The organism is Arthrobacter sp. NPDC058130, from assembly GCF_042884475.1.
Taxonomy (GTDB): Bacteria; Actinomycetota; Actinomycetes; order Actinomycetales; family Micrococcaceae; genus Arthrobacter.
The window spans coordinates 108,563-153,507 of sequence record NZ_JBHVTV010000013.1 but is presented as its reverse complement, the minus strand read 5'-3'; the positions used below and the strand labels follow the sequence as shown (position 1 = coordinate 153,507).

The 44,945-nt window shown below is 66.8% G+C and carries 37 protein-coding genes and 1 tRNA gene; 12 read left to right on the top strand and 26 right to left on the bottom strand.

Features of this window, described 5'->3' with window-relative positions; translation table 11 throughout:
• Window positions 1-346: 346 nt before the first annotated feature.
• Genes ACFVTM_RS19220 through ACFVTM_RS19210 form a run of 3 tightly spaced genes read right to left on the bottom strand, consistent with a single transcriptional unit; the run spans window position 347 to window position 7,936 of the window.
• Complete coding sequence (locus ACFVTM_RS19220) at window positions 347-4,060, bottom strand: 1,4-alpha-glucan branching enzyme (RefSeq protein ID WP_390205524.1); 3,714 nt, start codon at window positions 4,058-4,060, stop codon at window positions 347-349.
• A gap of 1 nt (window position 4,061) precedes the next feature.
• Window positions 4,062-5,858, bottom strand: a complete 1,797-nt coding sequence (gene treS, locus ACFVTM_RS19215; RefSeq protein ID WP_390205522.1) for a maltose alpha-D-glucosyltransferase — start codon at window positions 5,856-5,858, stop codon at window positions 4,062-4,064.
• A 5-nt stretch (window positions 5,859-5,863) separates the two neighbouring features.
• Window positions 5,864-7,936 (bottom strand): alpha-1,4-glucan--maltose-1-phosphate maltosyltransferase, encoded by a 2,073-nt coding sequence (locus tag ACFVTM_RS19210; RefSeq protein WP_390205520.1) that lies wholly within the window; start codon window positions 7,934-7,936, stop codon window positions 5,864-5,866.
• 150 nt (window positions 7,937-8,086) lie between these two features.
• On the opposite strand from ACFVTM_RS19210, the gene glgP reads away from it, so the two are divergent.
• Window positions 8,087-10,705 carry an alpha-glucan family phosphorylase gene (gene glgP / locus ACFVTM_RS19205; protein ID WP_390205519.1) on the top strand — a complete coding sequence of 873 codons (2,619 nt, stop codon included), beginning with the start codon at window positions 8,087-8,089 and terminating at the stop codon, window positions 10,703-10,705.
• 70 nt (window positions 10,706-10,775) lie between these two features.
• On the opposite strand, the gene ACFVTM_RS19200 is transcribed toward glgP, so the two are convergent.
• Together ACFVTM_RS19200 and glgX are read right to left on the bottom strand one after the other, a co-directional pair.
• Window positions 10,776-11,132, bottom strand: coding sequence for a barstar family protein (locus ACFVTM_RS19200; RefSeq protein ID WP_390205518.1), 357 nt, complete (start codon window positions 11,130-11,132; stop codon window positions 10,776-10,778).
• 21 nt (window positions 11,133-11,153) lie between these two features.
• The gene (glgX, locus tag ACFVTM_RS19195; protein WP_390205517.1) at window positions 11,154-13,268 is read right to left on the bottom strand and encodes a glycogen debranching protein GlgX; all 2,115 of its coding nucleotides are present in this window, start codon (window positions 13,266-13,268) and stop codon (window positions 11,154-11,156) included.
• Window positions 13,269-13,383: 115 nt separating this feature from the next.
• Here glgX and ACFVTM_RS19190 point away from each other — a divergent pair, with 115 nt between their 5' ends.
• The gene (locus ACFVTM_RS19190; protein WP_390205516.1) at window positions 13,384-14,187 is read left to right on the top strand and encodes a carbon-nitrogen hydrolase family protein; all 804 of its coding nucleotides are present in this window, start codon (window positions 13,384-13,386) and stop codon (window positions 14,185-14,187) included.
• Between the two features lie 634 nt (window positions 14,188-14,821).
• Here ACFVTM_RS19190 and rlmB read toward each other — a convergent pair.
• The 6 genes from rlmB to ACFVTM_RS19160 all read right to left on the bottom strand — a co-directional run bounded on the left by rlmB (window position 14,822) and on the right by ACFVTM_RS19160 (window position 19,999).
• Window positions 14,822-15,823: a 23S rRNA (guanosine(2251)-2'-O)-methyltransferase RlmB gene (rlmB, locus tag ACFVTM_RS19185; RefSeq protein ID WP_390205515.1), complete on the bottom strand. Its 1,002-nt coding sequence runs from the start codon at window positions 15,821-15,823 to the stop codon at window positions 14,822-14,824.
• 136 nt (window positions 15,824-15,959) lie between these two features.
• Entirely contained in the window at window positions 15,960-17,408 is a 1,449-nt protein-coding gene (gene cysS, locus ACFVTM_RS19180) for a cysteine--tRNA ligase (protein WP_390205514.1), read from the bottom strand.
• Between the two features lie 103 nt (window positions 17,409-17,511).
• Window positions 17,512-17,871, bottom strand: coding sequence for a hypothetical protein (locus tag ACFVTM_RS19175; RefSeq protein ID WP_390205512.1), 360 nt, complete (start codon window positions 17,869-17,871; stop codon window positions 17,512-17,514).
• Window positions 17,872-17,963: 92 nt separating this feature from the next.
• On the bottom strand, window positions 17,964-18,470 hold the full coding sequence (gene ispF, locus ACFVTM_RS19170; protein ID WP_390205510.1) for a 2-C-methyl-D-erythritol 2,4-cyclodiphosphate synthase: 507 nt from the start codon (window positions 18,468-18,470) through the stop codon (window positions 17,964-17,966).
• Window positions 18,467-19,300 (bottom strand): 2-C-methyl-D-erythritol 4-phosphate cytidylyltransferase, encoded by an 834-nt coding sequence (gene ispD / locus ACFVTM_RS19165; RefSeq protein WP_390205509.1) that lies wholly within the window; start codon window positions 19,298-19,300, stop codon window positions 18,467-18,469. The genes ispF and ispD overlap by 4 nt, the downstream gene beginning before the upstream one ends.
• 216 nt (window positions 19,301-19,516) lie before the next feature.
• Window positions 19,517-19,999, bottom strand: a complete 483-nt coding sequence (locus ACFVTM_RS19160; protein ID WP_026266570.1) for a CarD family transcriptional regulator — start codon at window positions 19,997-19,999, stop codon at window positions 19,517-19,519.
• A gap of 326 nt (window positions 20,000-20,325) precedes the next feature.
• On the opposite strand from ACFVTM_RS19160, the gene ACFVTM_RS19155 reads away from it, so the two are divergent.
• Window positions 20,326-20,895 carry a hypothetical protein gene (locus ACFVTM_RS19155; protein WP_390205529.1) on the top strand — a complete coding sequence of 190 codons (570 nt, stop codon included), beginning with the start codon at window positions 20,326-20,328 and terminating at the stop codon, window positions 20,893-20,895.
• A 186-nt stretch (window positions 20,896-21,081) separates the two neighbouring features.
• Here the strand turns inward: ACFVTM_RS19155 and ACFVTM_RS19150 are convergent, their stop codons facing one another.
• Together ACFVTM_RS19150 and ACFVTM_RS19145 are read right to left on the bottom strand one after the other, a co-directional pair.
• On the bottom strand, window positions 21,082-21,762 hold the full coding sequence (locus ACFVTM_RS19150) for a response regulator transcription factor (protein ID WP_090583992.1): 681 nt from the start codon (window positions 21,760-21,762) through the stop codon (window positions 21,082-21,084).
• Complete coding sequence (locus ACFVTM_RS19145; protein ID WP_390205527.1) at window positions 21,759-22,991, bottom strand: sensor histidine kinase; 1,233 nt, start codon at window positions 22,989-22,991, stop codon at window positions 21,759-21,761. Before ACFVTM_RS19145 ends, ACFVTM_RS19150 begins: the two co-directional genes overlap by 4 nt.
• Before the next feature lie 206 nt (window positions 22,992-23,197).
• Here ACFVTM_RS19145 and phoU point away from each other — a divergent pair, with 206 nt between their 5' ends.
• Window positions 23,198-23,860 (top strand): phosphate signaling complex protein PhoU, encoded by a 663-nt coding sequence (gene phoU, locus ACFVTM_RS19140; protein WP_390205506.1) that lies wholly within the window; start codon window positions 23,198-23,200, stop codon window positions 23,858-23,860.
• Between the two features lie 126 nt (window positions 23,861-23,986).
• Here the strand turns inward: phoU and ACFVTM_RS19135 are convergent, their stop codons facing one another.
• On the bottom strand, window positions 23,987-24,733 hold the full coding sequence (locus tag ACFVTM_RS19135) for a phosphoglyceromutase (RefSeq protein WP_390205504.1): 747 nt from the start codon (window positions 24,731-24,733) through the stop codon (window positions 23,987-23,989).
• A gap of 92 nt (window positions 24,734-24,825) precedes the next feature.
• Between ACFVTM_RS19135 and ACFVTM_RS19130 the strand changes: the two genes are divergently transcribed.
• Window positions 24,826-25,674, top strand: a complete 849-nt coding sequence (locus ACFVTM_RS19130; protein WP_390205503.1) for a class I SAM-dependent methyltransferase — start codon at window positions 24,826-24,828, stop codon at window positions 25,672-25,674.
• Window positions 25,675-25,713: 39 nt separating this feature from the next.
• Here ACFVTM_RS19130 and ACFVTM_RS19125 read toward each other — a convergent pair whose 3' ends face one another.
• Together ACFVTM_RS19125 and ACFVTM_RS19120 are read right to left on the bottom strand one after the other, a co-directional pair.
• The gene (locus tag ACFVTM_RS19125; protein ID WP_390205502.1) at window positions 25,714-26,067 is read right to left on the bottom strand and encodes a DUF2516 family protein; all 354 of its coding nucleotides are present in this window, start codon (window positions 26,065-26,067) and stop codon (window positions 25,714-25,716) included.
• Between the two features lie 9 nt (window positions 26,068-26,076).
• Window positions 26,077-27,261 carry a trans-sulfuration enzyme family protein gene (locus tag ACFVTM_RS19120; protein ID WP_390205500.1) on the bottom strand — a complete coding sequence of 395 codons (1,185 nt, stop codon included), beginning with the start codon at window positions 27,259-27,261 and terminating at the stop codon, window positions 26,077-26,079.
• An 87-nt stretch (window positions 27,262-27,348) separates the two neighbouring features.
• On the opposite strand from ACFVTM_RS19120, the gene tmk reads away from it, so the two are divergent.
• From tmk to ACFVTM_RS19100, 4 genes are all read left to right on the top strand, one after another.
• Window positions 27,349-28,041: a dTMP kinase gene (gene tmk, locus ACFVTM_RS19115; protein WP_390205498.1), complete on the top strand. Its 693-nt coding sequence runs from the start codon at window positions 27,349-27,351 to the stop codon at window positions 28,039-28,041.
• Window positions 28,038-29,180, top strand: a complete 1,143-nt coding sequence (locus ACFVTM_RS19110; RefSeq protein WP_390205496.1) for a DNA polymerase III subunit delta' — start codon at window positions 28,038-28,040, stop codon at window positions 29,178-29,180. The genes tmk and ACFVTM_RS19110 overlap by 4 nt, the downstream gene beginning before the upstream one ends.
• 61 nt (window positions 29,181-29,241) lie before the next feature.
• Window positions 29,242-30,828, top strand: a complete 1,587-nt coding sequence (locus ACFVTM_RS19105; RefSeq protein WP_390205495.1) for an alpha/beta hydrolase — start codon at window positions 29,242-29,244, stop codon at window positions 30,826-30,828.
• Window positions 30,829-30,944: 116 nt separating this feature from the next.
• Window positions 30,945-31,017, top strand: a tRNA-Thr gene (locus ACFVTM_RS19100).
• 145 nt (window positions 31,018-31,162) lie between these two features.
• On the opposite strand, the gene ACFVTM_RS19095 is transcribed toward ACFVTM_RS19100, so the two are convergent.
• Window positions 31,163-31,531 (bottom strand): hypothetical protein, encoded by a 369-nt coding sequence (locus ACFVTM_RS19095; protein WP_390205494.1) that lies wholly within the window; start codon window positions 31,529-31,531, stop codon window positions 31,163-31,165.
• A gap of 260 nt (window positions 31,532-31,791) precedes the next feature.
• Between ACFVTM_RS19095 and ACFVTM_RS19090 the strand changes: the two genes are divergently transcribed.
• Window positions 31,792-32,259 (top strand): hypothetical protein, encoded by a 468-nt coding sequence (locus tag ACFVTM_RS19090; protein WP_390205493.1) that lies wholly within the window; start codon window positions 31,792-31,794, stop codon window positions 32,257-32,259.
• A gap of 168 nt (window positions 32,260-32,427) precedes the next feature.
• On the opposite strand, the gene ACFVTM_RS19085 is transcribed toward ACFVTM_RS19090, so the two are convergent.
• From ACFVTM_RS19085 to ACFVTM_RS19060, 6 genes are all read right to left on the bottom strand, one after another.
• On the bottom strand, window positions 32,428-32,724 hold the full coding sequence (locus tag ACFVTM_RS19085) for a hypothetical protein (RefSeq protein ID WP_390205492.1): 297 nt from the start codon (window positions 32,722-32,724) through the stop codon (window positions 32,428-32,430).
• A gap of 178 nt (window positions 32,725-32,902) precedes the next feature.
• The gene (locus ACFVTM_RS19080; protein WP_390205490.1) at window positions 32,903-33,541 is read right to left on the bottom strand and encodes a hypothetical protein; all 639 of its coding nucleotides are present in this window, start codon (window positions 33,539-33,541) and stop codon (window positions 32,903-32,905) included.
• Between the two features lie 144 nt (window positions 33,542-33,685).
• Window positions 33,686-35,539, bottom strand: a complete 1,854-nt coding sequence (locus ACFVTM_RS19075; protein WP_390205489.1) for a hypothetical protein — start codon at window positions 35,537-35,539, stop codon at window positions 33,686-33,688.
• A gap of 88 nt (window positions 35,540-35,627) precedes the next feature.
• Window positions 35,628-37,508: a hypothetical protein gene (locus ACFVTM_RS19070; RefSeq protein WP_390205487.1), complete on the bottom strand. Its 1,881-nt coding sequence runs from the start codon at window positions 37,506-37,508 to the stop codon at window positions 35,628-35,630.
• A gap of 204 nt (window positions 37,509-37,712) precedes the next feature.
• On the bottom strand, window positions 37,713-38,762 hold the full coding sequence (locus tag ACFVTM_RS19065; RefSeq protein WP_390205486.1) for an IS30 family transposase: 1,050 nt from the start codon (window positions 38,760-38,762) through the stop codon (window positions 37,713-37,715).
• A 446-nt stretch (window positions 38,763-39,208) separates the two neighbouring features.
• A complete protein-coding gene (locus ACFVTM_RS19060) occupies window positions 39,209-40,780 on the bottom strand; it encodes a cellulase family glycosylhydrolase (protein ID WP_390205484.1) in 1,572 nt (523 codons plus the stop codon).
• Window positions 40,781-41,113: 333 nt separating this feature from the next.
• On the opposite strand from ACFVTM_RS19060, the gene ACFVTM_RS19055 reads away from it, so the two are divergent.
• Both ACFVTM_RS19055 and ACFVTM_RS19050 read left to right on the top strand, forming a co-directional pair.
• A complete protein-coding gene (locus ACFVTM_RS19055) occupies window positions 41,114-42,136 on the top strand; it encodes a hypothetical protein (protein ID WP_390205483.1) in 1,023 nt (340 codons plus the stop codon).
• A gap of 36 nt (window positions 42,137-42,172) precedes the next feature.
• The gene (locus ACFVTM_RS19050) at window positions 42,173-42,415 is read left to right on the top strand and encodes a hypothetical protein (protein ID WP_390205482.1); all 243 of its coding nucleotides are present in this window, start codon (window positions 42,173-42,175) and stop codon (window positions 42,413-42,415) included.
• A 195-nt stretch (window positions 42,416-42,610) separates the two neighbouring features.
• Here the strand turns inward: ACFVTM_RS19050 and ACFVTM_RS19045 are convergent, their stop codons facing one another.
• The 3 genes from ACFVTM_RS19045 to ACFVTM_RS19035 all read right to left on the bottom strand — a co-directional run bounded on the left by ACFVTM_RS19045 (window position 42,611) and on the right by ACFVTM_RS19035 (window position 44,784).
• Window positions 42,611-43,456, bottom strand: a complete 846-nt coding sequence (locus tag ACFVTM_RS19045; protein ID WP_390205481.1) for an aldo/keto reductase — start codon at window positions 43,454-43,456, stop codon at window positions 42,611-42,613.
• 169 nt (window positions 43,457-43,625) lie between these two features.
• On the bottom strand, window positions 43,626-44,093 hold the full coding sequence (locus tag ACFVTM_RS19040) for a hypothetical protein (RefSeq protein WP_390205480.1): 468 nt from the start codon (window positions 44,091-44,093) through the stop codon (window positions 43,626-43,628).
• Window positions 44,094-44,100: 7 nt separating this feature from the next.
• Window positions 44,101-44,784, bottom strand: coding sequence for a bacterial proteasome activator family protein (locus ACFVTM_RS19035; protein ID WP_390205479.1), 684 nt, complete (start codon window positions 44,782-44,784; stop codon window positions 44,101-44,103).
• Window positions 44,785-44,945: the final 161 nt, after the last annotated feature.

Here is a 44,945-nt window from a genome sequence, read left to right as displayed (position 1 = left end):
GGCACACTATTGAGTTCTCAAACAACAGACACACCCGGCACCACCACAACTTCACAGTCGCGGATCGCTCCGGAGCAACTTTTCAAACTTACCCGGCCGCTTCACCCTTGTCAAATCGGCGTTCCAGACTCATTCTTGCCATTGGCTTCTGGGTCTTGGTGGCCGTTCAACTCCGGGGAGCAGCGCGGAAATAAACTCTACCACCACTTGGCCGAGCTGACAAAGCCACCCCGAGTAGGGTGCTGAAAAGCCCGGAATCACGGGGATTCCGGGCCTTCCGCCGGTCTTTTCAGAGGTACCGATCGGGCGCGCCCAGCGCATAGTCCGGGCGCCCCGAACGCCCTGCCTACTCGAGGGGTTTGAAGTACGCCGCGCCTAGCGGCGGCAGGGTCACCACCAGCGTGGCGGGCTGTCCGTCGAGGCCACCCTTGGTCGCGGTCAGGGTGCCGGTGTTTTCAACCCCGGAACCGCCGTAAGTGGCGGCGTCGGTGTTGAGCACTTCCTGCCATTCGCCGGCCGTCGGGACGCCGAGGTGGTAGTCCGTGTGCGGGCCGCCGGAGAAGTTCACGGCGCAGACCAGCGGGTTGCCCTCTGCATCGCGGCGGATGAAGGTCAGCACGTTGCGGTCCGAGTCTCCCCCGTTGATCCACTGGAAACCCTCGGGCTGGTTGTCCTGCTGGTACAGGGCCGGCGTGGAACGGTACAGCTCGTTGAGGTCCTTGGTCAGGAGCTGCATGCCATTGTGCGCCGGGATGTCGGCGAGCCACCAGTCCAGGCCGTGCTGCTCCGACCACTCCGCTTCCTGGCCGAATTCGGTGCCCATGAAGATCAGCTGCTTGCCGGGGTGGGCCCACTGATATCCCAGGAACGCGCGCAGGTTCGCCAGCTGCTGCCACCGGTCGCCGGGCATCTTGCGCAGCATGGAGCCCTTGCCGTGCACGACTTCATCGTGGCTGATCGGCAGCAGGAAGTTTTCCGAGAAGGCATAGACCATCGAGAACGTGATGGTGCCGTGGTGCCACCTGCGGTTGTACGGGTCCTCGGCCATGTACTGGAGAGAGTCGTGCATCCAGCCCATGTTCCATTTGAGGCCGAAGCCCAGGCCGCCGCCGCTCGTGGGTGCGGTGACGCCCGGGAACGCGGTGGATTCCTCCGCGATCATGACCACGCCGGGGTGTGTCTTGTAGACCGTGGCGTTGACCTCCTGGAGGAAGGAGATCGCCTCAAGGTTTTCGCGGCCGCCAAAGCGGTTTGGCTGCCACTGCCCGTCTTCGCGGGAGTAGTCCAGGTACAGCATGGAGGCGACGGCGTCCACGCGGAGCCCGTCGATGTGGAACTCATCGAGCCAGTACAGCGCGTTGGCCACCAGGAAGTTGCGTACCTCCGTGCGGCCGAAGTCGAAGATCAGCGTGCCCCAGTCCGGGTGCTCGCCCAGGTTCGGGTCGGCGTGCTCGTACAGGGCTTCGCCATCGAACCGGGCCAGGGCCCATTCGTCCTTGGGGAAGTGGGCGGGAACCCAGTCCAGCAGGACGCCGATGCCGGCCTGGTGGAGTTCGTCGACGAGGTGGCGGAATTCGTCCGGGTGCCCGAAGCGGGAGGTCGGCGCGAAGTACGAGGTGACCTGGTAGCCCCACGAACCGCCGAAGGGGTGCTCGGCCACGGGCATGAACTCCACGTGCGTGAAGCCGAGCCATTTGACGTACTCCACGAGTTCCTTGGCCAGTTCGCGGTATCCGAGCCCCACCCGCCACGAGCCGAGGTGGACCTCATAGACGCTCATGGGTGAGTTGTGCGGATCGCGGTCCGCGCGGGCCTGCATCCACTCCTCGTCCTTGAAGACATAGGAGGGCTCCACCACCCGGGATGCCGTCAGCGGCGGGATCTCGGTGCCAAAGGCCAGCGGGTCAGCCTTTTCCACCCAGAATCCGTGCCGGGTCCTAAGTTCAAACTTGTAGCACGCCCCTGCTACAACGCCCGGAATGAAGAGCTCCCACACTCCGGTGGAACCCAGGGAGCGCATGGAGTGTTCACGGCCATCCCAGCCGTTGAAGTCACCCTTGACTCGCACTGCCTCGGCGTTCGGGGCCCAGACGGCGAAGGACACGCCGTCGACGTCGCCCAGCGAGGACTTGTAGTGCTGGACGTGCGCGCCCAGCACATCCCACAGGCGCTCGTGCCGGCCCTCGCCGATCAGGTGCAGGTCCACTTCGCCGATGGTCGGCAGGTAGCGGTAGGGATCGTCCATGACCTGCGGCTCGTGGTCCTTGTAGGTCACCTCAAGCCGGTAGTCCGGCACGTGGCCGCGCTCGAGTGGTTCCATCACGGCCACCCACACACCGCCTGCCTCGTGCGTCATAGGCACCGCGCCCGCCGACGTCACGACAGAAACCGATTCCGCCAGGTGCTTCACCGTCCGGATCGTGACGTGGCCGTGGTCATCAAGGTGGGCGCCGAGGACCGAGTGGGGCGCGTGGTGCTCACCGGTGCCGACCCTTGCAAGGGTCTCACCGTCCACGGGCAGTGGTGCGCCGGGCCGATCGATACGTGCTGATCCTGTCATTTTTATACCTTCCGCTGCGGCTTCGGCGGCGACGCCGGAACCTGTACTGCCGAGGAGACGACGCGATGCGTTAACCGGAATGGAGAGCCAGTCCGGCCTGTTCCTTAGTTCGTAGATGACTTCATAGAGGGCTTTGTCGAGCCACAGCGCCACGAAGAGCGGCGCGTCGCGGTCGATGCTGCCGGGGATTACTTCGGCGTAGCCGGCCAGGAAGGCCTCCGCGCAGTCGTCCGCCCAGGTCCCCGGCACCACGGCACCGGGATTTTCGCGGACGGCTGCGCCGGCGGCGTAGTCGAAGGACCGCAGCATGCCTACGACGTCGCGAAGCGGGACGTCGGGGAAGTTGCGTTCGGAGATGGGGCGCAGCGGCTCGCCCTCGAAGTCGAGGATGGCCCAGCGCGGTGCGGTCGCAGGCTCGCCCGGGACGCCACCGCCCGGGACCTGCAGGATCTGCCCGAGATGCAAGTCCCCGTGGATCCGCTGGAGCGGACCGGCGCTGGTGCCCTCGAGCCGGCCAAGGAGACGGTTGAGCGCGTCTTCGTACGGCCCGACGGCGTTGGACGCCTGGGTCCAGGACTGGCGGACACGCTGGGCTACTCCCGGGGCGATGTCCTGGCCCGGCGCCGATTCGGCGGCTGTGCCCAGCGCCGCGGCGAGCCTCCGGTGCACGGTAGCCGTCGCGGCGCCCAGCGCGTGGGCTTCGGCGGTGAACCCGGTCCCCCGGCTGGCCGCGTCCACGGCGAGCCGCCAGGCGTCGAGTCCGCCGGCGAGGAATTCGTGGGCCACCGCGAGCTCGCCGCGCGCGGGACGGGCGTCGCCGGAGCGCTCCTGCCCTAGTGCGGCCGCCGGAGTCTCCCATTCGCCGGTCACCCAGCCAAGGGTGGCCGGGACCTCCGCGGTGCGCCCTGCCGTCAGCGCCGCACCGATTTCGACTTCGGGGTTCTGGCCTTCGGACAGCACACGGAAGAATTTCACGATGGCGACTGTGCCGCCGTCGTCGTCGTCGACGATTACCGAACTGTTCGATTGCTCGCCGGCGAGCACCTTGACCTTGCCCGTCGCGAACGGCAGGCGGTAGCCGGACTCCATCAGGTGGCCGGTGGCGTTCCCCGAGGGCGTGCTCCCGCCGTTGCGCATGAGCTCCAACCAGGCGGCGACGAAGGAGGCGTCATGGACGCCGTCGTAGACCCATCGGTGGGCGGCATCGGCGCGCGTCCCGGGGAGCTCGCCGATCAGCGCACGCTCCGCCCCCGGCAGGGGCTCCGGCCGGGAACTGAGCGGCACCTGGACGATGTCCGTCCGGCTGCCGCCGGGGGTGGGGTAGGACACCGCAAGCAGCAGCACCTCAAACTCCGCGCCGGCCTCGGTGCCGGCCTCGAGGCGCAGCCCGCCCACCGGTTCGAAGGTGAACTCCGCGCTCTTGACCGGGAACCACCGCTGGTGCGGCAGCCAGGCGCCGAGCAGTCCGCTCAGGGGCGGGGCAAGGGTCGGTCGAGTCATCTCAGCCCTCGATGGACAGGATGGGCATCGCCTGCGTGAACGGGGATGTCGGGTTGGAGGCCGCGGAACGGATCCGCAACCAGAAGAAATCGTGGCTGCCCAGCGTCAGCGTCAGCGTTCCGTCCTCGCCGATCGCAGGGAACGCCTGGCCGCCGAAAACGTCACGGAGGCCCCTGCCGGCAAAGGTCGGCACCCGCAGCGTGGTCGCCACGGGGTGCTGCGAGAGGTTGAAGGCGCACAGGATGGTCTCCGCGTCCGCGCCGGCGGCGTTGCCTTCCGGGAGTTCCCGCAGGTAGGCGAGGACGACGTCGTGGTCGGCTTCCACGTGCTTGAACGCGCCGAGTCCGAAGGCGGGGTGGTTCTTGCGGACGCTCAGGATCTGCCGGGTCCAGCGCAGCAGCGAACCCGAATGGGCGGCCTCGGCCTCCACGTTCGCCATGCTGTAGTTGTAGACCAGCGACTGGATCACCGGAAGGTACAGCTTGCCGGGGTCGGCGTGGGAGAACCCGGCGTTCCGGTCCGGGTTCCATTGCATCGGGGTGCGGACGGCGTCGCGGTCCTCGAGCCAAATGTTGTCCCCCATGCCGATCTCGTCCCCGTAGTACAGGAACGGACTGCCCGGCAGGGACAGCAGCAGGGCGTTGATGAGCTCGATTTCGGAGCGGGAGTTATCCAACAGGGGCGCCAGCCGGCGCCGGATGCCGATGTTGGCGCGCATGCGCGGATCCGGCGCATACCAGCCAAGCATCGCCGCGCGTTCGTCGGACGTGACCATTTCCAGCGTCAGTTCGTCGTGGTTGCGCAGGAACGTGCCCCACTGGGCGCCCTCGGGAATGTCCGGAGTGTCCTTCATCGTCTCGATGATGGGCGACGCCTTCTGGTCCCGCAGCGCGTAGTACAGGCGCGGCATGATGGGGAAGTGGAACGCCATGTGGCACTCCGGTTCCTCCTCGGTGCCGAAGTACTCCACCACTTCGGCGGGCGGCTGGTTGGCCTCGGCGATGATTACGCGGCCCGGGTAGCTTTCATCGACCATCCGGCGCAGCTGGCGGAGGAATTCGTGGGTCTGCGGCAGGTTCTCACAGTTGGTGCCCTCCTCCTCGAACAGGTACGGAATGGCGTCGGCCCGGAACCCGTCGATGCCCTGGTCGAGCCAGAACCGCACGACGTCGAAGAGCGCGTCGATGACCTTGGGGTTCTCGAAGTTGAGGTCCGGCTGGTGGCTGAAGAACCGGTGCCAGAAGAACTGCCGGCGGATGGGGTCGAAGGTCCAGTTGGATTCCTCGGTGTCCACGAAGATGATGCGGGCGTCTTCGTATTTCTCGTCCGTGTCGCTCCAGACGTAGAAGTCGCCGAAGGGGCCGTCGGGATCCTTGCGCGACTCCTGGAACCACGGGTGCTGATCGGAGGTGTGGTTCAGCGGAAGGTCGATGATCACCCGGACGCCCCGGGCATGCGCCTCCGCCACGAGCCGTTTGAAGTCGCTGATGGTGCCGAACTCGTCCAGCACTGAGTTGTAGTCCGAGATGTCGTAGCCGCCGTCGCGCAGCGGTGACTGGAAGAACGGCGGGAGCCAGAGGCAGTCCACGCCCAGCCACTGCAGGTAGTCCAGTTTCTCGATCAGGCCGTGGAAGTCGCCCGAGCCGTCCCCGTTCCCGTCGGCGAAGCCCCGGACGAGCACCTCATAGAAGACCGCCTTGCGGTACCAGAGGGGATCGTGCTGAAGGCCAGGAGCGTTCAGTTCGAAGCTCCCCCTCGGGCTGAAGTGCTGGCTCGGGTTCTGCGGGCTGAAACTCACTGGCACTACCTCCGGATGCTAAGAATGTGTGCGGGCTCGACGTGCGGGTCCAAGCGGACGTAGTTGTACTCCCCCCATTCCCAACTTTCGCCGGTCAGCAAGTCATCAACCATGAAGCGGCCGTTGTGCGTGAAGTTCTCCGGATCCAGGTCCAGCGCCGCCAGGTCCAGGGACACGGTGCTCTCCCTAGTACCGTGCGGGTCCACATTGACGACGACGATCACGGTGTCCTTGGTACCGTCCGGGAGAACCTTGTGCTTGGAATACACCACGGTGGAGGCATCCGAACTCTGGTGCACCGTCAGGTTCTGCAGATCCCCCAAGGCCGGGTGTGCGCGCCGGATCGCGTTGAGCCGGGTCAGGTACGGGGCCAGGGAGCGCCCCGATTCGGCCGCCGCATCCCAGTCGCGCGACTTGTACTCAAACTTCTCGTTGTCGATGTATTCCTCGGCGCCGGGACGCGCCACGTGTTCGTAAAGCTCAAACCCGGCGTACACACCCCAGATCGGGCTGGCCGTCGCAGCCAGGGTGGCACGGATCTTGAACGCCGCCGGGCCGCCGAACTGCAGGTATTCGGTGAGGATGTCCGGGGTGTTGACGAAGAAGTTCGGCCGGAAGTAAGCCGAGGATTCGTGGCTGACCTCCTGGAAGTACTCCTCCAGCTCCTCCTTGGTGTTGCGCCAGGTGAAGTACGTGTAGGACTGCTGGAAGCCGGCCCGTCCCAGAGCGTGCATCATGGCCGGGCGGGTGAAGGCCTCGGCGAGGAAGACGACGTCGGGGTGTTTCTTATTGACCTTGCCGATCAGCCATTCCCAGAACCACACGGGTTTGGTGTGCGGATTGTCCACCCGGAAGACCTTGACGCCGTGGCTGACCCAGAGCAGCACGATTCGGAGAATTTCGTTGGACAGCCCGGCGGGGTCGTTGTCGAAATTCAGCGGAAAAATGTCCTGGTATTTCTTCGGCGGATTCTCCGCGTAGGCAATAGTGCCATCGACGCGCGTGGTGAACCATTCCGGATGGCTTTGCACCCACGGGTGGTCCGGAGCAGCCTGCAGGGCCAGGTCCAGGGCGACTTCCAGTCCGAGTTCACCGGCGCGTGCCACGAAGGCGTCGAAGTCCTCGAAGGTGCCCAGGTCCGGGTGGATCGCGTCGTGGCCGCCCTCGTGGGAGCCGATGGCCCACGGCGAGCCGGGATCGTGCGGTCCGGCGATCAGGGTGTTGTTCGGACCCTTGCGGTGCTGGACACCGATCGGGTGGATCGGCGGCATATAGATGATGTCGAAGCCCATGGCGGCGACGGCGTCGAGGCGCTTCGCGGCGGTGCGGAAGTTACCGGAGGTCCATTCCCCGGTCTCGTGGTTGCGCACGGCGCCTTCGGAGCGCGGAAAGAATTCGTACCAGGAGCCGGACCCGGCAAGCCTTCGCTCCACCAGCAGCGGGTAGGGCTCGGAAACCGTCACCAGTTCGCGGATGGGCTGGCGTTCGACGACGGCAGCCACGTCGGCGCCGAAGCCGGCGGCGAGCCGCTCTTCGGGTGTCCGGGAGGTATCGGAGAGGACGACGACGGCCATCCGCAGGGTTCGGCGGTCACCGGAGGGACGCGAGGCGTCCTCGGACGCTTCCGCCAGCAGGGCCGCGCCTTCGGCCAACATGAGCTCGACGTCGATGCCGGCCTCCACCTTGACCTCGGCGTTGTGGTGCCACGTGCCGTAGCGGTCGTGCCAGGCCTCGATGACGAACGACCAGTTGCCCGTGGCGGGCGGGGTCAGGAGGCCTTCCCAGCGGTCCGTGCCCATCCCGCGCGGTCCGCGCGGCGGGGCGAGACGGACCCGCTGCCGCTCTTTGCCGCGCGGGTCGAGCAGGACGGCGCTGACGCCGAGCTGGTCGTGTCCCTCCCGAAATGCGGTGGCGCCCACAACAATGGTTTGGCCCTCGACGGCTTTGGCGGGAAATTTTCCACCCTCTACCGAAGGCTGCACGGCGGTGATCGGAAAGCGGCCAAATCGCAGGCCATCCGTGATCAGGGCCTTGGGCTTTTGCTTGGACACGGCGCTGGTTCGCGAGTTATTCGTCACAGGCTCGACGTTATCTACAAAACGGCCAGAATGCTAAGGCCTCGAACCTTTTTGGAGCGTTTCGGGTTCTGACCGGCCCATATCCGTCATTTACAGGAAAGAATCTTAAAGCGGTTCCGGGGCAACGACTTGTCCGTTAGTGTTTCGCTCGTGAAGGCAATCCGCAGATTTACCGTCCGAACCGTTCTCCCGGAGTCGATCCGGCCACTGGCCCGGCTCGCCACCAATCTTCGGTGGTCCTGGCACAGGCCCACCCGGGAGCTTTTTGAGGGGCTCAACCCCGGGGTCTGGGCGGAGAGCGCCCACGACCCCGTAACCTTCCTGGGCCTGGTAAGCCGGGAAGAGTTGCAGCGCCTCGCGGCGGACCAGGACGTTGTTCAGCGTGTCCACGCGGCAGCCGACGACCTCGACCGGTACCTCGAACAGCCGCGCTGGTACCAGAGCCTGGGCGAGGACGCTCCCGCCTGCATCGCCTATTTCTCCCCCGAGTTCGGCATCACCGAGGTCCTGCCCCAGTACTCGGGCGGCCTTGGCATCCTGGCCGGCGACCACCTGAAGGCGGCCTCGGACCTTGGCGTGCCGCTGATCGGCGTCGGCCTGCTGTACCAGGCCGGCTATTTCAAGCAGTCCCTGTCCCGGGACGCCTGGCAGCAGGAAACCTACCCGGTCCTCGACCCGGACGGGCTGCCCCTGACCCTCCTGCGCGAGGCCGCCCCGGACGGCAACGGCAAACCCATCCAGATCTCGCTGCCCCTCCCCCAGGGCCGGCGCCTGCTGGCGCACGTGTGGCGGGCCGACGTCGGACGCGTTCCGCTGTTGCTGCTGGACTCCAACGTTCCAGGCAACGACGAAGCCGCCCGCGGCATCACGGACCGGCTGTACGGCGGCGGCGGTGACCACCGCTTGCAGCAGGAACTCCTGCTGGGCATGGGCGGGGTCAAGGCGCTGCGCGAATTCCAGCGGCTCACGGGAGTCCCCGCACCGGAGGTCTTCCACACCAACGAGGGCCACGCCGGGTTCCTGGGCGTCGAGCGGATCCAGGAATTGATGTCCGGCGCGAAACCGCTGAGCTGGGACGAGGCCTTGGCCGCCGGCCGGGCGTCTACGGTGTTCACCACCCACACGCCGGTCCCCGCGGGCATCGACCGCTTCGAAATTTCCCAGATTCAGCACTTCTTCGAGGCCGGCCTCGCCCCGGACGTTCCGGTGGCAAAGATCCTGGACCTAGGCCGCGAGGACTTCGCCGACGGCAACCCGTTCGTGTTCAACATGGCGGTCATGGGCCTGCGGCTGGCTCAGCGGGCCAACGGTGTGGCCAAGCTCCACGGCGTGGTGTCCCGCGGGATGTTCTCCGCGCTCTGGCCGGGCTTCGACCACTCCGAAATCCCCATCACCTCCGTCACCAACGGCGTGCACGTCCCCACCTGGGTGGACCCCCGCATTGCCGCGCTGGCCAGGGACCAGTTCGGCGCCGACGCGGACGCACAGGGCCGTTGGGACCTGGCCTACAACGTCACCGACGAGGACCTCTGGGCGCTGCGCCGGGAGATGCGCGTGTCCCTGGTGGATGATGTCCGGCGCCGGCTCCGGGCCGCCTGGAAGAAACGCGGCGCGGCCGACGCCGAGCTGGCGTGGACGGACTCCGTCCTGGATCCGGACATCCTGACCATCGGCTTTGCCCGGCGCGTGCCGACCTACAAGCGGCTGACCCTGATGCTGCGCGACCCCGACCGGCTCAAGGCGCTGCTTCTGCACAAGACGCACCCCATCCAGCTGGTCATCGCCGGGAAATCGCACCCGGCAGACGACGCCGGCAAGAAGATGATCCAGGACCTGGTCCGGTTCACCGACGACCCCGCCGTGCGGCACCGGATCGCGTTCCTGCCCAACTACGACATCGCCATGGCCCGGACCCTGTTCCCGGGCTGCGATGTGTGGCTGAACAACCCGCTGCGCCCGCTGGAGGCCTGCGGAACGTCCGGCATGAAGGCTGCCCTGAACGGTTCGCTGAACCTGTCGGTCATGGACGGCTGGTGGGATGAGATGTACGACGGCGAGAACGGCTGGGCGATCCCGACCGCCAACAACGACGCCTCGCCGGAAGAGCGCGATGACATCGAGGCAGCGGCCCTCTACGAACTGCTCGAAACGCAGGTGGCCCCGCGGTTCTACGGGCTGACCGTGTCCGACGCCGCCGGGGCTGCCGGGCCGTCGGAGCCGGGACCGCAGGCCGTGCCGACGCACTGGGTCTCCATGATCAAGCACACCATGTCCCACCTTGGCCCTGCGGTTTCAGCGGAACGGATGCTCCGGGACTACGTCAACGTGCTGTACCGGCCCGCCGCCATCGCGGGACGCCACGCCGTGGCGGATGACTACACCCAGTCCAAGGCCCTGGCGGCGTGGACCGCCCGGATCCGGGCCGCGTGGCCGCAGATCCAGGTGGAGCACGTCGACTCGGTGGGTGTCTCCGAGGACCCGCAGATCGGCGACCTGCTGCAGGTCAACGCGTATGTGGCCCTGCGTGAGCTCTCACCGGACGACGTCTATGTCGAGGTGGCCTACGGCCGGGCCGAGGACTCGGACGAGCTGGCGGACGTCACGGTCGCGGAGCTGAAGGCCGCCGAGGACCTCGGCAAGGGCCGGCACCTCTTCACCGGCACGCTGGTGATCGACCGGTCAGGCTCCTTCGGTTACACCGTGCGGGTGCTCCCGAAGAACGAGGCGCTGGCGTCCAAGGCGGAGCTAGGCCTGATCGTCAACGCCTGACCGGCGGCCTGGTCGTCAACGAGTCGTCAACTCCTGACCGGCAGCGCCTGACCGACTTGCCCAGCCTCGGCTAGAGGCAGACGGCGACGACGTCCAGGCTGTTGCCGGCGTAGCCTTCGGCGTCCTGCAGCGTTTCGCAGATGACGCCGAAGGAACGGTCCGCGCGGAGGGCGGCAGGCACCTGCCAGATAAACGTGACGGGGACCTCGCCGTCGTCCGTCACGGCATCCGCGACGTCGTGCAGGGAATCATGCAGGGCATCGAGGTCCGTGCCGTAGTCCTCCGGGGCGTCCACGAGTTCCCTGAACGTGTCCAGGAACACCTGCTTGGTGTCGGCGGCGGGGACCACCAGGGCGCGGCGGCCGGCGTCGTCGATTTGCTCCTTGAGTTCTTCGATGGTCCAGGTCTCTGCCGAGTAGATCTTCATGGGGTCCTTAATCGCGGATTACTAGGTGCGGTAGATATTGATCGTGTTGGCCTGGACAAGGTCCCGTTCACCGGAGGCGACGCGGGCGCCTTGGCGCCGGTCATGGAGGTCCGAGGTAGTCACGCGAAGCTCGAAGAGCCGGTGCCCGGTGCCGTCTTCGTTGCTGAGCTGCGGCAAGGTGACCTTGACGTCGTCGGCGCCGCCGTTGACCACCACCAGGCCGTCCACGTGCCCGTCGTCGGAGCCGAGGAGGAGCTGGATCACCCGGTGGCCGGGGTCATGCCACGTGTCCGCTGACATGGGCTTGCCGTTCACATCGAACCAGTGGAAATAGGACTGGTTGTCGCGTGTGGGGTAATCGTGCGGCTGGCTGGCCAGGAACTCTTTGCGCAGCCGGATGACACGCTTGGTGGTGCGGAGCATGGCATGGGATTCCGCGGTGCTGGTCCAGTCAATCCACGTGAGCGGGTTGTCCTGGCAGTAGGCGTTGTTGTTGCCCTGCTGGGTCCGGCAGATCTCGTCCCCTGCGGTGATCATGGGTACGCCCTGGGAAACCATCAGACAGGCCATCAGGTTCCGCCTGCTTTGGGCGCGCCGGGCAAGGATTTCGCCGTCTTCGGTGGGGCCCTCGAAGCCGTGGTTGTAGCTGCGGTTGTCGCCGTGGCCGTCGCGGTTCTGCTCGCCGTTGGCCTCGTTGTGCTTGCGGTCATAGGCCGTCAGATCGGCCAGGGTGAAGCCATCGTGGGCGGTGATCAGGTTCAGCGAGGCAAGCCGGGACCGGCCCGAGGACTCGAACAGCCGGGCGGAACCGGAGAGCGCGTCCGCGAGATGGGCCACCGGACCGCCGGTGCCGCCGCCGTCGATCGCGGCACGGTCCGCGAGCCAGAAGCTCCGGACGGCGTCGCGGAAGTGATCGTTCCAGTCCACCCACCCGGCCGGGAACCGGCCGGTCTGCCAGCCGCCGTAGCCCACGTCCCAGGGTTCGGAAATCAGCTTGACGCCGGACAAGACGGGATCGGCGCCCACCGCGACGAGGAAGGGGTGCCGGGGATCGAATTCGTTGGCGCTGTTGCGGCACAGCGTGACGGCCAGGTCGAACCGGAAGCCGTCGATGTGGAACTCGCTTACCCAATAGCGCAGGGAGTCCAGCACCAGCTGCACCACGCGGGGTTCGGCGAAGTTCAGGCTGTTGCCGCAGCCGGTGGTGTCGACGTATTTGCCGTGGCCGTCGTTGCGGTAGTACTGCATCTCGCCCAGGCCCCGGAAGTTCAGGGTAGGGCCGTCGGTGCCACCCTCGGCGGTGTGGTTGTACACGACGTCGAGGATGACCTCAAGCCCGGCGGCGTGCAGCAACTTGACCATGCCCTTGAACTCGTCCTGGACCGCGTGGGCGCCGGCGGCCTGCGCGGCCGCGGTGGCGTAGCCGGGGTGCGGGGCGAAGAAGGCGGCCGTATTATAGCCCCAGTAGTTCGTCAGCCCGAGCTGTTGCAGGTGCGGCTCATCCACGTGGAAATGGACGGGCAGGAGCTGGATCGCCGTGACGCCCAGCGAGATCAGGTGCTCGATCATGGCCGGGTGAGCCATGCCGGCGTACGTCCCCTGAAGGTCCTCCGGAATGTCCGGGTGCAGCTTCGTCTGGCCCCTGACGTGGGCCTCGTAGACGATGGTGTTGCGCCAGGGCACGCGGGGGCTGCGGTCCAGTCCCCAGTCAAAGTCGTTGCCGACCCGGACGCTGGTGATCAGCCCTTCGCGTTCGTCAACAGCCCGCCCGTAGGGGTCCATCAGCAACGGCTGCTCCCCCACGGCGTCGAAATCCGTGGCGGGCATGGACAGCGGGAGGGCCTCATGTTCCGGCGAGGCCCGGAAGCCATAGCGCGAACCGGCCGGAATGCCCTCCACGATGCCGTGGTGGACGCCGTCGGTGAGGTTGGGCAATGTCTTTACCTGCCAGGTGCCCCCCGGCGGCTGATACGCGATCTCCAGGGTGGTCACACCGGGCGCGTAGACAGCCACGTTGGCGAACGCGCCCCGGGGATCGTCCACTGCCGGCGACCCGGTGTGCGGAGTGCTGATCCCCAGCGGAAACGCCCGCGAAGCGTCTACGGTGGAAGCGGTATCTATGTAAGACATAACCATTGCTTAAAGCTTAGCCGGGCCGGACAAATGGCCCCCGTTTTCGTTTTCATGACGTTTTGCAGTGTACGGACCGCCGCACTGCATACTGTAATGAAGCGCCGACTTGGAGGTAATTGTGCGCGTAGCACTAGCCCAAATCATCACTGGCCGCGATCTGGCTGCGAATCTGGCCCTCGTGGACGCCTATGCGCGCCAGGCCAAGGCCGGCGGCGCGGATCTGGTGGTATTCCCGGAAGCGACCATGCGGGCCTTCGGCAATTCGCTGCTGGATATCGCCGAGCCGCTGGACGGCCCGTGGGCATCCCGCGTGCGCGCCCTCGCCTCGGAGCTTGGCATCGCGATCGTCGCGGGGATGTTCACGCCGGGAACAGCCGGCGACGGCGCCAAGGTGCGCAACACCCTCCTGGTCACCGGCCGCGGCGTAGAGGCCAGTTACGACAAGATCCACCTGTTCGACGCCTTCGGTTTCGCCGAGTCGGACACGGTCGACGCCGGCACCTCCCCCGTCACCTTCGAGCTCGACGGCGTGACGTTCGGCCTCGCCACGTGCTACGACGTCCGTTTCCCGGACCTGTTCACCGAAAACGCCGATCGCGGCGCCGACGTCAACATTGTGTGCGCCTCCTGGGGCTCGGGCCCCGGCAAGGCCGAACAGTGGAAGCTCCTGGCCCGCGCCCGCGCGCTGGACTCCACCACCTTGGTCCTCGCCTGCGGCCAGGGCGACCCCGCCAGCCAAGGCATCGCGGCCAAGGGCTCCGCCCCCACCGGCGTCGGCCACTCCGTCGTCGTCTCCCCCATGGGCGACATCATCGAAGAGCTCGACGGCGCCCCCGGCCTGCTGTTCGCAGACCTGGACACCGCAGCCGTCAAGGAAGCCCGAACGAAACTCCCAGTCCTGGCGAACCGCCACAAGTTCTAGGTCACCACTGTTCTGGTCACCTTCCGCGGACACCAGCGTCTGGCCGTCGCTTAGCGGTTGGCCCCTTCCTCCCGCCGCCTACTTCGGCCGCGGGCGGCCTCCGAATGCTCTGGTCGGCGATGCGCTCCTTAGCAGGACCCCGGCGCCCGCTCGAATTCAGGCCACCACACGTCCAGCAGTTCGGTATCACCACGAATTCCGAGGCATATTCAGCCTGGCGACGCGCAAACGCCCTAGCGCTAGGGGTATACGGGTCGCGGGAACACATCAGCGCGTCGCAGATGGAAATGAGCGTCGCAGGAAGGAACGTGCGTCCTGCGTCGAGGTACTTCGGAGGAGCATCAGAATCATGAGAACCCCGGTTCCGAACATTAAGGCCAACTGCTCCCTCACGAGCCGTGAGGGAGCGGTTGGCCTTAGCAGCGAACGGTGCGGAAGCAACCGGCCAAAGGTGACAGAGCCTCATCGCTGGAACCGGAGTTTTGCTAAGGAGCGCATCGCCGACCAGAGACGTTGGAGGCCGCTCGCGGCCGGAAGCGTCGTCGGGAGGTGTCTAAGCGACGGCAAAACTCCGGTCCCGGCGAAACTCAACCACAACTCACGTGACGGCAATTGAACCGCCACCCGAAGCGGGTTACTTTGCCGAGCGCTGGCGGGAGATTTCGTACAGGGAGATGCCTACGGCCATGGAGGCGTTCAGGGATTCCATGGCGGAGTCAATCGGGATCGAGACAATCTGGTCGCAGTTTTCACGGACCAGGCGGCTCAGGCCCTTGCCCTCGGAACCTACGACGAGGCACACGGGTTCGGTGGCCAGGGCGAGATCGGGCAGCGAGACGTCGCCGTCGCCATCCAGCCCCAGGACGAAGATCCCCATGTTCTTGAACGCCTTGAGCGTGTTGTTCAGGTTGGCCGCGCGGGCGACGGGGACGCGGACGGCCGCGCCGGCGCTGGTCTTCCAGGCCGAGGCGGTGACGCCCACGGAGCGGCGCTCCGGGACGACGACGCCGTGGCCGCTGAAGGCCGAGACGGAGCGGATGATCGCGCCGAGGTTGCGGGGATCGGTGATGCCGTCGAGGGCTACGAAGAGCGGTGCGTTGGCGACGTGGCCCTTCTTCCAGGCCTCGAGGGTCTCCTCGGCGAGTTCGTACGCATCCTGGTATTCGTACGGCGGAATCTGCAGCACGAGGCCCTGGTGGATGGCGTCGTCGGTCATGCGGTCCAGCTCGGGCTTACCGGTCTCCATCAGCGGGATGCCGCGCTCGGCCGCGAGCTTCAGGGATTCCTTGACGCGGTCGTCCATTTCGATGCGGACGGCGACATGCAGGGCCTTGGCCGGGATGCCGGCGCGCAGGGCTTCGACCACCGAGTTGCGTCCGGTGACGACCTCTTCGGTGGCGCGGCCCTTCGGGCCCGAGCGGCCGGTGCGGGCGGCTGCGCTGGTGGTGCGGCTTCCGCTGGCGCGCTTGGCCTCGGACCGCTCAGCGAGTTGCTTGTTCTTGTATGCCTTGTGGTAGGGGCGGTCCTCCGCCTTTGGCGTGGGGCCCTTGCCCTCGAGTGCCTTGCGCCCGTGACCGCCGGTTCCGACGGTGGGGCCCTTCTTCAATTTGACCGAACGACGACCGTTGTTGGCCATGATTTCCACCCCTGCTTGTTACGTGCTTTGTTAATAAGTCTGACCTCCAGTCTACTGACTCGAGTTAAATCGACGATTCCGGGATTGCCCGCGGCAGAACTCAGGGGCAGAAGGCAGGGGTTGCAGCAGGGGCTGCTCAGCCGCGCTTGAGGCTCCAGCTCGCCCCGTCCGGGCCGTCCTCCACGACGACGCCGGCTGCCGCAAGGGTGTTCCGGATGGCGTCGGACGCCGCCCAGTCCTTGGCTGCCCGGGCATGGGCCCGCGCCTCCAGCTGCGCCTCGACCAGGACCCCAAGAGCAGTGTTGCTCTGTTCGTCGGCTGCCGGCGTCGTGGTGGCGTTGAGGCCGAGCACATCGAGCATTGCGGTGACGCTGGCGACGGCCTGCCCGGCGGTGCCGAGGTCCCCGTCCGTGAGGGCCGTGTTCCCGGCCCGGACCGTTTCGTGGAGGGAGGCCAGCGCCTGTGGGACGTTGAGGTCATCGTCCATTGCCGCGGCAAAAGCCTCCGGAACGGAAACGTCGGACGAATTCGGCGCCGTGTCGGGAAGGACCCGGCCGGCCCGGCTGATGAACCCGTCAATGCGTTCGACGGCGGCGGCGGCTTCCTGCAGCGACGTCGGCTGGTAGTCCAGGACCGAGCGGTACTGCGCCTGCCCGAGGTAGTACCGCACAACGCGCGGCGGGGCGATTTCGAGCATTTCGGCCGGGCTGATGGTGTTGCCGATGGACTTGGACATCTTCTCGCCGGCGTAGGTGACCATGCCGTTGTGCATCCAGAAGTTGGCGAAGCCGTGGCCCGCCGCCTGGGACTGAGCCATCTCGTTTTCGTGGTGCGGGAAGCGCAGGTCCAGGCCGCCGCCGTGGATGTCGAATTCGGTGCCCAGGTACTTGGTGACCATCGCGGAGCATTCGAGGTGCCAGCCCGGGCGGCCGGGGCCCCACGGCGAGGCCCAGCTCGCCGTCGTCGGTTCCCCGTCCTTGTAGCCCTTCCACAGCGCGAAGTCTCGGGGATCCTTCTTGCCGCGCGGGTCAGCGTCCGGGGCACCCTGCATGTCGTCGAGTCGCTGGCGCGTCAGTGAGCCGTACTTGGCCCAGGAGCGCACGTCGAAATAAACATCGCCGGAGTCGTCCAGGGCCGGGTAGGCGTGGCCGCGGTCGATCAGTTGCTGGATGAGGGCGTGCATTTCCGGGATGTGGCCGGTGGCGCGCGGCTCATAGGTGGGGCGGGAGACGCCCAGGGTGTCGTACGCCTTGAGGAATTCCTGCTCATAGCGGTAGGCCAGGGCCCACCATTCCTCGTTGCGGACAGCGCCGGGCTCGTCCTCGAAGTCGGGTCCGAAGGACGCAGCGGACTTGACGAGGATCTTGTCGTCGATGTCGGTGACGTTGCGGACCGCCGTCACGCGGAAGCCCCGGTACTGCAGCCAGCGCGTCAGCTGGTCGAAGGCGATGGCCGAGCGGATGTGGCCGACATGCGGCATGCCCTGGACGGTGGCTCCGCAGTAGTACAGGCTCACGTGGCCGGGTACCAGGGGGACGAAGTCGCGGACTTCGGCGGATGCAGTGTCGTAAAAGCGCAGGGTCACCGCTCCAGATTAGCCGATGGCGCTCCACGGCCCGACCGGAGGCCGACCGTAGGCCTTGCCGGCAGCCGCCAGTCAGGGAGTCCGGGGCCATTGATCCGGCAAGCTACTTGCAGTATTGCCCGATCTTGTTGATCTGCTCGGTGAGCTGGGCCGTCTGTTCGTCCGTTTTGGTCCCCGTGGGACTCGCGGCAACCTGCTTCATGATCTCGGCCATTTCATGGATGGGGGCGCCAACTTCCGGCGCTACTTTGTCCGCGACTTCCTGATAATGCTGGCCAATCTGCGCGGCCTGCTCTTTCGCGGTCCCGGAGGGCGCGAAGGTGTCGGTGTTGAGGAATTTGCAGCTTTCGTCGACGCTCAACTTCGGCGTGGCGGTGGAGGTCTGGGGCGTCGCCGTGGAGCCGGCGCATCCGCTCAGCATTGTCCCTGCCACGAGTACGACGGCGGTCAGCAGCTTCTTCACGGCGGGTCTCCTGGCTGTTCGGAACGGGATGTCACGGTGCGGTCTTGCCCCTCCAGCCTAGGTGACCGGGGCGGGCAGAGTTCAACCGGCGGTTAACCTGCCTGGTAGACGAGCGCCGTTGCAACGGCAGAAATCCCCTCGCCGCGGCCGGTGAAGCCGAGTCCGTCGCTGGTGGTGGCTGTGACGCTGACCGGTGCTGCGGCAGCGTCGCTGAGGACCCGCTGGGATTCCTCCTGCCGCGGACCGAACTTGGGCCGGTTGGCGACGAACTGCACGGCGATGTTGCCGATTTCGAAACCATGGGCGCGCACAATCCGGGCGGCCTCGGCCAGCAGGGTAACGCCGGACGCGCCGGCGTATTCTGGCCGGTCCGTGCCGAAGTGGGTGCCGAGATCCCCGATCCCGCAGGCCGAAAACAGCGCGTCGGCGGCCGCGTGCGCCACCGGGTCGCCGTCGGAGTGGCCGGACAGTCCCCGCTCCCCCTCCCAGAAGAGGCCGCCGAGCCACAGCGGCTGCTTATCGTCCTCGGCCGCGTAGGCATGGACATCGATTCCGATCCCGGTCCTGGGGATCAGCGGCGCGTTGGTGGACATGCTCATCCCTCCACCCAGCGTGCGCCCAAGGGTCCTTCGAGGAGGCCTTCGGCCAGGATCAGGTCCAGGGGCGTGGTGATCTTCAGGGACTGGCTGGCGCCGCGCACGGCGTGGACGGGGACGCCGAGCAGCTCCACGAGCATCGCGTCGTCCGTGACGAGGGCGGCCTGGGCGGCGTCGAACCCGGCGGCGGCCTCGTGGGCGCGTTTGAGGGTGGCGAAGGCGAATCCCTGCGGTGTCTGCACGGCGCGGAGCGCCTCGCGGGGTGCGGTGCCGGTGACCAGCTCAGGGGCCACCGCGGCGCCGTCGCCGGTGGTCGGTTCGACGGTTTTGACGGTGTCCACCACCGGTATCACCGGAATGACTGCCGAGGCGCCGGCGCCCAGCGCCGCCGCCACCCGGTGGAAGACGGCCTCGGGGGCAAGGGCGCGGGCGGCATCGTGGACCAGGACTGCTTCAGTGTCGGGCAGGAGAGCGGCCATCGCGGCGCGGACGGAGTCGGCGCGGTTCGCACCGCCGTCGACGACGGTCACGACCGGAACCTGCACGCCGTAAGGGGACCCCGCGGTGCGGGCAAGCCCGGCCGCAAGCTCCCGGGTAAAGGCGGCGCACAGCGCCTGCAGCTCGGCGTCTCCCGGGGGAATCGCAATGCAGATCTGCTGCGCGATCCCGGCGGCGGCCACGCCGCGCAGGGCGTGCGTGAGGATGGTGTCCCCGCCCAGCGGCACTTTTGCTTTGGGCACGCCGTAACCCAGGCGCTGGCCGGTGCCGGCGGCCACAACAATGACCGCAGTGACGGGACCGGCCGGGGACGAATTCGTCGGTGCAGTATCCATGCGCACAAGACTACGTCCCCGCGCCCTGGAGCAGCCGCTCCGAACCTTCCCGTTGCGCTATCACTTGTGGTCGTTCCGGGGCGCTCAGAGGGACCACAAGTGATAGCGCAACGGGTTAACTGGCAACCGAAAAAGGGCAAGAAGAAGCCCCGGCGGCCTGAGGCCACCGGGGTTCGATTCTTATTCTGTGCCAGCCCTGCTAGGGCCGGCCCTGTGTTAGGAAGCCAGGACCTCGTCGAGAACGCTTGCAGCCTTCTCTTCATCAGTCTTCTCAGCCAGTGCCAGTTCCGAAATCAGGATCTGGCGGGCCTTGGCCAGCATGCGCTTCTCTCCTGCGGAGAGGCCCCGGTCGTGATCGCGGCGCCAGAGGTCGCGGACGACCTCTGCTACCTTGATGACGTCACCGGATGCAAGCTTTTCCAGGTTTGCCTTGTAACGACGCGACCAGTTGGTGGGTTCTTCAGTGAACTCGGCACGGAGCACGTCGAATACGTGCTCCAAGCCTTCCTTGCCCACTACGTCCCGAACCCCTACCAGGTCAACGTTTTCTGCTGGAACTTCAATGGTCAGATCACCCTGAGCCACCTTGAGCTTGAGATACATCTTCTCTTCGCCCTTGACAGTGCGCATCTTGATTTCTTCAATTTTGGCTGCACCGTGGTGAGGGTAAACTACTGTCTCGCCGACCTCAAAAACCATGTGGACATTCCCCTTTCCCGCAGACCAGTTTATCACGATTAAGGCATACAACTGGCATCCAAAGGTGCCGGGAACCGCATGAATCCGGGGAAAATGGCCTCAATCGACCCCCTCAAACCCCTTGACGAATGCGGATAATAGTGCCTGCGGCCCTAACTGCCAAGAGGTTTCCGGTCCCCGGCAAGCGCGTCCCGACCGCCGGGGGCGCACGCGTCCATGCGCGTATGTGTAGCTGCCGAGTCCTTGTTTGCGGCCGATTGCGGATAGGCTATGGCTGAATAATGTTCCAAGACTCTCAAGGAGTGCGTGACGTGCGTTTCACTGCGATGAACCGGGGCCAGCGCGGCAAGCTGGCAATGGCTACGGCTGCACTGGGCATTGGCCTGCTGTCCGTGACCGGCTGCGGCTACATCAACCCCCAGCAGACCTCGGAGCAGTACTCGGCATCCGACGGAACCCGGACTGACCTCGGTCCGCTGGAGCTGCGCAACTTCATCATCGTCGCCGACGCCGAGGACAAGCCGGCCCGCGTGATCGGCGCCGTGTACAACTCCTCCTCCAAGGACGTCGTGCTGACCATCAAGGGTGCGGCCGGGTCGCAGACCCAGGTTCCGGTCAAGCAGAACTCCTACACCATGCTCAACGACTCCACCGATGCGGCCATCCTGAGCACCGCCGGTTCCAAGCCGGGATCCATGACCGAGGTCAACATCTCCGAAGACGGCACCAACAAGAACGCCTCGTTCAAGGTTCCGGTCATGGACGGCACGATTGTGGACTACAAGTCATACCTGCCGACGCCGGAGCCCACCGCCACGAGCACGGCGACGCCGGCCCAGACGGCACCTTCGACCGAAACGGCCACGCCGACGCCGAGCAGCACCGCCGGCCACTAGCTTCAACGGCTGAGCCAACGCAAAAGGAGGGGCACCTGCAGGTGCCCCTCCTTTTGCATGTCCGCGGGCTTTCGGCGGCCCAGGCGGACTGCCGCCGTCCGGCCGGGCCAGCCGGGCCGCCGTGCCAGCCGGGCCGCGTGCGGCCAAGCGGCCGGGCCGCTACCGCCGGGGCCGCCACGCCCGCCTTTAGGGCTCGAACTTGTAGCCCAGCCCGCGGACGGTGATCAGGTACCGCGGCGCGGAGGCATCGGGCTCAATCTTGCTGCGGAGGCGTTTGACGTGGACGTCGAGGGTCTTGGTGTCCCCCACGTAATCGGAGCCCCAGACCCTGTCGATCAGCTGGCCGCGGGTCAGGACCCGGCCGGAGTTCCGCAGCAGCATTTCCAGCAGCTCGAACTCTTTGAGCGGCAAGGCGATCTGCTCGCCTCCGACGCTCACCACGTGGCGTTCGATGTCCATCCGAACGGGACCGGCCTGCACAGTGCTGGAGACGAGCTCCTCCGGCTCGCTCTGGCGCCGCAGGACGGCCCGGACCCTGGCCACGAGCTCCCGCGAAGAGTAGGGCTTGGTGACGTAGTCGTCGGCGCCCAGTTCGAGCCCCACCACTTTGTCGATTTCCGAGTCCTTGGCCGTCAGCATGATCACGGGCACCCCTGAGCGCTGCCGGAGTTGGCGGCAGACCTCCGTGCCCGACTGGCCAGGAAGTTGGAGGTCCAGGAGCACGAGGTCGGCGCCGTTGCGGTCGAATTCGGTGATGGCGTCGAGTCCGTTGTCCACCACCTCCACCTCGAACCCCTCTTTACCCAACAGGTAGGACAGGGGGTCGCTGAAGGACTCCTCGTCCTCGACAATAAGAATCCTGCTCAAGCGGTAGCTCCTTGCTCATGGACGCCGGCGGCGTCACGTCGTTGTGGTTTGGGGTCCCGGGTGGAAGTGTGGGCAGCGGACTTGCCCGCCTCGGCGGCGTCGCCGTCGTCCTGCCCTTCCATCTCGGGAAGTCGAATGGTGAATGTGGAACCCTGGCCCACCTGGGACCACAGGGTCACCTCGCCGCCATGGTTGGAAATGACGTGCTTGACGATGCTCAGGCCAAGCCCCGTGCCTCCGGTCTGCCGCGAGCGGGCCGCGTCCACCCGGTAGAAGCGCTCGAAGACGCGTTCCTGGTCCTCGGAGCTGAGCCCATCACCCTGGTCTGTCACGGAGACCGCCACAAGGCCGTCCTTGGCCCTGATGCCCACACCCACCTTGGTGTTCTCGGGTGAGTAGCGGATGGCGTTGTCGATCAGGTTGCGCAGGGCGGTGACGAGGAGGTCCTGGTCGCCGTAGACCATGGCGTCGGTGTGCCCGCCCACCACCAGCTGGATGTTCTTGCTCTCGGCCGGCAGCTGGGAACGGTCCACGGCCTCGCCGACGACCGTGTTGATGTCCACCGGCCGGCCCTGCTGTGCGACGTTGGCTCCCTGCAGCCGGGAGAGTTCGATGATGTCCTGGACCAGGGCCGCGAGCCGCGTCGATTCCTTATGCATGCGCTTGGCGAACCGCTTGACCGCGTCGGGATCGTCGGCGGAAGACTCTAGGGCCTCGGCCAGGAGGGAGATCGCCCCGACCGGTGTCTTCAGTTCGTGGGAGACGTTGGCGACGAAGTCGTTGCGGACTTCCTCGGTGCGGGTGAATTCCGTGCGGTCATCGGCCAGCAGGAGTATGTAGTCCTCCGTGATGACAGCTGCCCGGACCTGGACAACGATCGTTCCCTGGCCCAGCGGGCCCCGCGGCAGCTCCAGCTGCTTTTCGAGGATGACACCGTCCCGGCGCACTTTGGCGGTCATTTCCAGCAGCTGCTGGTGCACCACGGTGTGCCCGCGGACCAAGCCGTAGGCGTAGGCGGCAGGGCTGGCGCGGACCACGCCGTCGATCGCATCGACCACCACAAACGCACGGCCGAGGACGGCGAGCACCTCCGCGGCGCCCTCGGGCAGCGAGGGATCCTCGACGTCGACGTCGACAATCTGCCGCTGCTGCTCACTCACCCGGAACGCGAGTACGCCGAACATGCCAAACGAGAGGCCGATCAGGCCGGCGATGACGCCGATGAGCATTGGATCCACGGCTCCAGCTTATGCTCTGCCCGGTGACCGAAACTGAAATCTCCTGCGAATCGGGCGCCGGTTCAGCTAACGTTCACCTATTGGGGCGTAACAGTTCACCGGACACTGAAAGAGTTGAGCGTTGGAGCGCCGGCAGGTGAACCGAAATAGGCCCGCCATTCGATTGCAGGCAATATTTCCGAGGAAAGGACGCACACGTGCGTAAGGTTTTTCAGGAGGAGCTCGCCCAGGTAAGGGAACAGCTCGTCGAGATCTCAACGCTGGTCACTGAGGCCATCGGCAAGGCCACGACAGCTTTCGAGGGCGCCGATATCGACCTCGCCGAGGACGTGATTGCCGCCGATGCCCGCATCGACTTCCTGCAGAACAGCCTCGACGAGCGCGCCATCGACATCCTCGCCCTCCAAGGCCCGGTGGCGAGCGATCTGCGCATGCTGGTTGGTTCGCTCCGGATGAGCGCCTCGCTGGAGCGCATGGGCGACCTCGCCCGGCATCTGGCCCAGCTGGCGCGTCTGCGCTACCCGGCGTCGGTGGTCCCGGACCAGCTGCGGGAGACCTTCAAGAGCTTCGCGGAACAGGACCTGCTGATCGCGCAGAAGCTCACGGAACTGCTGGCCACCCGCGATCTCGGCGTTGCGCGGGACATCATGAAGGCCAACGGCACCGTCAACGACCTTCACCTGAGCGTTTTCAAGGCGATCGCGCGCAGCGACTGGCAGGAGTCGCCGGCCACCACGGTGGACGTTGCCCTGGCCAGCCGCTACTTCGAGCGCTTCGCGGACCACGGCGTCTCCGTTGCCCAGAAGGTCACGTACCTGGTCACCGGCGCCTGGCAGCCGAACACGATCGAACACATCTGACGCAGTCGATCACGCGGACAGAACAGCGCAGATAAAACAGCTCTGGCACAACGACGGCGTCCGGTCACCTTGGGGGTGGCCGGACGCCGTCGTTTGTTCCCTTAGTTAGTGCTGCGGGGGAACCGCCTACTTCTTGCCCTGGTTGGCGACTGCCTTGATGGACTCGGCGGCGGCCTCGGGGTCGAGGTACGTGCCGCCCGGGGTCAGCGGCTTGAAGTCCTCGTCCAGCTCGTAGACCAGCGGGATGCCGGTGGGGATGTTCAGGCTGGCGATGTCCTCGTCGCTGATGCCGTCAAGGTGCTTGACGAGCGCCCGGAGCGAGTTGCCGTGGGCCGTGACCAGGACGGTCTTCCCGGCCCGGAGGTCTTCCTTGATGTCCGATTCCCAGTAGGGCATGAGTCGGATCAGGACATCTTTGAGGCACTCGGTGCGCGGGACGGCGTCGCCGAGTTCCGCGTAGCGCGGATCCCCCACCTGGGAGAACTCGGAATCGTCGGCCAGGGGCGGCGGCGGGGTGTCGTAGGACCGGCGCCACAGCATGAACTGCTCCTCGCCGAATTCGGCGAGCGTCTGGGCCTTGTCCTTGCCCTGCAGGGCGCCGTAGTGGCGCTCATTGAGCCGCCAGTCGCGCTTGACGTCGATCCAGCCGCGGTCGGCCGTGTCCAGGGCCAGGTTCGCCGTGTTGATGGCCCGCTTCAACCGCGAGGTGTAGAGGATGTCGGGGAGGATGTTGTTCTCCACGAGAAGCTCGCCGCCGCGCACCGCCTCGGCACGGCCCTGGTCGTTGAGGTCAACGTCCACCCAGCCGGTGAACAGGTTCTTGGCATTCCAGTCGCTGTGGCCGTGGCGCAGCAGAATCAGCTTGTAAGTCATGGTTTTCATCCTAGCCGAGCAGTCGGCGGCGGTGCCGTGCGTTACACCACATGCCGCGTTGGGGGGTAGGCGTTGCAGGATAGGCTTGGGCGGTGGTGCAGAAGGCTGAACGGGTGCTGGCCCCCCGCAACCAGGGCGGGACGAGAAGCGGCATACGTGGCGGCAGGCCCGTGGGCAACGTAACCCGTGGGACCACGAACCCCAACCGGATGCGCCGCGTGGACCGCTGGCTGACCGGGCCGCAGGCCTGGCGGTTGCGCGCCGCGGCCCATCCCCTCGCCGTCGACCTCGGCTACGGCGCCTCGCCGGCCACCGCTGTCGAACTCTTCGAACGCCTCTCCGGGGTCCGCACGGACGTGCAGATGGTGGGGATCGAAATTGAACCGGAGCGTGTCCGGCAGGCCCAGGCCCTGGAACGGCCCGGCCTGATGTTCCAGCTGGGCGGCTTCGAACTGCCCGTGGCCGGGGACCCCGTGCTGGTCCGCGCCTTCAACGTGCTGCGGCAGTACGAGGAAGCCGATGTGGCGGGCATCTGGCGGCTGGTGCAGGACCGCCTCGCCCCGGGCGGGCTGTTCATCGACGGCACGTGCGATGAAATCGGGCGTCGTGCCACCTGGGTGGCGCTCGACGTCGAACGGCCGCTGAGCCTGAGCGTGTCCATGCGGTTCGGCGCCTTCACTCTGCCCTCCGACGTCGCCGAACGGCTGCCGAAGGCGCTGATCCACCGCAATGTGCCCGGGGAGAAGATCCACGCCTACCTGCAGGCGATGGACAAGGCCTGGCTGGACGCGGCGCCGCTGGCGTCGTTCGGAAGTCGGCAGCGGTTTTCAGCCATGTGCCGTGCGCTGCTCGACGCCGGCTGGCCCGTCCTGGACGGCCCGTCCCGCTGGCGGCTGGGCGAAGTGACGGTCAGCTGGGAAGCAGTGGCACCGGAAAGTTAGGCGAGCTTAGACTGCCGGAACGAGCTTAGGCGGCCGCGGTCACCAGGGGCCGTAGGGTCCCATGTTGCGGCCGCGGCCGGCGTCCTTGACCGCGGGGCGGACGTCCGCAAGGTATACGGACGCGGCCGTCACGGCTGCGAGGCCGAAGATGCCCAGCGAACTGGCGCCGCCCCCGCTGCCCAGCTGCGAGAGCAGGGAGAACAGGCCCACGGCGAACGCGCCGCCGGTCAGCGCCAGCCAGAAGGTCTTGGTCCGCTTCGAGACGGCTTCGAACGCGTTGGCCTTGTGCCGGAGGCAATCGAAAAACGCCCATGCCTCCAGGGCAAAAGCCACCACAGCCAGGACCAGGTAAATCCCGGATTCGACAAAGTAAATGAGTATGCGTCCGTCCACTCCCCCAGCCTAGCCGTCCAGAGTGTCCAATGCCTGCTCCAAATCGGCCCAAAGGTCTTCCACGTTCTCAATGCCCACGCTCATCCGGACCAGATTGTCCGGGACGCTCTCCGGCTCGGCCGTGTGCCGGCGCCGGCGTTCGATCAGGGATTCCACCCCGCCCAGGGACGTGGCGGGCAGCCAGAGGTGCAGGGCGCGGATCATCCGGTCCGCCGCCTCGGCACCGGTGAGCCCGGCAGACGGGGCCACCTCAATGCACAGGATGGAACCGAACCCGTTCATCTGTTCCTTGGCCCGCACATGTCCGGGGTCCGAGGCCAGCCCGGGGAACCGGATGCCGGCTACCCGCGGGTGACTGTCGAGCCGTTCGGCAAGGACCTGGGCGGAGGCCTGCGAACGCTCGATCCGCAGCGCCAGGGTGCGGAGCCCGCGCAGCGCCAGCCATGCCTCGAACGGTCCGGCGATCCCGCCGTGGATGGTGCGGTGGTGCAGCAGTTCGGCGCGGAGGCTGGCATCGGAGGTGACCAGCGCACCGAGCACGACGTCGGAGTGGCCGGAGAGGTATTTGGTCACAGAGTGCAGCACGACGTCGGAGCCCAGGCTCAGGGGCTGCTGCACCAGGGGGGTGGAAAAGGTGTTGTCGGTGACGACGATCGCGCCGGCCTCATGCGCCGCTGCGGTTAGGGCCCGCATGTCCGCGACGCCGAGCATGGGGTTGGTGGGGCTCTCCAGCCACAGCATGCTGGCGGCGCGCCCGCCGGCCGGGGCAAGTGCGGCCACCACGGCGTCGGTGTCCGCGATGTCCACCGTCCGCAGCTCCAGGAATCCCTTGGCCGCCAGTTCGGTGGCCATGGTGACTGATCCGGCGTAGCTGTGGGAAGGCATGACGAGTACGCCCTGAGCAGGCACCAGGGATAGGGCCGAGCTGACGGCGGCGAGTCCCGAGGCGTAGAGCAGGCCCGGCAGGTCCGCGCCTTCCAACTGGCCCAGCGCCTCTTCGAAGGGGTCCCAGGTGGGGTTGGAATAGCGGCCGTAGCCACGGTCGCCGTCGCCCAGGGGTCCCGTGCCGAAGTAGGTCGAGGACAGCACCAGCGGCGGGTTGACCGGTTCGTCGCGGGTGCGCGGCGGGCGCCCTGCCGCCACAACCAGGGAATCCGGGGAAAGCGCGGCGGCTTGCTCTTCAGAAAGACTCATGGAGACAGGGTACGTGGGCTCCCCGCAGGGCGCCCAAGCCGTTACGCCTATCACTGCAGTGTCGGTGATTGTCGGTAGTCTAGGACGGTGACTACCCAGAGCCCCGGAGCGTCCCCTCAACTGTCCCCTCGACCGTTGCCCGGACTGTTCATTGCCTTCGAGGGCGGAGACGGTGCCGGCAAATCCACGCAGGCGGCTGAACTCGCCAAAGCCCTGGAATCAAGCGGCTTCACGGTGCGGCGGACCAGGGAACCGGGCGGCACGGCGATCGGCGAGAAGCTGCGTTCCCTCGTGCTGGATCACGGCCATGGCCACATCGATGCCCACACCGAGGCCCTCATTTTCGCGGCGTCCCGGGCCGCGCACGCGACGCAGGTCATCCGGCCCGCCCTGGAACGCGGCGAGATCGTCCTCACCGACCGGTACATCGACTCCTCGGTCGCGTACCAGGGCGCCGGCCGCGGCTTGGGAACGGAGGCGGTCCGGGACATCAACGCGTGGGCGACCTCGGACCTGCGGCCGGACCTGACGGTACTTCTCGACGTCGACCCCGCCGTCGGCCGGCAGCGGCGCACCGCCGGCGAGGCCGCCGAAGACCGCCTCGAATCCGAGGCCGACGAATTCCATGCCACGATCCGGTCGGCCTTCCTGGACTTGGCGGCGGCCCGGCCCGATGCCTATCTGGTGCTTCCTGCCCGCCTGCCTGTCGCCGAACTCGCCGCCCGGATCCTCGAGCGCGTCGAATCCCTGCTGGCCGTTTCCCAAAGCAGCCCGGCATGACCGTCTGGGATGACCTCCAGGGCCAGGACGCCGTCGTGGCCCAGCTGCGCCAGGCGGCCCAAGGCGAGGGGCTGACGCACGCGTGGCTTTTCACCGGCCCGCCCGGCTCCGGCCGCTCCAACGCCGCGAAGGCCTTCGCAGCGGCCCTGAACTGTGACCAGGAGGACGTCGGCCGGCGCGGCTGCGGCGAATGCCCGGCCTGCCTGACCATCCTCGGCGAAACCCATTCCGACGTCGCGTTCGTGCGCACGGAAAAGGTCACCATCACCATTGACGAGGCGCGCGAACTCGTGGCGACTGCCGGGAACCGCCCGTCGTCGGGCCGGTGGCGGATCATCGTCGTGGAGGACGCGGACCGGATGGCCGAGCGGACCACCAACGTGCTGCTCAAGGCCATCGAGGAACCCACGCCCCGCACCGTCTGGATGCTCTGCGCGCCCTCCCCCGCCGATGTCCTCGTGACCATCCGCTCCCGCTGCCGCGCAGTGGCGCTGCGGCTTCCGCCCGCCGCCGCCGTCGCGGCCTTGCTGGTCAAGCGCGACGGCGTGGATCCGGCGGTTGCCGAGCGTGCTGCCCGCGCGGCGCAAAGCCACGTCGGGATCGCCCGCCGCCTGGCCCGGGACCCCGAGGCCCGCGAGCGCCGCCTGGAGACCGTACGGTTTCCGCTGTCCCTCCGGGGCGTCACGGCGGCGGTCATGATGGCCGAGAAGCTGGTCAAGATCGCCACCGAGGAAGCCAACAGCTCCAATGACGAGCGCGACGCCGCCGAGAAGGCCGCGCTGCTGGCCACCCTCGGGGCTCCCGAAAGCGGCACGCTGCCGCCGGCCATGCGGAGCCAGGTCAAACAACTCGAGGACGACCAGAAGCGCCGCGCCAAGCGATCGATCACTGATTCCCTTGACCGCACGCTGACGGACCTGCTGTCCTTCTACCGGGATGTCCTGATCATCCAGATGGGGAACGCCGTGGAACTGGTCAACCTTGAACTCAGAAGCGAACTCGAAGACTTCGCCTCGCGTTCCACCGCCGAAGTGACCCTTGCGCGCATGGACGCCATCAATAAGGCCCGCACGCGGATCACCACCACCAACGTGGCTCCGCTGCTGACGATCGAGTCCATGGCTTCCAGCCTTATTTGACGATCCCCGGCCGATCCAATCGCCTCAACGCTTTCGTTCCTATTCCTCCAAGGAGAACCGCATGAAGCCTGCTCGACCCAAGTCCGCAAGATCCCGATCCGTGGCGATCGGCATGCGGGCCGTCGGTGCCCTGGCCCTGGCCCTGACACTGGCCTCATGCACTCTTTTCGGCGGCGGGGGCAACGGCGGGTCGAGCGCCGCCACATCCGGGGCGGCGGCACAGGCGGACCCCTCCATTGTCGCCGCGGCACCGGCGGAACTGCGCAGCTACTACTCCCAGCAGGTCGACTGGAAGCAGTGTGAGGGCGGCGCCTTCCAGTGCGCCAAGATCAAGGTTCCGCTGGACTACAGCAAACCCGACGGCGACCGCATCGAGCTGGCGGCCATCAAGCTCGCCACCAAGGGCGAGAAGAAGGGCACGTTGCTGGTCAACCCGGGCGGCCCGGGCGGCTCCGGCTACGACTTCGTCAGGGACGCGGCCAACAGCAACATTTCGGACAAGGTCCGGTCCGGCTACGACATCATGGGCTTCGATCCGCGAGGCGTGAAGCGCTCCGCGCCGGTCACGTGCCTCACGGACAAGGAACGCGACGCGTCCCGTGCCAAGACCTATGCCCTGGATACCGACGCCGGACTGGACGCGGCCCTTACGGACAACAAGGCCATCGCCGCCAAGTGTGTGGAGAAGACCGGCCCGGTCCTGGCCCACATCGATACGGTCAGCGCCGCAAAGGACCTGGACATCCTGCGCGGGGTGGTCAACGACGCGAAGCTGAACTACCTCGGCTACTCCTACGGAACCCTCCTGGGCTCCACCTATGCGTCCCTGTTCCCGGACAACGTGGGCCGGCTGGTCCTCGACGGCGCCATTGACCCGTCGCTGAGCTACGAGGAACTGACCAGCGGCCAGGCCGTGGCCTTCGACAAGGCCCTCCACGCCTACGTGGCCAAGTGCCAGCAGACCAGCGGATGCCCGCTCACCGGAAGCACCGAGGAAGGCGTCCAGCAGATCCACGACGCCATCAGCGCGGCCGAAGCGAACCCGTTGCCGGCGAAGGACGGCCGAAAGGTCTCGGGCTCGACGTTTGTCAGCGGCCTCATCATTCCGCTCTACAACGACAAAAACTGGCCGATCCTCACCCGGGCCCTCGCGACAGCCTTGAAAGGCGACGGCACGGGAATGCTGCAGCTGGCCGACTTCGGCGCCGACCGGGACCCCAGCGGCACCTACACCTCGAACAGCACCTTTGCCTTCAACGCCATCAACTGCCTGGACTACCCCATGGTGTCCGACACCGCCTCAATGCGGGCCGAAGACCAGAAGCTGCGCCAGGAATCGCCCACGCTGGGTTACTACTTCGCCTACGGCGGAAGCAACTGCAAGGACTGGCCCTACAAGAACGTCCGGACCCCGGCCGCAGCCGAATACACGGGCGCGGCGCCGATTGTTGTAGTTGGAACCACCGGCGATCCCGCCACCCCCGTGGAATGGGCCACCAACCTGCGCAAGCAGCTCGGGAACGCTTCCCTGCTGACGTGGAAGGGCCAGGGCCACACGGCTTACGGCCGCTCCAACAGCTGCATCGGCAACGCCGTGGACGACTACCTGGTGGATGGAAAAGCCCCCGCGGACAACACCGTCTGCTAAGTCCGGCCTTTCGGCCCTGCGGGCGGCTGCGGAGGCTCATTTTGACCCGGACGCCGGGACTCTATTACAGTTGTCTCTTGCATGATCCGCCCGGTTCGCCGGGCTTTCATGTGGTTGCTTCCTTAGCTCAGTTGGTAGAGCGTCTCACTCGTAATGAGAAGGTCGCCAGTTCGATTCTGGCAGGAAGCTCGAACAGAACCCCCGGAAATCATTGATTTCCGGGGGTTTCTTTTGTTTCGGAGAGAGCGGGTTGGTCTGAGCGCCCGGGCACGCGCGCGTCCCCGGGGACAGCCCGGGTCTCTTGTGTGCGGCGGGATGGCGCCCGCTACCTGAATTAGTCTTCGTGCGGGTCAGTGCGGTCGGGTTCGGCGGCTTCCTCGGATTCTCGGTACCGGATCTCGGCGACCATTTTCCGCGCGTCTTCCCGAACATCGGAGAATCTAATGACAGGCCAGTCGTAGTTTGCGATCAGATCCGTCAGGCGCGCGACGATGAGGCTCCCTTCGAGCTGGTCATCGATATATGCCAAGGTGACGGGTACGGTTCGCCCCATGTCGGCAATGAGTTCCCCTTGCCCGGGTGTGGCAAAGTCCGGCCGGCCGGTCGTAGTGGTGAGAAATGTCCGCTCGTCGGCGTTGAGATAGGCGATCCTGTCGATCCGGGTGACGTTGAGCGCATCAGTGGATGTCTGAAGAATGCGCATGGTCCATGCCTCTCCTCGCTTCTTCTGTCACGCTACTCCGGTGTTGTCCCCGTCGGGAGCCGACCGCACTTGGACTCAAAGCGGCGCCTCCGCACACGTGACGTGGCTTCTCAAGCATTGAAGGTTTAGCGAAGGTTTCGCCAAGTATTCGGGATTCCGATTGAAGGGGTGTCCGCTGACAACCTAGGCTGACGCGCAGCCGGTATCCCCGGACCCCTCTGCCCGCACCGGCGGGCCGCATCTCATTGGAGCACTACTAAATGTCACTTGCCACCAAGCTCGGCGCCGTCGTCCTGGCCGCCGCCGTCCTCACTGGAGCCGGAACCGGCATTGCCAACGCAGCTCCTACCCAGGCCCCGGGCTCCGTGTCCGCCAAGGCCACCGAAGGGAGGGCCAAAGCGGACCTGAAGAAGCAGGCCGCCGCCGCGAAGGCTGCCGCGGCAAAGGCCAAGGGTGTCGCAGCGAAGGCTGCCGCCGCGGCGAAGAAGGCCGCCGCGGCAAGCGTTGCAGCTGACAAGCGAGCCGCCCAGATCGCGAAGGTGATCGAGAAGAAGGCTTCCGCGGCGCAGAAGAAGGAAGCCGCCGCGGCTAAGGCTGCCGCAGCCAAGGCCAAGGCGGAAGCAAAGAGGGCCGCCGAGGCAGCTGACGAAGCCGCCCAAGAGGCGGCCGACGCTGCCGCCGAAGCCGCGGAGGCTGAAGAGGACGCCAATGCCCCCGAGACCGACTAGCCCACCCTGTGGCCCGGCTGAACAGCCGGCAGCCTGACATGGCTGGAAGTACCCCTCTCCGCTCCGGCGGCGAGGGGTACTTCTGCGTTCAGGCGCTTCAAGTGGATGGTCGGTGCAACCGGGTTAAGGGTCCGGCAAATCCTCATGACTATCCCGCGTTCTCCCCAGTCAGGCGCCGGCTCCCGGCGTGAAGTAATTATGGACGTCCAGGTACTTCACGGTAGGCGGCGAGGGGATACCGACTTCGGCACTGTAGGGGCCGATCTGGTCCTTCGCGAAGGCGTCGTAGAGTTCCCTCGACTGCCACAGGTCGGTGACGAGGATTCCGCCGTCGGTGGCGGCCACCCAATGTCCCAGGGCGCCGGCCGGCGCGGGTCCTCCCGGCGTGAGACCCATCTTGCCTATGACTTGGTCGTATTGCTCCAGCGTGGCACCGGCAAATTCCATGATGACTGCGACGGCCATGATCTTCTCCTCACAGGCGGCAGGCCGCAAGGCAACGGCCTGCGATTGGTTTGATACGGCATGGTCTACGCCGGAGCCACGGGATCGTCAATACGCCGCGGATTGGGGGCATTCTTAGCCCGCGGACCGCCGTCGAAAGTGCAACCGATCCGGCGTATAGTTTCGTGAACCCGGCCGTTCAGCTGTCTGTGTCTTCGCGGTGCCGCTCCCAAACGAAGGCCCCGGCAGCGACCAGCAACAGGGCCACGGTGACCCCGATAATCACAAGCACCGGGCCGATGTCCGAGGCTGCCTCCTCCGCGGCGATTGGAGTGGCCGAGGAAGCGGAGGAAGCCGACGGAGCCTGCGCGGACGCCGAAGAGGGCGCCTCCGCGGCGGCAGAGGGTCCCTGTGTTGTCGGCTCCGCAGATGGCGTTGAGGGGGCCGGCACCGCTGAGCCCGCGGGTTCGGGTGTCTCGTCCGTGGCCGAAGCTGACGACCCGGCGGGCTTGAGGACTCCGCCACTGGGGTCAAGGACGATCCCGGCAGGATCGGGCTCGCCATCGGGGCCGACCGTGGCGCACGTGTCCACGTCGTTGTAGAAGACGTGCACATGACCTTCGGGGCACACGAACGGAGCCGCCGGGGCGACGTCGGTCATGTCAGGCTCCGCGTGCGACCTATCGGTCGGGCTGGCTGTGGGGCTGGCGGACGGCCCTTCGGCGTCCAGGTCGCCGGTGGCATTTTCAGCGGTGGCGGAAGCGGCTCCGGTCAAGGCAATGAGCGCGGCGGCTGGCAGCAGCAGGGCCAGGGCCGCGGCTTTGCGTAGGGGGTTCATGCGGTTCTTTCATTACTGCGGTTCTTCATGGCCTGCGCTGCAGGACTGCACGCCCCGCCCCGCCCCCCGCACCCGTTGCGCTATCACGTCTCGCTGCTCCAGGGCCACCAGAGGAGCTTTAAGTGATAGCGCAACCGGGCCGTCCTACTGTGCGGTGCGCGCCGCGCTGGTCTTGGAGACGGTGGTGTAGCCGAACCGGGAGCCCGTGACGCGGACGGTGAGCTTGGTGCCCTTGTCGGCGGTCCGGACCTTATAGGTGGATGCGTAGGCATCAGAGATGACGACGCCGTTGCGCAGCCAGCGGTACGTGAAGGCAGTGCCCCAGGTCCAGGTGCCCCGTTTCACGGTCAGGACGTTCCCGGCCTTGACGGTGCCGGAAATCGTCGGCGTGGCCGAAATCAGGGGCAGACCCTCCACCCTCGCCGAAGCGTTGAGCGTCTGGTACTTGCCGCCCGTTGCAGTCGGGGACACACTGACCGAGAGCTTCGTGCCGGCGTCGGCCTTCGTCAGGATGTAACTCCAGCCGTAGGCCCCGGCGATCCGGACGCCGTCGCGCAGCCACTGTACGTCCGAGGTGATCCCCGACCGGTCATACCAGGGGTCGGGAGTCAAGGTCACCTTCGACCCGACGGTCAGGGTCCCGGTGATGGTCCGCGTCGACGCACGCGCGGTCACGGGCTTGGGTGCGGTGACTTTTACCCAGGCGGTCTTGTAGCCGGGAGCGGACGCGGTCACGAGGACGGTGAGGGTCCTGCCAACTTGGGGCGTGTCCGGGGTAAAAGTCCCGCTACTGACCGGCTTCTCCCCGTCTGAGGAGAGCCAGTTATAGGTGAATGTCAGCTTGTCGGAGGGCACGGACCAGGTCCCGGCCGTCACCTTCATCACAGAGCCGGTCACGGCGTCCCCGGTCACGACCGGCTTGGTGACGTTCGTCAGTTCCTTCAGCTCCACCCCCGCGGCCGCAGGCACAGTCACCCGGTTGGAGTAGGGGTAGTAGCCGTTGTACGAAAGTTCGTCGGTCATCAGGACCAGGGTGCGGCCCTGGTCCTGGGCAGTGATCTTGTAGGTCAGCGCGGTGGCTCCGGGAATCGCGACGCCGTCGCGCAGCCACTTGTAGGTGTGCGGCTTGCTCGGGCTGGAGTACCAGGGAACATCATCAGCGGCGGTGAGGACGTCCCCCAGGCCGGTGCCGCCAGTGACCACGGCGCCGGGGGGTTCGCTGTAGGGAGGAATGGCTTTCGGTAAAGAGGTCGCGGTGGCCGGATTGAGCCCGGGAGCGTGGCCGGTGATCCTGACGCTAAGCAGCGCCTTCGAACCCCAGCCCGTCGTGTCGAACTTTTGCGCGGTGGCACCCGGGATGGGCTTGCCGTCGCGAAGCCACTGGTACTGGAAGTGGATGTCCGGAGCGCCCTTGAAAGACCCCCCAGCATACACGAGGCGGCCGGGCTCATCCGGGTTGGTGCTCGGTGAATAGAAACCAACGTACCCCGCATATACGATCGACGGGACGGCGCCGCCGGCGTTCGTGACGGGGGCGGTTTTGGCGGACTGCAGGGTCGTCTTTGCATAGCTCGGCGCTGCCGCCGTGGTCTTGACCCGGATGCCCTTGCCGAGGTCTGCCGTGGTGAGCAGGTAGGTGGGGCCGGTGGCGCCCGGGACGGGGACATCGTTGCGCAGCCACTGGTGCGTGAGCGTGGCGTCCGCGGGATCCCATTCACCGTCAACAACGGTCAGGGTGCTGCCGACTTGGAGGGCCCCGCCGATGCCGGGGGCTCCGTTTTTGCCGGGCACTACGGCGCCGCTGACCTGCATCGGGTACTGATGCCCGTCCGGCGCCGTACAGAATCTGACGAAGTCGACCACCGGGCCGCATGGATCTGCGGGTGCCGGCGGGATGGCATGCATTTCCTCGTCGGCCTGCGCCGGAACGGCGAGGCCCGCAAGCGAGAGCGCGGCGAGCGCCCCGGCGATGCCGAGGCGGATGGTCTTGTTTTTCAATTGTTCCCCCAGTCTTTGAGCCGGTTCCCCGGCTCCCCCGCCGCCGAGCATAGTGCCCAGACAGGGTTTTCGGCAATGATTGCGCTGGTCAGCGGGCGAAGTACGCTCCGCTGGTCTGGGTGACGGTCGTGTAGCCGAGCAGGGAGCCCGTGACACGGACGGTGATCTTGTTGTCCCGGTCGGCCGTCCGGACCTTGTAGGTCGAAGCCGTGGCCCCGGAGATCGGGACTCCGTTGCGCAGCCAGCGGTACTTTAAGGCAGTACCCCAGGTCCAGGTGCCTGGCTTCGCGGTCACGACTGTTCCGACCCTGGCGGTGCCGGAAATCGTCGGCGTGGCCGAGCTCAGGGCCGCGGCCGCCACGTTCGCCGAGGCGTCAGTCGTCTGGGTCTTCAGGGTCCTGCCGTCCAGCGTGGAGGTGACGCGGACAGAGATTTTCCTCCCGAAGTCGACGCCCACCAGCGTGTAGCTCCGGCCGGTTGCCCCGACTATCGGGGCCCCGTCACGCAGCCACTGGCGGGTTTCGGTCAGCCCCGGGGTGAAAGCTGACCAGGTGCCGGAAGAGACAGTGAGCTTCTCCCTCACGGTCGCGGTGCCACGGATGGCCGGGGCCTTTGTTTGGATGGGGTCAGGTGCGGTCACGGGCTTGGGGGCGGTGACCTTGGCCCAGGCGGTGGTGTAGCCGGGAGCGGAGGCGGTCACGAGGAGGGTGACAGTAACCCCGAGCTGGGTCATGTTTGGGGTGAACGTTGGCCCGGTGGCCAGTACCGTCCCGTCCGGGGACCGCCAGTAGTAGGTGACCGTCAGGTTGTCGGCCGGTTCGGACCACATGCCGGCCGTCACCGACATCGGAGCGCCGGTCACGGCGGTCCCAGTCAGTACGGGCTTGGTGACGTTCGTCAGCGGCTTCAGCTCAACCTTCGTGGGCTCCGGGGGCGCCGGGGGCGCTGGGATGACCGTGCCCTCGGCCGGGGGGACGGTCACTGAGTTGGAGCTGGCCTCGAGCCCGCCAGACTCGGTCACCAGCTCCAGGGTGTGGCCCTGGTCCTCGGCGGTGATCGTATAGGTCAGTTCGTTGGCGTCGGGAATCCAGATGCCGTCGCGCGTCCACTGGAAGCGGTGCTCATTCCAATCGCCGGTGTTCCGGTCGGTGTGGTCAAACCAGCGAAGGTCGACAGCGGTGAGGACGTCCCCCACCGCGGTGCCGCCGGTAACCACAGCGCCGGGCCTCTCGGGGGTGAAGGTGCCGCGGCTGGCTGCGGATGTCACGGAGACCGGATCGAGGCCGGCGGCGTAGCCGGTGACCCGGAGGCTGAGCAGCCCCGTCGGGCCCCACGTTGTCCTATCAAATCTTGGGGCGGTGGCACCAGGGATGGGCGAGCCGTCACGGAGCCACTGATACCGGAACTGGACGCCACTCGGGCCCCAGTCCCCCAGCTGGGCGACGACGACGGGCCAGTATTCACCCTCTTCTGCGCCCAGGGATTCGAAGCCAACATACCCCGCCCGGACCGTAGGAACGGCTCCGGCGGCGTTCGTGACAGCGGCGGTCTTGGTGGACTGCATGCTTGACTTTGCGTAGTCCGGCGCTGTGCCCGTGGTCTTGACCCGGATGCCCTTTCCGAGATCCGCGCGGGTCAGCCGATACGTGGTGCCGGTGGCGCCGAGGATCGGTACGTCGTTGCGCAGCCACTGGTGGGTGAGCGTCGCGTCCCGGGGATCCCAGGCACCATCAAAAACGCTGAGCGTGTTGCCGACCAACAGGGCGCCGCCGATAATCGGCCGCGGACCGACGGCCCTGTTGACCAGCACCGGATACTGACTCCCGTCCGGCGCCGTGCAGACCTTTACCAAATCCACGATCGGGCTGCACGACGTCCCGTCTGCTGCGCGCGCAGGAACGGCGACGGCGGCCAGTGACATTGCGGTGAGAGCCCCGGCGACACCGAGACGGAAGACCTTCGTGTTCAATTGTTCCCCCAAAAGACAGCACCTGCCGACAGCCGGCAAGTGCACCCCAGAGGACACACTAGCCGGGACAGACGAGGCATTTCTATCCCTGGGGCGTCTAATTTCGGCGGAATTCCCGGCGATGCCTCCACGAGGGACGCCTCGCACGCAAAAGGCCCCCGGAAATCATTGGCGGTTTCTAGGGGTCGTTGCAACACGTGTTGGTTAGGTGGTTAGTAGTAAATCACGCAGACGCTCGGCTGGGGTTTCCCAGCCGAGCGTTTTGCGTGGGCGGCCGTTGAGTTTCTGGGCGACCAGCTCGAGATCTTCGGGACCGTAGACGGACAGGTCGGTGCCTTTGGGAAAGTACTGGCGCAGCAGCCCGTTCGTGTTTTCGTTTGAGCCGCGCTGCCAGGGGCTGGCCGGGTCGCAGAAGTAGACGTCCATGTCCGTGGCGAGGCTGAAAGACTTGTGGGCTGCCATTTCCGCTCCCTGGTCCCAGGTCAAGGATCCTCGCAGGTGCGCGGGAAGGTCTTTCATCGCGGCGACCAGCCCGTCCCGGACCGCCTCGGCACCGTGGTCCGCTATCAGGTGCACGAGCATCACATACCGGGTCGTGCGCTCGACCAAAGTGGCGATCGCGGACTGGTTCAGCGCCCCGGTGATCAGGTCCCCTTCCCAATGCCCGGGCACGGCCCGGTCCTCGATTTCGGGAGGCCGTTCGGAGATCATGACCATGGGGTCCGTGAACCGGGGCTGGCGTTGGCCCGGTTCCTGTCGGGGCCGCCGGCGGGCACGGCCGGAGCGGAGGGCGGCCTGGATTTCGCGTTTGAGTCCGCCCCGGGCCTGCAGGTAGAGGCTCTGGTAGATCGTCTCAGGGCTCACTCGCATCTCCTGGTCATCGGGAAAGTCCGTGACCAGCCTGTGCGATATTTGCTCCGGAGACCACTCCAGACCCAATTTGGCCTGCACATACTCCCGCAGCGCCGGGTCGGCTACCAGTTTGGCCGTTTTGGGACGTGCCCGGCGGGCAGCGGCTTGCCGCTGTGCGCCGTGGGGTAGGTAACCGAAACGGGGATCGCTGTTGCGGCCCAGTTCCCGGCTGATGGTCGAGGGCGCCCGTCCCATCGCCTGCGCGATTGCCCTCATGGAAGAACCGGCCGCGGACAGGTCCCGGATCAGTTCCCGTTCCTGCAGCGACAGGAAGCGCGGGTCGACGGGCTTCTCCGCCGCCGCGGGCCGGGAGCCCGGGCCCGGCGAGTGGAATGTGGTCACTCCCTGTTTGTAATCGATCACCCGCCCATCCGGGTAAAAGAGGCGGTTGTTCGACCTCCGGATTCCGCGGTCCCAGTCACGCGCCGTGCGGATATGCACGCCCACTGTCTTGGCGGCTTCCCCGCGACCGACACCGGCCCTGCGCAGCCGGAAGAACTCCTCCCGCCCAGGGTGCGGCCCGATCCCCGTTTTCCCGCGGCTCTTCAGCCCGGCCATGCGGACCCAGCCGGCACATGTCGCGGCATTGAAACCGAGATCCCTAGCGGCCGCCGTCGTGCTCCCCAAACGGTCAAAAACCTCGAAAAACGCCTTCTTCTGATCCTGCCCATACCGCACGGGCCGGGATGAATCCCCGCTTAAACGAACCACGGTCGTTGCAACTCCCAAAAGTCTGGGTGTTGCAACGACCGTTAGAACCCGCCATTAATTTCCGGGGGCCTTCACAACTACTTCAGGGTCAGCACCGGATTGACGGGGGCCTTCAGCGAATCCACTTGCAGGCCCACGGACAGTTTCTGGCCAGCCGAGATCTTGGTGGCCCAGTCCGAGCCGGTGCAGGTCACCGACACTTTGGGGACGACCGTACAGTTGATGCCCCAGGAATTGGCTACCCGGGTGACGTTCGGATCCGGCCAACTCACGCTCCAACCAGGGGCAGCCCGGAGCCCGGTGACCTCGATATTGGCCACGTAGCCGCCGGTCCATGAACTGCCGAGTTTCCAGACCGCGCTGATGGACCCGCCCGACGTCGGCACGGGAGACGGCGACGGCGACGGCGTCGGAGTGGCAGTCGGCGACGGTGTGGCGCTAGACGACGGCGCGACGGTCGGCGTCGGGGAGGCAGACGGTGACGGTGACGCCGTCGGGGTGCCCTTCAGGATGGGTGCGAGCGCTGCCAGTTTGGCAGCTTCCGGGGTGCGCCAGTCCGCCTGGACGAGGCCTCCGGTGATACCGCTGTTCGGGTTGAACGACCAGTACGCGAAGCTCATGGAATTGGTCCCGAGGTAGGAGACGATCTTCTCCATCCACTGTTTGTCCGACGTCGTCTGCAGCGCGGTCCCAAACTCGCCGAGCAGGACCGGTGCGATGCCCTGCTTCTGGATGTAACCCCAGTTGGCGTCCCACACGGCCGGCAGGTTATTGGGGTAGGTAGCGTCGCTGAACCACTTCTGCGCATACAACGACGCAGGGTAGTCGTGCGGGGAGTAGACCACGCGGTTGGGCGTGGCCAGGGTGACCGGCTTGTTCTTGACGTCGGCCAGGCCGCCGCCCCACCAGGTGGAGGTGCCGTTGCCCTGGTTCTCGATGCCCTCGACAATGATCAGCAGGTTGGGGTTTGCGGCCAGGACGGCATTGCCACCACGAGTGGCTGCCGCCTGCCAGTCCGTGGCGGCGGCTCCGCCCCAAGTCGCCGCCCCGGCGGGCTCATTGTGAAGGTCGGCACCGATGACGGTGGGATCGTTCCTGTACCGGGCGGCGAGCATTTTCCAGTCCGCGATCCACTTCGACTCCGGGTAGGCAGAGGTGTACCAGAGCGGGGACTGGTCGGCGGAAGACGGCCGGTGCCGGTCCAGGATGACCTGCAGGCCGTTGGCCTTGGCGCGGGCGATGACCGTATCCATCAAGACCAGCGGGGTCTTGCCCTCCAGCGCATAGGCGCGGTTGGCCCAGTAATTCAGGTTGCCCTTGATGGTTGTCGCGGCCAGGCACTCATTGGAGAAAGGCAGCCGGACGGTGTTGAATCCCATCGACTTGATGTTGGCCAGGGCGTCGTCGATGGTCAGGGTCCCCCACAGGCCGTGCGGCATGCAGTCAGGAGTTTCCATGCCGAACCAGGACGCGGCCTTGATCGTGTGCGGGGCGTTGTTCGAGTCCAAGATCGCCCCGCCGGAAGTGTGCAGCCAGCCGGTGGGTGCCGGCGCCGATGTGGCGCCAACCGCCGGGGGCGGCGTCACCATTGCGACGCCGGTGAGGGCAAGCCCGGCAGCCATGGCGAAGCCAAGAAGCGCGGCAGTCACGGCCGGCGGTCTTCCGCCGGCGCGGTGTGACGGATTCGAAAACGGTTTCACTGTTCCTCCGTGAGAGTGGCGGGCGGGTGCGACGCTTGTGTCGGTGCGACCCGTGGCGCAATCAAACGCAGCCAGAATGCAACGGCCCCTTCTGGCCGGTGGGGGCAGTGCGGATCGGCTTTCAAAAAGTACCAAGGCGCAGGCAGGAACGAGCCACTTTGGCCAATATTTCCTCGCGCGGCTTCGACGGTGCCACAGGCCTCTGACCTGCGGATTGTCTTTTTTCTGGACTTCGGCCGGGGCTCGGTGCCCGCCTGCGGGGCGGACTCTTATGATTCATGCATGGGAACGCGTGAGCTGGCGGGCATTGCCGGACCCCTGTACGCCTTGCCATACGGGGATTTCGTGGCTGCACGCACGGCGGCGGCCAAAGACGTCGGCTCCGTTGGCGTCAGTGCGGCAGAGCAGCGCGCTCTGGCGGCCGAAGTCCGTGCCCTGCCCAAACCCTCGGTGGCGGCGTGGGCGGTGAACATGCTGGCGGTGCACAGCCCTGAGACCCTGCAGGAGCTGGCTGGGCTGGGGGCCTCGATGCAGGCTGCGCAGGCCGCCCTGGATGCAGCGACCCTCCGCCTTCTCGCCCAGCAGCGGCGCGAGCTTCTCGCCGCCGCGACAAAGACGGCACAGGCCCTGGCAGCCCGGCAGGGACGTGCCATCAGCGCCGCCGTGGCGGGGGAAGTGGAGCAGACCCTGCGGGCCGCCACCGCCGATCCGGGGGCCGCAGCTGCCGTGCAGAGCGGCTGTCTGCTCCGGGCACTCTCGGCGGACGGGGTCGACGTCGTCGATCTCGCCGGCGCCGTGGCTGTCCCCGGCAGCCACGCGGCCGCCGGGACCGGCGCTGGAACCGCGAGGAAACCGGCCGGCGGCGGGGCAGGCGTCCGCGGGGCCGAACCGGCGGTCCGGGCCGCCCATCGGGGCGATACTGCCGGCGGAAAGCCGTCACCGGAACAGCCCCGGCTCCGGGCCGTCGGAAAAACGCAGGTGACGCCCACGCCGTCGGCGGTGGAACGGGCGCGCGCCGCGCTGGAGGAGGCCGAAGAGGCCGCCTCGGAGGCCGACGACGACGCCCGCCGCGCAGCGGCGGAGCTGGCGGAGGCGGCGGCGGCGTCCGCCCGGCTGACCGATGAGGTGCGCGAACTCAGGCGGCGCCTGGACGCGGCGGAAGCCGAGCTCAAAGGGGCGAGGAAGCGTCATGAGCTGGCAGCAGCCCTGGTGCAGCAGACGGCACGGGCCGCGGACCGGCAACGCCGCAAGGAAGACTTGGCGCGGGAACGGGTGCTGCGGCTCGGCAACACGCCGGAGGCGTGAAGCATTACTGTCGGAGGTCGGTTGCACACTGGAATCATGGAGAACAACCAGAAATTCCAGCAGGGTTTGGCGCCGGGTTTCGAGCCGGACTTCGACGCTCAGGATGGCGGACTGTACTTCACGGTCACCTACCTGGACACCGACTGCGGCCGGATCCGCACCGAGTCCTTCGACGACGCCAGCGCCGCAGACCGCTTCGCCAGCCGGTGCGTTACGGACGAAGACGGCTGGGCCGTCGTCGATGCCATCCCGGCGAACGAGCGCCGGGCCGCCGCCTGACCGGACGCGCCGCCTGACCGGACGCACTGCTGGACCGGACGCACTACCAGCCCAGAAGCACTAAGGGCCTCCACCCCGTGCGGGTGAAGGCCCTGTGCGAACGTCGGCTGGCTCAACCGGCCGCTACCGGTGACACCGTGCTGCCAATGAACGCACTGCCAATGAACCGCTCTGCCGGTGTCTTGGGACTGTTGCCTAGGCGAAGTCGGAAACAGCCGGGTCCGGGCCGATCCGTCCAGCATCCTCGGCGGAACGGTCCAGGCCGTTGATGGCCTGGATGTCGGTCTCGTCCAGGGTCACGTCCAGGGCCGCGTAGTTCTCGCGGATCCGGGACTCGGTCACCGACTTCGGGATGACCACGTTGCCGATGGCCAGGTGCCAGGCGATGACAACCTGGGCCGGGGTGGCACCGTGCTTGCTGGCGATCTGGGAAATGACCGGGCTCTCGAGGAGCTCGCCGCCCTGGCCCAGCGGCGACCAGGCCTGGGTGAGGATGCCCTTGGAAGCGTTGAACTGGCGCAGTTCAGCCTGGCTGAAGAACGGGTGCAGCTCGATCTGGTTGATGGCCGGAACCACGCCGGTCTCATCGATCAGGCGCTGCAGCCCCTCCTTGGTGAAGTTGGAGACGCCAATGGTCTTGACCCGGCCCTGCTTCTGGAGCTCGATGAGGGCCTTCCAGGTGTCAACGTACTTGTCCTGCTTGGGCTGCATCCAGTGGATCAAGTACAGATCCAGGGTCTCCAGACCCAGGCGCTCCATGGATTCCTCGAACGCCTTCAGGGTGGACTCGTAGCCCTGGTCCGCGTTCCACAGCTTGGTGGTGATGAAAATTTCCTCGGGCTTGAGGCCGGAGCGCTCAATGGCGCGGCCCACGCCTGCTTCGTTGCCGTAGATCTTTGCCGTGTCGATGTGGCGGAAGCCGGCCTCAAACGCCTGGACAACCACCTTTTCGGCCACGTCATCTTCAACCTGCCACACCCCGTAGCCAAGCTGGGGAATGGTGTTGCCGTCATTGAAAGTCAGTTCCGGTGAAAAAGTCATATAAGTATCCTGCCAATGTCGGCGCCGTCCGGCCAGCGATTGGGCGAAGCTAAGCTAGGCGCTTAACCGGGAATACCGGGGACTACCAGGAATGCCTGCAGCGCCAATGCCAGCAGTGCCGGCAGTGCCGGAAGCCGCCGTCACCAGCATGATGCTGCGGACCGCCCGCTCAGGTGGGGGTCGGACCGCCGCCGGCAGCCTCCGCAAGCCGCCGCTCGGCGTCGTGGACCTGCTCCACCACGGACTCGGCGCGCCGCCGCACGGAGGCGGCCCCCGCCGGGACGGGCCCGACGGCGAGGCGGAGCATCGCGGCCGCCTCCGCGGTCATGGCGAGGGAATTGCCTGCCGTCGACAGGGCACGGTGAACACCGGACAGCGGGCCGGGGATATCCAGCCCGTTGCTGGGAAACCGCCGCTGGGCCTCCACGCAGACCTGCCGCACACGGGGCGCGAGCTCGGAGAGCTCGTTGGCGATGTCGACGAGCTCTCCGTAGAGCGTCTCGTCCTCGAACCCCTCGAGGACCTGGTGGTACCTGTCGAGTCCGCGGTTGAACCGGTCATGGGCGCGCCGCCAGAGCCCTTTGCCAAGTTCGACGTCGTCCCTGCGGCCTTGCCGTGCTGCGCTGAAGAAGCCCAAGGTCGCGCTAAAGGTACTGGCCCGGACCGTGGTCCGGGTCCACGGGTTCGTGCGGCTCCGAGGAATCCGCGCCGCGACGCGGTGCTGCGGCCCGGACCGGTTCGCCGTCCTCCCCGATGATGACGCCCGGCGCGATCACTGTTCCGGGCGGCAGTTGGCGCAGCTGCATCTGGGCATAGGTGTGCTCCCTGGCGGCGTGCTGCGCCGCGATGGCCGTCTGGATGCCGTGGAAGAGTCCCTCAAGCCAGCCGACCAGCTGGGCCTGGGCTATCCTCAGTTCCGCGTCGGACGGGGTGGCGTTCTCCGGAAAGGGAAGGTTGATCCGTTCGAGCTCCTCAACGAGCTCCGGGGCCAGGCCGTCCTCGAGTTCCTTGATGGAACGGTCGTGGATTTCAGCGAGTCGGACGCGGGCCGCGTCGTCCAGCGGGGCGGACTTCACTTCGTCCAGCAGCTGCTTGACCATCGTGCCGATCCGCATGACCTTCGCGGGTTGGTCCACGAGGTCCTGAAGTTCGCTCCCCCGGGGCGGCCTGGGTACGGGTCCGGGCCCACCGGAGTGGCCGGCTGGCATTGCAGCCGGAGATGCCAGGGGCGCCCCGGTCAGCGGCCGTCCGTCGTTCACGGGCGTGCCTTCGACGGGCACGTCGTCGGCAGGTTGGGCGCCGGGCTGAGTGTCGTGCTGATCGCTCATGGCTTCATACTCTCACGCGTCAGCCGGCGCGGTGCCGGCGTCCGCTGGAAGCGGAGGGCGGCGGGCGGCCCCGGTTTTTTGGGCGGGGGCCCCCCCCCGGCCCGGGCGGAGGTCCAGTTTTTTAGAGCTACAGGGGGATATTAACGGCCCCGGGTTAGCGA

Excerpts from the sequence above, each read along its gene's own strand:
- ACFVTM_RS19200 (WP_390205518.1), bottom strand. The coding sequence starts at position 11,132 with ATGAAGATCTACTCGGCAGAGACCTGGACCATCGAAGAACTCAAGGAG.
- glgX (WP_390205517.1), bottom strand. The coding sequence starts at position 13,268 with ATGGTTATGTCTTACATAGATACCGCTTCCACCGTAGACGCTTCGCGG.
- ACFVTM_RS19135 (WP_390205504.1), bottom strand. The coding sequence starts at position 24,733 with ATGACTTACAAGCTGATTCTGCTGCGCCACGGCCACAGCGACTGGAAT.
- ACFVTM_RS19155 (WP_390205529.1), top strand. The coding sequence starts at position 20,326 with ATGAACCGGGGCCAGCGCGGCAAGCTGGCAATGGCTACGGCTGCACTG.
- ACFVTM_RS19045 (WP_390205481.1), bottom strand. The coding sequence starts at position 43,456 with ATGACTTTTTCACCGGAACTGACTTTCAATGACGGCAACACCATTCCC.
- ACFVTM_RS19050 (WP_390205482.1), top strand. The coding sequence starts at position 42,173 with ATGGAGAACAACCAGAAATTCCAGCAGGGTTTGGCGCCGGGTTTCGAG.
- ACFVTM_RS19090 (WP_390205493.1), top strand. The coding sequence starts at position 31,792 with ATGTCACTTGCCACCAAGCTCGGCGCCGTCGTCCTGGCCGCCGCCGTC.
- ACFVTM_RS19220 (WP_390205524.1), bottom strand. The coding sequence starts at position 4,060 with ATGACTCGACCGACCCTTGCCCCGCCCCTGAGCGGACTGCTCGGCGCC.
- ACFVTM_RS19055 (WP_390205483.1), top strand. The coding sequence starts at position 41,114 with ATGGGAACGCGTGAGCTGGCGGGCATTGCCGGACCCCTGTACGCCTTG.
- ACFVTM_RS19080 (WP_390205490.1), bottom strand. The coding sequence starts at position 33,541 with ATGAACCCCCTACGCAAAGCCGCGGCCCTGGCCCTGCTGCTGCCAGCC.
- ACFVTM_RS19160 (WP_026266570.1), bottom strand. The coding sequence starts at position 19,999 with ATGGTTTTTGAGGTCGGCGAGACAGTAGTTTACCCTCACCACGGTGCA.
- ACFVTM_RS19085 (WP_390205492.1), bottom strand. The coding sequence starts at position 32,724 with ATGGCCGTCGCAGTCATCATGGAATTTGCCGGTGCCACGCTGGAGCAA.
- rlmB (WP_390205515.1), bottom strand. The coding sequence starts at position 15,823 with ATGGCCAACAACGGTCGTCGTTCGGTCAAATTGAAGAAGGGCCCCACC.
- ispF (WP_390205510.1), bottom strand. The coding sequence starts at position 18,470 with ATGAGCATGTCCACCAACGCGCCGCTGATCCCCAGGACCGGGATCGGA.
- ACFVTM_RS19095 (WP_390205494.1), bottom strand. The coding sequence starts at position 31,531 with ATGCGCATTCTTCAGACATCCACTGATGCGCTCAACGTCACCCGGATC.
- ACFVTM_RS19145 (WP_390205527.1), bottom strand. The coding sequence starts at position 22,991 with ATGCTCATCGGCGTCATCGCCGGCCTGATCGGCCTCTCGTTTGGCATG.
- ACFVTM_RS19120 (WP_390205500.1), bottom strand. The coding sequence starts at position 27,261 with ATGAGTCTTTCTGAAGAGCAAGCCGCCGCGCTTTCCCCGGATTCCCTG.
- ACFVTM_RS19035 (WP_390205479.1), bottom strand. The coding sequence starts at position 44,784 with ATGAGCGATCAGCACGACACTCAGCCCGGCGCCCAACCTGCCGACGAC.
- ACFVTM_RS19105 (WP_390205495.1), top strand. The coding sequence starts at position 29,242 with ATGAAGCCTGCTCGACCCAAGTCCGCAAGATCCCGATCCGTGGCGATC.
- ispD (WP_390205509.1), bottom strand. The coding sequence starts at position 19,300 with ATGGATACTGCACCGACGAATTCGTCCCCGGCCGGTCCCGTCACTGCG.
- ACFVTM_RS19110 (WP_390205496.1), top strand. The coding sequence starts at position 28,038 with ATGACCGTCTGGGATGACCTCCAGGGCCAGGACGCCGTCGTGGCCCAG.